This window comes from Klebsiella sp. Lac1, assembly GCF_009825425.1.
GTDB classification, from domain to species: Bacteria; Pseudomonadota; Gammaproteobacteria; order Enterobacterales; family Enterobacteriaceae; genus Klebsiella; species Klebsiella electrica.
The window spans coordinates 3,020,142-3,077,812 of sequence record NZ_VJZJ01000001.1; the positions used below are offsets into that span (position 1 = coordinate 3,020,142).

Here is a 57,671-nt window from a genome sequence, read left to right on the forward strand (position 1 = left end):
GCCGCCACCACCTGCGGGTTGGTGACGACATCCCAGTATTGACTCCAGGTCATCTGCGCCAGTTGCATCACCAGCGCACTCAGGGGGAGCAGTAAAATCAGACAGACAAACAGCAGACTGGTGCCGAGGCTCAGGGTAAACCCCGGCAGCACGCGCTTAGATGCAGCAGCAAACATTACTTACGCCCCGCCGCCAGCAGTTTGTCCAGCTCGCCGCCGCTGGCAAAGTGGGTTTTCATCACATCCGGCCAGGCGCCAAACTGGTCTTCGACGCGGAACAGTTCGGTCTGCGGGAATTTATCTTTCAGCGAATCCATTACCTTCGGGTTATTCACGCGATAGTAATAGTCGGTGATGATGGTCTGCGCCTGCGGGCTGTAGAGCCAGTTCAGATAAGCCTTTGCCGCCTTCTCAGTCCCGTTGGCCTTGACGTTTTTGTCCACCCAGGCGACCGGGAACTCCGCCAGAATATTGACCTTCGGCACGACGACTTCGAAGCCCTGGTCCTCATACTGTTTGCGAATATTGTTCACTTCCGATTCAAAGGTAATCAGCACATCGCCGAGTCCACGTTCAACGAAGGTGGTGGTCGCACCGCGACCGCCGGTATCAAACACCTCGACGTTTTTCAGGAACTGGGTCATGAACTGTTCGGTTTTCGCTTTATCACCGCCGTCGGCTTTATCTGCGGCTCCCCATGCCGCCAGATAGGTATAGCGCGCGTTGCCGGACGTTTTCGGATTCGGGAAAATCAGCTTCACGTCCGGGCGCACCAGATCGCTCCACTCATGAATATTCTTCGGGTTCCCCTTACGCACCAGGAACGCCATGGTGGAGTAGAACGGCGAGCTGTTGTTCGGCAGACGGCTTTGCCAGTCGGCGGGAATCAGATTGCCTTTGTCATGCAGGATCTGTACATCCGTCACCTGGTTATAGGTCACCACATCGGCTTTTAAGCCCTGCAATATAGCCAGCGCCTGTTTAGACGAGCCGGCATGAGATTGTTTGATAGTCAGCTTATCGCCGCCGTTATCTTTCGCCCACTGCTGTTCAAACGGCGGATTAAGGGCAGCAAACAGCTCACGGGAGACATCATAAGAGCTGTTCAGCAGCTCAGTCGCCTGCGCCTGCGCAACCAGCAGCATCGAAGCAGCCAGTGCCAGATATCCTTTGTTCAGTGATTTAACTGCCATTGCGCACCCTTATCAATTTGATGATTTTCTGCTGATCATCATATTTATAACGGCGATGAAAGGAGTAACGGTTTTATATACCGTTTGGCGATTTGGAAGTCGAAAAGAGAATAAGCAGTTGGCAAAGCTTTGCCGAAAGCGACTCACCCCGCTCCTTTCCCGTCCGGGAGAGGCTCAGGGTGAGGGGAAAGGTTACAACGCCTGAATACGATCCAGCGACGGAGCGAAGTAGTAGCCGCCGGTCACCGGTTTGGTAAAGCGCAGCATGGCGTCGCGTTTACCATCGGTATCGCCAAACATGCTCAGCAGCTGCTGTTCAATGTTATGGATACGCGCGCAGTAAGCGCAGAAATAGAGGCCGTGTGTGCCGCTGGCGGTACCGTAAGGCAGGCTCTGACGTACAATCTTCAGCCCTTTGCCGTCTTCTTTTAAGTCGACGCGGCTCAGGTGCGAGGTTGCCGGGCGGTCGTCGCCATCAATCTCTTCGTTGGCTTCTTTGGTGCGGCCAATCATCATTTCCTGATCCGGCACGCTCATGCGATTCAACTGCCTGAGGTTATGCTCCCAGCGCTGAACGAACACATAGCTGCCGCCGGCATCCACGCCATCTTTGATAATCGCCACGTCACGACGAGTCTCAAGACCGGCCGGGTTTTCCGTGCCGTCGACGAAACCGCTCAGGTCGCGCTCGTCAATCCAGCGGAAACCGTGAACCTCTTCTTGCACTTCAATCACATCGCCAAAGGCCGCCACGGCAGCCTGGGCAACGGAGAAATTCACCTCATGACGCGCGGAGAGGATATGAATCAGGACATCGTACTGGGTGGATGGCGCCAGACCCTTGCCGTATACCGGGAAATCTTTAAGCTCTTCGGCACCGACACCGCCGCTCAGCTGGCGCCAGACGTTATTGCCAAAAGCCACCACGGCGCCCAGCTGCGCATCCGGAAATTGCGTTTGAAAGGTCGCTAATTTATCAATAAAGACTTTGCTGGCTTCGCGCAGGGCATTGACGTCCCCTTTGACATTGGCTTCAATCCAAATCGCCGCACGGCAATGTTCCGGCAAAATGCCGCTCTGAACCTGAGACATCGCTCCTCCTGAAATGATACAACCACAACACTGTGGCACTTTTATCGCGCTATTGTACCCGTTTTTTCCCTGTGCCGTGTCCCTTCAGATCAAATTAGCCGCGCCAGATAATTTTGCTGATTTTCCAGTTTTTCAGCGTGTCGTCGGAAGGCATCAGCTCTTCCGGACCATTCCAGTGGCCGGTAAAAGCGTAGCTGATATGCTGACTGCCGTCCGCCTTGCACTCCACCACGGTGCCATTATCGCTTGCGCCTTTCTGACAATGACCAAAGGCTTTGCTGTACAGCTCGCTAAACGGAGTGCCAACCTGAACGCCGCGCTCCGTTTTAATCTCGCTATCCCGCACTTCGATACGGTTGATGGTTCCCCCGTCGCCGTTAATGGTCATCGCGACTTTGTCATCTTTCAGCGCCTCAAAGTAGCGCACGATATTACCGTTGGCCGCTTTCATGCCGCTGCGCAGGCGATAACTCCCGCCAAGCGCATCGCTAATGGCCTGTTCATTGAGCGGCGTTGCCGCCGTCAGTTTACCCACGCCCTGCTCGGTCACTTCCATTGAGGAACCAAACCAGTTCCACGGATAGGCTGCTGACCAGTTAACCGTACTCATCGTGGAGCAGCCGGTTAATGCCAGCGGTAGCGCGCAGAGAAGTAAACGTAGCGATTTCATGACACGATCCTTTCTTGTTTATTTGACGCCTGTTGGAGTGCAGGATCGGCAAAAAGTGCCGTCAAACCCGATCTTCCTGAAAACAGGCTTTGAGCCGACGGCTGGCTAACAGCCACCAGAAGGCATAGAGATCGGCGACCAGCAGGCTGATAGTCAGAATCGATGGCGACTCGCCGCTCAGCCATAGCAGCGGTTGCCAGAGCAGCAGCAGCGTCTGAGAAAGCACCAGCAGCCAGCGCATTAGCGGCCAGAGACGGGGAAAACGCTGCCGCTGCCCGCTGACGATAAACGCCGCTACCGCCGGAATACCCGGCAATAACCCCAGCCAGAAATTATTGTGATCGGGATAGAACAGGTTCAGTAACACATCGCCCTGTTGACGGGAGGCCCCCGCCATAATGAACAGCACCCAGGTCCGCGCCTGCAGCAGCAGGACGCACCAGAACAGAAACGGCAGCCTGAGCCGACCGTGGGCATCAAAATCAGAGGGGATAAACTCAGTATTCTTCATCTTCAATCAAACGTTTACCCAGACTCAGGACATCGGCATATTCGTAACCAAGTCGTTCATACATCCCCTGCACCACCTCATTATCATCGCGAACCATGATGTTAATTTTCGGGCAGCCGCGAGCAATGAGCTTTTTTTCCAGCCGGTTCAGCAGCGCATTGGCGATACCGCGGCCGCGGTATTCCGGATGCACGCCCAGGTAGTAGGCGGAACCGCGATGACCGTCATAGCCGCCCATCACCGTGCCAACCACCTCGCCATTCACTTCCGCGACCAGAAACAGGCTGACATCGTGGTTAACCTTACGCTCAATGTCCATTTCCGGGTCATTCCACGGGCGCAGAAGCTCGCAGCGCTCCCACAGCGTAATCACTTCTTCGAAATCTTGCTGGCGAAAAACGCGTATCTCCATGGTATTCCCCATTTTTCAGGCTTAAAAACAGCGATTATGGCGCGATTTCAGCGGATAGCCAATATCAGGCGAAATGAAGTGGAAAAAATGGCATAATACGCACTGTCATGTATTGAAATGAAAAGTAAAACAATTCTTATTTTGAATGGTCGTAACGAGAAACGCGATACGATATAACACCAGGTACCACTTGTTTGCAATTCAGGCCGAATGAGCACTTTTAAACCCTTAAAAATACTTGCTTCGCGCCGCCAGGTGCTGAAAGCAGGACTGGCTGCCATGACCCTTTCCGGGGTTTCATCGCAGGTCATCGCAAAAGAACAACCGCTGACAACGTCCAATGGCCACAGTAAACCGGCGGCGAAAAAGGCGGGCGCAAAACGTATCGTTATGCTCGACCCGGGTCATGGCGGTATTGATACCGGCGCTATCGGTCACAACGGTTCCAAAGAGAAACACGTCGTACTGGCGATTGCTAAAAACGTCCGCAGCATCCTGCGCAGCAACGGCATTGATGCGCGCCTGACGCGTTCCGGCGATACCTTTATCCCGCTGTACGACCGCGTGGAAATTGCCCACCAGCACGGCGCCGATCTCTTTATGTCGATTCACGCCGACGGCTTTACCAATCCCAGCGCCGCCGGCGCGTCGGTATTTGCCCTCTCCAACCGCGGCGCGAGTAGCGCCATGGCGAAATACCTCTCCGATCGCGAAAACCGCGCCGATGAGGTCGCCGGTAAAAAAGCGACGGCGAAGGACCATCTTTTGCAGCAGGTGCTGTTTGACCTGGTGCAGACCGATACCATTAAAAACAGCCTGACGCTGGGCTCGCATGTCCTGAAAAATATTAAGCCGGTGCATAAGCTGCATAGCCGTAACACTGAACAGGCCGCCTTCGTGGTATTGAAGTCGCCGTCAATCCCGTCCGTACTGGTTGAGACCTCATTTATCACCAACCCGGGCGAAGAAAAACTGTTAGGCACCACCGCGTTCCGGCAAAAGATCGCCAGCGCGATCGCTTCCGGCATTATCAGCTACTTCCACTGGTTCGATAACCAGAAGGCCCACTCAAAGAGACGTAAATGAAGCCCGACGCGCAGCAGGTAAAACGCTATCTCCTCCAGCTCCAGGAGACCATTTGCCAGACACTGAGCGCCGTTGACGGCGCGGAATTTGTCGAAGACAGCTGGCAGCGCGAAGGCGGTGGCGGCGGTCGCAGCCGGGTTCTGCGCAATGGCGGCGTGTTTGAGCAGGCGGGCGTGAACTTCTCCCACGTTCACGGCGACGCCATGCCGGCTTCGGCAACGGCGCATCGCCCGGAACTGGCCGGCCGTAGCTTTGAGGCGATGGGCGTTTCTCTGGTGGTGCATCCGTGGAATCCCTATGTGCCGACCAGCCATGCCAACGTGCGTTTTTTCATTGCTGAAAAACCCGGCGCAGAGCCGGTGTGGTGGTTCGGTGGCGGGTTTGACCTGACGCCGTTCTACGGCTTTGAGGAGGATGCGATTCACTGGCATCGCACGGCTCGCGATCTGTGCCAGCCCTTCGGCGAAGAGGTGTACCCGCGCTATAAAAAATGGTGCGATGACTACTTTCACCTTAAACATCGCCACGAGCAGCGCGGAATTGGCGGCCTGTTTTTTGACGATTTGAATACCCCGGATTTTGACCACGCCTTCGCCTTTATGCAGGCGGTGGGTAACGGCTATACGGATGCCTTTCTGCCGATAGTTGAGCGGCGCAAAGCCATGCCATATGGCGAGCGCGAGCGGAATTTTCAGCTCTATCGCCGCGGCCGCTACGTGGAGTTCAATCTGGTGTGGGATCGCGGAACGCTGTTTGGCCTGCAGACCGGCGGGCGCACGGAGTCGATTCTGATGTCGATGCCGCCGCTGGTGCGCTGGGAGTATGACTACCAGCCGGAAGAAGGCAGCCCGGAGGCTGACCTGAGTGAGTTTATCCAGGTCCGCGAGTGGATTTAAGCCGGGCGGCGCTTTCGCTTGCCCGGCCTACGTTATCCCGCAGAGCGGGCTTGCCCGGCTCACGTTATCCTGCTGCCGGCCCGCACTATCCTGTAGGTCGGGTTAGCGCAGCGCCACCCGACAAATCTCCTACAACGGCTGAGTCTGCGCCTCGACCACCACCAGGTTTAATGCCGGGCGGCGCTTTCGCTTGCCCGGCCTACGTTATCCCGCAGAGCGGGCTTACCCGGCTCACATTATCCTGCTGCCTGGCCGGCACTATCCTGTAGGTCGGGTTAGCGCAGCGCCACCCGACAAATCTCCTACAGCGGCTGAGTCTGCGCCTCGACCACCGCCAGCGCGACCATATTGACGATGCGGCGCACGGAAGCGATCGGCGTCAGAATATGTACCGGCTTCGCCACTCCCATCAGCACCGGTCCGACGGTCACCCCTTCCGAACTGGAGACGCGCAGCAGGTTATAGCTAATGCGCGCGGCCTCCATATTCGGCATCACCAGAATGTTGGCCGAGCCTTTCAGCGGGCTGTCCGGCATTCGCTCATGGCGAATACTTTCTACCAGCGCCGCATCGCCGTGCATTTCACCATCGATCATCAGATCCGGCGCCAGCGCTTTTACGCGCTCCAGCGCTTCGCGCATTTTACTGGCTGACGGGCAGTCAGAAGAGCCGAAGTTGGAGTGCGACAGCAGCGCCACGCGCGGCTCAATACCAAAACGACGCACGCTTTCCGCCGCCATCAGCGTGATTTCCGCCAGCTGCTCCGGCGTTGGATCGTTATTGACGTAGGTATCGGAGATAAAGGTGTTGCCGCTTGGCAGCAGCAGCGCATTCATGGCCCCTGCGGTACTAACGCCGTCACGGTAGCCGAACAGCGGTTGAATGACCCCATAATGCTCATGGTAGTCGCCGATGGTACCGCAGATCATGGCATCCGCCTCGCCACGGTGCACCATGATTGCGCCAATGACCGTCGTATTGGCAATCACCGCTCTCTGCGCCTGTTCCTGAGTCACGCCCCGGCGTTTCATGAGCTGGTAATACTCGCCCCAGTACTCTTTAAAGCGCGGATCGGATTCATTATTGACGATCTCAAAATCCACACCGGCTTTGATCTGCAGCCCCAGCTTCTGGAGGCGCATTTCAATCACGCTCGGACGGCCGATCAGAATCGGTTTTGCCAGCCCCAGCGACACCAGCTCCTGGGTTGCGTGCAGAACGCGCGTCTCTTCGCCTTCCGCCAGCACCACGCGCTTAGGTTCTTTGCGCGCCTGCGAGAAAATCGGCTTCATGAACAGGTTGGTTTTGTAGACAAACTCACTGAGCTTCTCAATATAGGCGTCAAAGTCGGCAATCGGACGCGTGGCTACGCCGGAGTCCATCGCCGCTTTGGCGACCGCCGGGGCGATCTTGACGATCAGCCGCGGATCGAACGGTTTCGGAATGATATATTCCGCGCCAAAACTCAGATCCTGATCGCCGTAGGCCGAGGCGACCACTTCGCTCTGTTCGGCATGCGCCAGTTCAGCTATTGCGTGGACCGCCGCCAGCTTCATCTCTTCGTTAATCGCCGTGGCGCCAACGTCCAGCGCGCCGCGGAAAATGAACGGGAAGCACAGCACATTGTTGACCTGGTTCGGGTAGTCAGAGCGCCCGGTGCAGATGATGGCATCTTCGCGGACCTGCTTCGCCAGCGGCGGCAGAATCTCCGGTTCCGGGTTAGCCAGCGCGAGGATCAGCGGCGCGCGGGCCATTTTTTTCACCATCTCCGGCGTCAGCACTTTCGGGCCTGAACAGCCGAGGAAGATATCCGCCCCGTCAATCACATCGTCCAGCGTGCGTTTGCCGTCATCTTCTACCGCGTAGGCCGCCTTGGTCTCTGCCATATGGGGCTCACGGTCTTTGTAGATAACGCCCTTCGAGTCGCAGACCACGATATTGTGTTTCTGCATCCCCAGCGCCACCAGCAAATTCATACAGGCAATCGCCGCCGCGCCCGCGCCGGATACCACCATCCGAACGTCGGAAAGATTTTTCTCCACCACTCGCAGGCCGTTAATAATCGCCGCGGTGCTGATAATGGCCGTGCCGTGCTGATCGTCATGGAACACCGGAATGTTCATGCGCTCGCGCAGCTTTTGCTCGATGTAGAAACACTCTGGCGCTTTGATGTCTTCGAGGTTGATGCCGCCGAAGGTGGGCTCCAGCGCCGCCACAACATTGATAAATTTATCCGGGTCCAGCTCATCGACTTCGATATCGAACACATCAATCCCGGCGAATTTTTTAAACAAAACGCCCTTGCCTTCCATCACCGGCTTACCGGCTAGCGCACCGATATTGCCCAGCCCCAGCACCGCGGTACCGTTGGAGACAACGGCTACCAGGTTGCCACGGGCGGTATATTTGTAGGCGGCCAGCGGATCTTTCTCAATTTCCAGACAAGGTGCCGCCACGCCTGGCGAGTAGGCCAGCGCCAGATCGCGCTGGGTGGCCAGAGGCTTGGTAGGGACAACCTGAATTTTCCCGGGGACGGGGAACTCATGGAAATCGAGGGCGCTTTGTTTCAACTGCTCATCCATTTTATTGTTCCTTTCACGTATCGGTCGTAGGGGGTGTGCGTAATGACTATCCTGATGCCCACCCTAAGGTGGCGCATAGTATCTCGCCTGACGGCTTTTCAAACTTTGAACACCGCCAAACTCTCGCCATCGCAATGGTATATTTGTTATCGATTTATAATATTTATGTAACCTGATTGCGAAAGCAACAAGAGTCCCGTCTGCTATGCTTTTTAGTTATCCACCCCATCAACGCCTCGACCGACAAGCAACAAAAACTCATGCAACATCTTGTTTCAGGAGTCCATTATGTCCCGAAGAGAACTTGCCAACGCCATTCGCGCCCTGAGCATGGACGCCGTACAGAAAGCCAACTCCGGCCACCCCGGCGCCCCAATGGGGATGGCGGATATCGCCGAAGTCCTGTGGAATGATTTTCTTAAACACAATCCCGTGAATCCGCACTGGTACGACCGTGACCGCTTTGTACTCTCTAACGGTCATGCGTCGATGCTGCTGTATAGCCTGCTGCATCTGACCGGCTACGATCTGCCGCTGGCCGAATTGAAAAACTTTCGCCAGCTCCATTCGAAAACGCCCGGCCACCCGGAGCACGGCTATACCCCCGGCGTCGAGACCACCACCGGCCCGCTTGGCCAGGGGCTGGCTAACGCCGTCGGCATGGCGATTGCCGAACGCACCCTGGCGGCGCAGTTTAACCGTCCCGGCCATGACATTGTCGATCACTATACCTGGGTGTTTATGGGCGATGGCTGTCTGATGGAGGGGATTTCCCACGAAGCCAGCTCGCTGGCGGGGACGCTGGGGCTCGGCAAGCTGATCGGTTTCTACGACCATAACGGCATCTCAATCGATGGTAAAACCGACGGCTGGTTCACCGACGATACCGCCGCGCGCTTTCGGGCCTATCACTGGCACGTGATTGGCGATATTGACGGCCACGACCCGCAGGCAGTGAAACAGGCGATTCTCGAGGCGCAAAGCGTCACGGATAAACCTTCGCTGATCATCTGCCGCACCGTGATCGGCTTTGGTTCACCGAATAAAGCCGGTTCGGAAGAGTCCCACGGCGCAGCGCTGGGGGAAAAAGAGGTCGCCTTGACCCGCGAGAGGCTGGGCTGGAAATATCCGCCGTTCGAGATCCCCAAAGAGATTTATCAGCAATGGGACGCCCGGCCGCGCGGCGAGCAGGCAGAACAGAGGTGGAATCAGCGGTTCGCCGCTTATCAGCAGCAGTATCCTGACCTGGCGGCGGAACTGAAACGCAGAATGGACGGCGCGCTGCCGGAGAACTGGGGCGATGCGGCGCACGATTACATCGCGCAACTGCAGGCCGAACCGGCGAAAATTGCCAGCCGTAAAGCGTCGCAAAATGCCCTGAACGCCTATGGCCCGCTTCTGCCGGAGCTGCTGGGTGGCTCGGCGGATCTGGCGCCAAGCAACCTCACCATCTGGTCCGGTTCAACATCCATTAAAGAGGACGTCGCGGGCAACTATATTCATTATGGCGTGCGCGAGTTCGGCATGACGGCGATCGGCAACGGCATTGCCCTGCACGGCGGTTTTATCCCCTATACGTCCACCTTCCTGATGTTTGTCGAATATGCGCGTAACGCGGCGCGCATGGCGGCGCTGATGAAGGCCAGACAGATAATGGTCTATACCCATGACTCGATTGGGCTAGGGGAAGATGGCCCCACTCATCAGGCGGTCGAACAGCTGGCCAGCCTGCGGCTGACGCCGAACTTCAGTACCTGGCGCCCCTGCGATCAGGTCGAAACGGCGGTCGCGTGGCAGGCGGCGATTGAACGACAAACCGGTCCCACTGCGCTGATTCTGTCGCGGCAAAATCTGGCGCAAATGGCGCGGACGCCGCAACAGGTGCAGGACATTGCCCGCGGCGGCTACGTGCTGAAAGATGAGGGGGGTAAACCGGATTTAATCCTGATAGCCACTGGTTCAGAAGTGGAGATAACCGTGCTGGCGGCGGAAAAACTGCTCGCCAAAGGGGTTAACGTGCGGGTTGTCTCTCTGCCCTCAACCGATGTTTTCGATGCGCAAGATGAGGCATATCGGGAGTCGGTTCTTCCGGCTAACGTCAGCGCCAGAATTGCCGTTGAGGCCGGTATCGCCGACTACTGGTATAAATATGTCGGGCTGAAGGGTGCCATCGTGGGCATGAGAAGCTACGGTGAATCGGCGCCGGCGGATAAACTCTTCCCGTTCTTTGGCTTCACCGCCGAGCATATCGTCAGTCTTGCGGATGAAATATGTAACGGGTAACCCATAGCGTGGGCCAGGCATCTGGCCCCTGCCAGTTATCGCACTGCGGCTGCTGCGCATAGCGAACCAGGCTAAACCGCTGGCCATCATAGCGCCAGCGGGTCTGAACCCCGCAATCGCCGGGGCCGCGCCCTTTATCCAGCGTCACCAGCTCATGACGTCGCTCATCAATACTGGCATTAATCAGTTCAATATCACGCTCCGCATTGCCCGGCGGCTGGAAGGGCAGCGTCAGACGGACCGGACGGGCCACATACGGCTGCTGGCGCGACACCAGCCAGGCCAGCCAGATGGTGTTGTACGCCCCGGCTTCGCAGCTGACCATCAGTAATACCTTCTCATCCGTCAACGCGGTAAGGCGAATCTCGCGGCGGAGAGGGTCCAGCGAACAGGCGCTGTTGTTCATCCGCTCGTTGCCGTAATCCATCAGGTCATTAAGCTCCTCCCGACTGAGCGGCGATGGCGAAAAGTCGACCTTGCCAACCGCCCGCAGCGCAGGTGCCGGCGGCACGCTAAGCGGCGGCTCTTCGCCCTTCCCCACCCAGGCGGTTTCGCTGCCGACACGCTTTTGATGGCTATCGATAAACAGCAACGCGGCCTTCAGCCCTTGCAGAGAAACACTTTGCAGCCCGTTAACCAGGGTTATCGCCCGCCCTTCCTGCACCTGCTGGAGAAAAGCATCGATCGTCACGCTATCCCCGGTGTTGATCAGCTTATCCGCAACCTGCCAGTGTTTATCGGTCAACGCCAGCGATTTACCGTCAAGCAGAAGACGAGGCGCGATCGGCGCCAGAGCGGCAACCGGATTACCGATACCGCCCAGCTCAATGCGCAGGCTGGCATCGGTAACGGCGCCGGCGCTACGGCTGAGGGTCATCACCAGCCCATGATGCAGACCAACGTTGCGGGCGACGCAGAAATTCTGATTATTGCAGGTGACCAGCCAGTCACCGAATAGCTGTTGCACCGGCGCCGCCCACGCTCGCGACGTCGGTAGCAAACCGCAAAACAGAAAAAAAAGAACCCGATAAAGCATGCGCGGCACAACCCCAGAGAAGAACGCTCAAAACAGCGGTCATCTTCACCAGCGGCAGCACGTTACTCAATCAGATTTATCAGATAACCCCGCCATCAGTCCCGATGTTTGCAGGTATTGCAGCAGGATCACCGCCTTTCCATCGCGTATCTCGCCGTTGGCAACCATTTGCAACGCCTGGTTGAAAGGCAGCTCCAGCACATCGATATCTTCATCTTCAACGCCGCCGCCGCGCGTTTTACGCTGCGCATCGCTGTACTCGGCGATAAAGAAGTGAACAATTTCGGTCACCCCGCCGGGAGACATATACAGCTCGAACAGCTTATGCGCATCGCCCACTTCGTATCCGGTCTCTTCGATGGCCTCTTTGCGGATACAGGCTTCGGGCTCGTCGTTATCCAACAACCCGGCGCAGGTTTCAATCAGCATCCCGTCCTCGTTACCGTTGACCCAGGTGGCGACACGAAACTGACGGACCAACACGACGGTTTGCTTACGGCGGTTATACAACAGCACCGTAGCGCCGTTGCCGCGATCGTACACCTCGCGCTTATGACGGACCACGCTGCCGTCGCTACGCGTCAGCTCGTAGGTCATATTGCGCAGAATAAAGTAGTTTTCAGAGAGGAGTTTATCTTTGATAACGTTGATGTTGAGTGACATACGGCCCCGCAGCGTGGAATGACGCTGTCATACTACGCTGCGCAGCCGGGTTTGTCGTTAGTGAAGCAGCGCCGATTTTACGCCGAGATAATCCATAATCCCCTGCGCCGCATGACGACCTTCGGCCATCGCCGTCACCACCAGATCGGCGCCGCGCACGGCATCTCCACCGGCAAAAATTTTGTCGTGCGTGGTCTGATAGCGGTAGCGGCTCTCGACGCTGGCCTTAATCCGCCCCCGGCTATCGAGCTGTACGCCGACGGACTCCAGCCACGGCATCCCGTGGGGATGGAATCCAAAAGCCATGATCACCGCATCGGCCGGCATCACGAACTCGCTGCCCGGCAGCGGCGATGGGCTGCGACGCCCCTGCGCATCCGGTTCGCCCAGTTGGGTGCGCATAAACCGTATGCCGTTAACCCGGCCGTCGCTATCCCGCTCCAGCGTCACCGGCTGAACGTTAAATTCGAACTCCGCCCCCTCTTCACGCGCGTTTTTCACCTCTTTTTTCGACCCCGGCATATTGGCCTCATCGCGACGATAGGCGCAGGTCACCTTTTTCGCCCCGTGACGTAGCGCGGTGCGCACGCAATCCATCGCCGTATCGCCGCCCCCCAGCACCACGACATTCAGTCCGCGGGTATTGATGTATGGCTCTTCCGGTTTCTCGCTCAGCCCCATAACCTGCTTAGTATTAGCAATCAGGAACGGCAGCGCGTCATAAACGCCCGGGGCCTCTTCATTCGGCAGCCCCGCTTTCATGGAACGATAGGTTCCGGCGCCGATAAATACCGCGTCGTACCCGGCCAGCAAGGTGGTTAACGCCACGTCCTTGCCCACTTCACACTCCAGTTCAAAGCGGATACCCATTTCAGTAAAAATCTCCCGGCGCCGGGCCAGCAGCGACTTTTCCAGCTTGAAGGCCGGAATGCCGAAAGTCAGCAACCCGCCAATTTCCGGATGACGGTCAAAGACCACCGACCGCACGCCGTTTCGGATCAACCGGTCAGCGCAGGCCAGCCCCGCAGGTCCGGCGCCGATAATGGCGACTTTTTTTCCGCTGTCGACAACCCGGGAGAGATCCGGCCGCCAGCCTTGCGCCAGCGCCTGGTCGGAGATATAGCGCTCGATGTTGCCGATGGTCACCGCGCCATGTTCATCACGCAGCGTACAGGCCCCTTCACACAGGCGATCCTGCGGACAAACGCGGCCGGTTATCTCCGGCAGGCAGTTGGTTTGATGGGACAGCGCCACGGCGGCGTCGATATCCCCCGCTTGTACCCGTTCAATCCACTGGGGAATATGGTTATGCAGCGGACAGGTCCATTCGCAGATACTGTGTTCACCGCACTGCAGGCAGCGCGCCGAAGCCTGCTGCGCCTGTCCGGCGTTAAAGGGCTGAACTATCTCGGCAAAATCCCTCTTACGGACCGCTGCGGCCCGTTTATCCGCCTCGTTGCGCGATGGCGTTGCCGCCATCTGGCTGACTTTGGTGACAGCTTCCGCTAATGGCGTATCGCCTGGATGCGCATGCCACGGCTGCGCATCCAGCCGCGCCGTACTCAGGCGCCGCTGTCTGGCCATCGCGGAAAGGGTCGCTTCCGTCGCCAGCTGCAGCGCCTGCGCCGGACAGTGTTGCACGCAGGATGGCCCGCCTTCACGGCCGCTGCACAGATCGCATTTATGCGCGCTGGCTTTCACTTTCCCCGACTCCGCCGGTAACAGCACGATCGTCATGACGCCAAACGGACAGGCCACCATACAGGATTTACAGCCGATGCACTTTTCCTCGTCAACCTGCACGCTGTCATTTATCTGGTGAATAGCATCATTCGGGCAACTGCGGGCGCAGGGGGCGCTTTCACAATGGCGACATGTTATTGCGTTACGTTTTTGCTCGTGCTTCATCACGGTTATGCGCGGTAAGAAGCGCTGCGGGGTCAGGACGTGCTGTTCGTCGTTGTGCGCCATCACGCAGGCCACTTCGCAGGCTTTGCAGCCGATGCATTTGCGACTATCGCTGATAATAAAGTGGTTCATGGTATCCTTCGGTCTTCGGTTAATAACCCCTCGATTCGCATGACTATTTATTACCCGACAAAACGGGGCAGGAACAATGTTCATTTGCCCGGAATATTATTTTTCTCGCGATAACCCGTTTTGGATCAAATTCTTTGACTTAAATGAAATTGCGTTTTATTTAATGAAGCAAGCAGAAAAAAGTCTGACCATGACAAGCAGACTCGGGGTATGTTGGGGTTTTGCGCAGAGAGCCGGAAAGTTATTTACAGTGTCGCTAAAGCCACACGATAAATTACACTATCTCCTTAATTTCTCCACGTTTGTCGGTGGAGTTGCCTATAGAGTGTCACAGACTGTGCGGTAATAAAAATGTACACAATGAGGTCTCAATTCTGATGGCGAATTTTTTTATCGATCGCCCCATTTTCGCGTGGGTTCTGGCGATCCTGCTCTGTCTGACCGGCACGCTCGCAATCTTGTCACTTCCCGTTGAGCAGTATCCCGATCTTGCGCCGCCTAACGTGCGCATTACCGCCAATTATCCGGGGGCCTCCGCGCAAACGCTGGAAAATACCGTCACCCAGGTTATCGAACAAAACATGACCGGCCTCGATAACCTGATGTATATGTCTTCCCAGAGCAGCTCTTCGGGTCAGGCGACGATTACACTGACCTTTACCGCCGGAACGGACCCCAACGAAGCCATGCAGCAGGTACAAAACCAGCTGCAATCGGCAATGAAAAAACTGCCCCAGGATGTGCAAAATCAGGGGGTGACGGTACGTAAAACCGGTGATACCAACATTCTGACTATCGCGTTCGTCTCGACTGACGGCAGCATGGATAAGCAGGATATCGCCGACTATGTGGCCAGTAATGTTCAGGAGCCGCTCAGCCGCGTTAACGGGGTTGGCGACATTACGGCCTACGGCTCGCAATACTCAATGCGCATCTGGCTGGATCCGGCCAAACTCACCAGCGTACAGATGACGGCAAAAGATGTCACCGACGCCATCAAATCGCAGAACGCGCAGATCGCGGTCGGCCAGCTTGGCGGTACGCCGTCGGTTAATAATCAGTCGCTCAATGCCACCATTAACGCCCAATCGCTGCTGCAAACGCCGCAGCAGTTCCGCGATATTACGCTGCGGGTTAATCCGGACGGTTCGCTGGTGACGCTCGGCGATGTGGCGAAAGTCGAACTGGGCGCGGAAAGCTACGATTACCTCAGCCGCTACAACCGCAACCCGGCCTCCGGCCTGGGCGTGCAACTGGCCTCCGGGGCAAACGAAATGCAGACCGCGGAGCTGGTGCTCAATCGTCTGAATGAGCTGTCGCAGTATTTTCCGCACGGCCTTGAATATAAAATTGCCTACGAAACCACCTCCTTCGTCAAGGCCTCTATCCATGACGTGGTGAAAACGTTGCTGGAAGCTATCGCGCTGGTTTTCCTGGTGATGTACCTGTTCCTGCAAAATATCCGCGCAACGCTCATCCCAACTATTGCCGTACCGGTGGTTCTGATGGGGACCTTCGCCATCCTGTTTGCCTGCGGCTACAGTATCAACACCCTGACGATGTTCGCGATGGTGCTGGCGATAGGCCTGCTGGTGGATGACGCTATCGTGGTCGTCGAGAACGTTGAGCGCATCATGAGCGAAGAGGGTCTTTCGCCGCGTGAAGCGACACGAAAATCCATGGGCCAGATTCAGGGGGCGCTGGTCGGGATCGCCATGGTGCTGTCGGCGGTCTTTATCCCGATGGCCTTCTTCGGCGGCACAACCGGCGCCATTTATCGCCAGTTTTCTATTACCATCGTCTCGGCGATGGTGCTGTCGGTACTCGTGGCCATGATCCTCACCCCGGCACTGTGCGCCACCTTGCTAAAACCGATGAAAAAGGGCGAGGAGCACGGGAAAAAAGGCTTCTTTGGCTGGTTTAACCGCATGTTCAACCGCAACGCCAGCCGCTACGAAACCGCGGTGGGCAAAATTCTTCACCGTTCGCTGCGCTGGATAGCGATCTACGCGCTGCTGTTGGGCGGGATGGTCTTTATGTTCTTACGCCTCCCGACTTCGTTCCTGCCTCAGGAAGACCGCGGCATGTTTCTGACCTCCGTGCAATTGCCGAGCGGCGCAACGCAACAGCAGACCTTAAAAGTCGTGCAAAAAGTTGAGGACTATTTCTTTAGCCACGAACAGGCCAACGTTGCTTCGATTTTCGCTACCGTAGGTTCTGGTCCGGGAGGCAACGGTCAGAACGTCGCGCGCATGTTTATCCGCCTGAAAGACTGGGATGAACGCGATGCGAAAACCGGCACCTCGTTTGCGATCATTGAACGCGCGACAAAAGCCTTCAACAACATTAACGAGGCGCGCGTCTTCGCCACTAATCCACCGGCAATTAGCGGACTGGGCAGTTCCGCCGGTTTTGATATGGAGCTTGAAGACCACGCCGGCAACGGGCACGCGGCACTCATGGCAGCCCGCGACACGCTGCTCGATCTGGCGGCGAAAGATGAGCGGCTGACCCGGGTGCGCCATAACGGCCTTGACGACAGCCCGCAACTGCAGATTGATATCGATCAGCGAAAAGCCCAGGCGCTGGGCGTTGCCATTGATGATATCAACAACACTTTGCAGACCGCCTGGGGCTCAAGCTACGTAAACGATTTTATGGACCGCGGTCGGGTAAAGAAAGTCTACGTGCAGTCCGCCGCCCCTTACCGCATGCTGCCTGACGATATTAATCAGTGGTACGTGCGCAATAGCAGCGGCACGATGGTGCCCTTCTCGGCATTTGCCACCTCGCGCTGGCAAACCGGTTCCCCGCGCCTGGAACGCTATAACGGCTACTCGGCGGTGGAAATCATCGGTGAAGCGGCTCCGGGCATCAGTACCGGTACCGCGATGGCTATCATGGAAGATCTGACCAGACAGTTGCCCAACGGCTTTGGGCTCGACTGGACGGCCATGTCCTACCAGGAACGGCTGTCCGGCGCGCAGGCCCCGGCGCTGTACGCCATTTCGCTGCTGGTGGTGTTCTTGTGTCTGGCAGCGCTGTACGAGAGCTGGTCTATCCCCTTCTCGGTCATGCTGGTGGTGCCGCTGGGCGTTATCGGCGCCCTGCTGGCCACCTGGATGCGCGGCCTTGAAAACGACGTGTATTTCCAGGTTGGTCTGCTGACGGTTATCGGCCTGTCGGCGAAAAACGCCATTTTGATCGTCGAGTTTGCGAATGAGCTCAACGAGAAAGGGGAAGATTTACTCGCCGCCACGCTGTCGGCCTGTCGCCAGCGTCTGCGTCCGATCCTGATGACGTCGCTGGCCTTTATTTTTGGGGTCCTGCCGATGGCGACCAGCACCGGCGCCGGTTCTGGTAGTCAGCATGCCGTCGGCACCGGGGTGATGGGCGGGATGATTTCCGCCACCATTCTGGCTATTTTCTTCGTTCCGCTATTCTTCGTACTAGTACGTCGACGCTTTCCGCAAAAAGAGCGCCCGCAATAACCCGGCCGGGCCCTGAGCGCCCCGTTGCTTGCCCGCGAAATAACAAAAAGGCGACCATAATAGTCGCCTTTTTTATCTGCTTACAACCGCCAGGCTATTATTTTAGCCGTTCTGTTGCTCTGCTCTCATTGAGGATTTTATCTACGCAGCATACCTTCAATAAAATCTTTCCAGTTCCCTAGTTCATGTTCAATCATAATAGCCTCTCTTATTATTATGGGTAATTTTATGCAAATCGGTTTGGGAAAGGAAGCACGTTAAAGTTATCGCTGCAATTGCTGATAACCTCTTCTACGCTATCATCTCTCGGATTTGCTGCTACTATGAGCCTGAAAATGTAATTTTAATGTGATGCATAGCAACATTTCGCAACATTAGGCCTGTTTTCAGAAAAATTCTACTACCGATATTCTGCTCCTTTCCCCCGTCTGCAGGTAATTTACCGATTATCGTTAACCGTCTGGTTAATATTCGTGCAATGCCTATATCGAGGGTAAAAAGGGATATTTATTCACGCGATTGACGTATTATTTTATACCTCCTTGTGCATTCGGAAATTTCTGAGTTAAGCGCTTAAATCAACGAAAAAGAAAAGGTTTCATTATGCTGACAATGTACGGAATCAAAAACTGCGACACCATTAAAAAGGCCCGCCGCTGGCTGGAGGCGAATCAGATTGCCTATCAATTCCATGATTATCGTGCCGATGGCCTGGATCGCGAGTTGTTAAACACCTTTATCGCCGAACTGGGCTGGGAAGCCCTGCTCAACACCCGCGGCACAACCTGGCGCAAACTGGATGAAACCGTGCGTGCCGGTATCAATAACGCCGATGCTGCCGCCGGGTTGATGCTGGAAATGCCGGCAATTATCAAACGCCCATTGCTCTGCGCGCCCGGGCAGCCTATGCTGCTGGGTTTCAGTGAACTCACTTATAAGAAGCTTGTTAACGAGGTATAGTCTATGTCTTGCCCGGTCATTGAGCTGGCTCAGCAGCTTATTCGCCGCCCTTCCCTCAGCCCCGATGATGCGGGATGTCAGGCGTTAATGATTGAACGCCTGCGTGCGATTGGTTTTACCGTCGAACCGATGGATTTCGGCGATACCCAAAACTTCTGGGCCTGGCGCGGGCGCGGTGAAACGTTGGCCTTTGCCGGCCATACCGATGTTGTTCCGGCCGGCGATGCCGACCGTTGGATTAACCCGCCCTTCGAACCTACTATTCGCGACGGCATGCTGTTCGGCCGCGGCGCGGCAGATATGAAAGGCTCGCTGGCAGCCATGGTGGTTGCCGCCGAGCGCTTTGTCGCCCAGTATCCGAACCATAAAGGTCGTCTGGCCTTTTTGATCACCTCTGATGAAGAGGCCAGCGCGCACAACGGCACGGTGAAAGTCGTCGAAGCGCTAATGGCCCGTAACGAACGTCTGGACTACTGTCTGGTCGGCGAGCCGTCAAGCACCGAAGTCGTCGGCGACGTGGTCAAAAACGGTCGTCGCGGCTCACTCACCTGCAACCTGACCATTCACGGCGTGCAGGGCCATGTCGCTTACCCGCATCTCGCCGATAACCCGGTGCACCGCGCGGCTCCTATGCTGACGGAGCTGGTGGGGATCGAGTGGGATAAAGGCAATGAATTTTTCCCTCCCACCAGCATGCAGATAGCCAACGTACAGGCGGGTACCGGGAGCAATAACGTGATCCCCGGCGACATGTATGTTCAGTTCAACTTCCGCTTTAGCACCGAACTGACCGACGAAATGATCAAAGCCCGCGTCGTCGAGCTGCTGGATAAATATCAGCTGCGCTATACCCTGGACTGGTGGTTGTCTGGCCAGCCGTTCCTCACCAGCCGTGGCAAACTGGTCGAAGCGGTGGTGAATGCCATTGAGCACTATAATGAGATCAAACCCCAGCTGCTGACCAACGGCGGCACCTCTGACGGCCGCTTTATCGCCCGCATGGGTGCGCAGGTGGTCGAGCTGGGTCCGGTGAATGCGACAATTCACAAAATCAATGAATGTGTTAACGCCGCCGATCTGCAGCTGCTGGCGCGGATGTATCAACGCATCATGGAACAACTGGTCGCCTGACGACCTCGACCTGAAAAGAGGAAGCGCACATGGAATGGCTAATCAACCACTGGTGGATTCTGGTGCTGGTATTTTTGGTGGGCGTCATGATTAACGTGATTAAGGATCTTAATCGCGTTGACCACAAAAAGTTTCTCGCCAATAAGCCGGAGCTGCCGCCCCATCGCGATTGTAACGATAAGTGGGACGATGACGACGACTGGCCGAAGCACGACCAGCCGAAGAAGTAAGACCCCCGGTCAATCCCACCCCTCCGGGAGTCCCCCGGATAGCGGCGTGATACGCCTTATCCGGGGAGTACGTTCACGAGATAATATTCGATTAGAGCAATTCGATAATATCGTCGTCTTTCGGCGTACTGCCGCTTAACGCCTCGTCAAAATAGTGCTTCGGCACGGTATAGCGCAGACGTTCAAGGGCAAACTGTATGCTGCTATCGTCAATCGCATGCCCCAGATCCTCGACGATATCCAGCGTCACATCGCCGCCAGCCTGCTGGAGCGCCTCCTGGGCCGAAACCGCCCACGCCAGATCGATAACGCGATCTTCGCCGCCGTGGATCAGATGGATGGTCGTGGCGGTGGTCGCCGACTGCGGAAGCGTCGCATACCGTCCATTAAAGGCGATAACCCGCGATGCCAGCCCCGGCTCGGCTTTGATGCTCTCCAGAGACATAATCGCCCCCTGCGAGAAACCAATCAGCGCCGTCGCCCGCGGGCCGACGCCGCTCTGTTTTTGCCAGTAGCGAACGGTCTCAATAAAAGTCGGCATAATGGCATCAATCCGCGACTGACGATTTTCTTCCGTCACCCCCTGAACCGAGAACCACTGGCGGCCCGGCGGCGGGCCGCAAGGCTCGGCGCCACCGATGCTGACGATCAGCGCATCCGGGAACTGCGGCGCAAACAGACTGCCGATTTGCCCCATTGCAACCGGGTTATCGCCGACGCCATGAAACAGCAACAGCAGCTGTTGGGCAGGTGTCGCAGGGCTTTGCACAATAAAATGGTCGTGTTTCATGGCTGTCTCCTTAGTTTACGTGGGCAGTTTACGCCGCGCGCGGAATATGACCATGACATTTAACTGAATGAGTTAGTTAAAAAAATTGCAGTTGCCCGACCTGCTGGCGCAACCTCTGCGCCCGCGATGCGTCCAGGTCCAGCAGCGCCAGTCCCGCTTCTTCGCGCAGCCTGACCAACAGCGCTTTGCGTCCGGACAGACCCAGCCCGGTACAAATCTCCACTTCATCCTGGCGCTGCAGACGGGCGCGAAGTGCCGGAAGCGGCAGCCCGGTGTGTAACAGTAGCCGATTCAGGCTGCCAACCACCGCCGGCAGCGGGCGATGGGCAAACGCGAAGCCCGCCACATCCAGCCAGTCGTCTTCCGTAAGCATAGCTGCTAGCGCCTCCGGCTGCGGAAATAACGCTTCCCGCCACTCCCGCAGCCATAACTCATCGCGCGTCAGGCGCTGCGACTCCCGCAGCACCAGTTCGTGCCCCGCAGAGCTTAACGGATAAAGCGCCATCGCCGTGTAGCACCCGCTGCTTGCCTCGCGATGGGTCCCTAAACGTACCAGCGTAAAACCGCAGCGCTGCCAGAAGCGCCCTAACTCCGGCGTATAGCCAAAGCTGACCGAAAGATAATCGAGGCCGTCGCTTTGCGCGACCGCCCGGGCGACCAGAGCCTGACCAAGCCCCTCGCGCTGGCGGGCCGGGTGCACGGCGATACGGGTGATTCGCTGCGCCAGTAGCGTGGGCGCCAGCGGGCTTCCACCGTGGGCGGCCAGCGACTGCGCCACCAGATTGCCGCGCGGGCGGCGAAAGCCGGCCCATACCGCCCGGCTCAGGGCGGGATCAAGCCCGCCCTCTTCCACCCGCCATAGAGCCCCGGCCACGCCGTTCTCCGTGCGGGCGCAGGTAAAATGCTGGCCCGGCGCATCCATCATCCGCCGCAAATCCAGCGGCGATGTGCGGTAATGCGCGCCGGAGAGCAGTTGATACATAGCCTCGGCGAGCCCGGCATGTTGCCGCCAGCTGTCCTGCTCCACCGCCGCAAACGCGACCTCTCCCGATGGAGTGTGGGCAAAAGCTTCGTCGCCAAACAGCAGCAATTCGCTGACCAGCGCTTCCAGCGGGCACCCCGGAGCCCAGCGAACGGGCGTGACCAGATTAAACTGGCGCAAGTGGGGAAAGCTGGCGCAAAATTTGAGCAAAAAGCCGCGCCCGGTGCCTTCATAGCCCTGTACGGTCGTGGTCAGTAAGGTGCGAGGAAAACGGGCGACCAGCTGGCGAAGCAGCGGCGCGGGAATGGCTGCCGCTTCATCGACGACCAGCCATGCTGCCTGAGCATTGCTGGCCAGCAATGCATCCGGCGCCATAAAGCGAAAAGCGTCTCCAGCGAACGTCGCCATCACCTCGGTTGCGCCGCGCGCCGGGGCGGTGACGATGGCATCGCCCGCCAGCTGACGAATCAACATTCCCGCCAGCGCAGATTTTCCCCGTCCGCGCTCGGCGGTGACCACGGCAATGCCCGCCGGGAGCGTGATCAGACTGGCCAGAATAGCGGCCTGTCCGGCCTGAGGATGGCCGTCAGCCGGATGCCAGTGCGGTCGCGGCACGTCGTCCGGTAGCGTCAGCGGTTCATTCTGACGCCAGACGATCGCCTCACGGTTCGCGCAGACCCGCTGACAAAAACGGTGGACAAAATGGGGCGTCGGAATGGGCTCAGGCGCGTCGCTCCAGCGCAGAGAATCCGCATCTGGCCGCGTCGGCCAACAGGTGAAAGGCGGCGTCAGCAGGATAAGCCAGCTTCCCGCTTTCAACGTCCCGCTCAGCGCAGCAAAGGCCGCCGCGTCGAAGCCGCCGCGGGCATCAAAGAAGGCGTGGTGGTATTCACGCCCAAGCAGAGATTTGAGGGCCTCCGGCGAGATACAGGGTTCTTCCATGGGCTGCGGACCCACCCACAAACCATCGCCGGCCAGCCGTTTACGCAACAGTAGCGCCTGCTGCAGGCACCACGCATCGTCGCCGCTGAGCACCAGCAGGCGACGAATCCCCTCTTGCGCCATCTGCGCCGTCAGGCTAAGCAGTTTATCCATGGGCGAACGCGATCAGAGCGCGCGGCCAAAGGTGTTGCACTGCGCCGGATCGCCGCTGTCGAAACCGCGCTTGAACCAGGTGTAGCGCTGTTCAGAGGTGCCATGCGTGAAGCTGTCCGGAACCACGCGTCCCTGACTCCGCTGCTGCAGGCGATCGTCGCCGATGGCTTCTGCGGCATTGAGGGCTTCCTGCAGGTCGCCGGTCTCCAGCACATCCTGTTTCTGCATGTTATGGCCCCAGACCCCGGCAAAACAGTCGGCCTGCAGCTCCATTTTCACCGACAGGCGGTTCACTTCCGTCGGCGACGCATTCTGTTGCAGCTGGCGCACTTTCGACTCGATCCCCAGCAGCTTTTGCACGTGGTGGCCGACTTCATGGGCGATAACATAGCCCTGAGCAAAATCGCCATCCGCCCCGAGCTTATTCTTCATTTCGTCATAGAAAGAGAGGTCAATATAGACAGTGCTGTCCGCCGGGCAGTAGAACGGTCCCATAACCGATTGCCCGGTTCCACAGCCGGTCCGCGTAGCGCCGCGATAAAGCACCAGCTTCGGCTGCGGATATTGACGCCCCATCTTTTCAAAAATGGGCCCCCAGGTATCTTCGGTTGTCGCCAGAATAACCGAGGTAAACTTCGCGGCTTCATTGTCTTTCGGGCTGACTGAACGCTGGGTCGTCGTTTGCTGCTGGCCGATCGGTTCTCCCGTCAGCATGCCGGTCAAATCCACGCCGTAATAGCCCGCAACCAGCACGATAATCAGCAGGACGATCCCGCCCTTGCCGCTGGGAAGACGGAAACCACCGCCACCGCCGCCCAGAGGCGAGCCGGAATCATTACGTCGATCTTCTACATTGTCGCTTTCGCGACGTCCTTGCCAACGCATAGGCACCTCAATCCATCAAGTTCTCGAATATGAGAGATCGTAGGCGCTTAAGAGGAGAATTACCACAGGAAACAACAACAAGAGCGCCAGAAGACGGGATCGTCCTCTGGCGAAGGGAGAGTTAGTCCAGCTTAACGCCCAGGCGATGGGCGACTTCTTCATAGGCTTCAATCAGGCCACCCAGGCTCTGACGGAAACGGTCTTTGTCCATTTTGTCGAGGGTATTTTTATCCCACAGACGGCTGCCATCTGGCGAGAACTCATCGCCCAGCACCACTTCGCCCTTGAACAGACCAAACTCCAGCTTGAAGTCGACCAGGATCAGGCCGGCGTCATCAAACAGTTTTTTCAATACGTCGTTGGCTTTGAAAGTCAGTTCCTGCATGCGCGCCAGGTTTTTTTTGCTTACCCAGCCAAAAGTCTCACAGTAAGACTCGTTGACCATCGGATCGTGCATCGCATCATTTTTCAGGAACAGGTCAAACAGCGGCGGATTGAGTTCAATGCCTTCTTCAATACCCAGACGTTTAACCAGAGAACCGGCGGCGCGGTTACGGACCACACACTCCACCGGAACCATCTCCAGCTTTTTCACCAGACATTCGGTATCGGAGAGCAGCGCTTCCATCTGAGTCGGGATGCCAGCTTCTTGCAGTTTGCTCATAATGAAATGGTTAAATTTGTTGTTCACCATGCCTTTACGATCGAACTGCTCAATGCGTGCGCCATCCCCTGCTGAAGTATCGTTACGGAATTCGAGGACCAGCAGATCCGGATTCTCCGTGCTGTAAACGGTTTTCGCTTTACCACGATACAACTCAGCTTGCTTTTTCATCTTTCACCACTCCAGTGATATTAAGTCAAAAAATACGTTTCCACCCGTACACGAAATCATTCAAAGCGCATCGCGGCGGCGGCTAAGCGAATCCTCAGGAGCTTACATAAGTAAGTGACTGGGATGAACGAAGGCAGCCAACAAAGAGACAATTTGAAGGATGATGTGTATACGCACACGTTTGCGTCACTATACATTAAAAAGGGCCGGATTGCTCCAGCCCTGTTTATTACTTACTGAATGCGGCCTGGAATACGGCTACCAGGGCGTCATTCTGCGACTGCGTCAACGTATGACCTTTCGGGTCGATGAACTGCAGACTGCTGCGGTTATCGAGGTCGCCGACCTGCAGTTTGTAATCACCTGAAACCAGCTGCGGATCGCTGGCGCCCAGCGCCTGCCAGCTGCTGTCAGACAGCGGCTTGTAGGTCAGCGCCATGCTGCCTTGCGAGCGGGTGCTATCCGTTACCTTCATGCCCACTTTTTCCAGTGCGCCCGGCAGACGTTGCCACACCAGGTTGAACGGTGCGCGAACAACCAGCATGGGCAGACCCGTATCGTCGGCAGCGCTCTGCACATCGAAGGTCGCGCCGGCATTTTTCTGCGCCGCGTTCTGCGCGCTGGTGGCGTTCATATCCAGACCTTCGGAAATGACGTTCAGCATCGACGTACTGTAGCGTTGCAGAGAAGCCGGATCGGATACCGGTTTCCCGGCCTGCTCAAGATTCACCAGCTTCACGATAACCGCCTGCTGATAACCCTGCGGTTTCACTGAGATTTGATAGCGACCCCGATACTGCTGGTCTTCATCGAGGCGATTCCACTCAACCCAGTCGGTATTCAGCGTCTGGCTGGCATCGTCGCGTTTGGTGATGACATAGTTCTTAGACTGTACGATGCTGGCGACCTGCGCCCACAGCGAACCGCTACGACCGTTCTCGACCATCAGCGTGGCGGTATCACCGTTAAACTGAGTACGAGCGCCACTCACCAGTGCCAGAGGCTGAGCCGGGGGACGGATGTCCAGAGCTTTGCCCACTGCGCCTGCGCTGGTCGCAACCGGAATATTAAAATCCCCAACCTGAACCGGCAGAATCATGCCCGCAGGCGCGTGCAGTTCACTGAGCGGCGTAGCTTGCAGATAAGTCTCATCGCCTCCCACCTGACGTTTGTAGCGTGAGTCGGAACTACAGGCCGCGAGAAGCAGGACCAGTGAAACACCCGCAACCTTCGTCAGGCGCGACTTCTGTACTGAGTAAGCCATCAAATCTCCCTAAACTTTACAGCAAACCGGCATGCTTCAGCGCTGCGGTAACGGCCTGAGTACCCTGTTCGGTAATCGGCGTCATCGGCAGACGCAGCGTATCGGTTGCCACAAGACCCAACGCCTTACATGCCCATTTCACGGGGATCGGGTTGGGTTCGACAAATAATTTTGTATGCAATGGCATCAGACGTTGGTTAATTGCGCGAGCTTGCGCAAATTGGCCTTCCGCAGCCAGTCGGCACATATCCGCCATTTCGCGAGCCGCCACGTTCGCCGTTACGGAAATCACGCCCTGACCGCCGAGCTGCATAAAGTCCATTCCGGTGGCATCATCGCCGCTCAACAGAATAAAGTCATCTGAAACCAGCTCTTTGATCTGATGAACACGACTTAAGTTCCCCGTCGCTTCCTTAATACCAATAATATTTTTTACTTCCGCCAGGCGACCAACGGTTTCCGGCAGCATGTCGCAACCGGTACGGGACGGCACATTATACAGAATTTGCGGCAGGTCGGTGTGTTCGGCGATGGCTTTAAAGTGCTGGAACAGCCCTTCCTGGGTCGGACGATTGTAATAAGGAGTGACCGTCAGGCAGCCGACAACGCCGCTGTTGTTAAAACGTTTGGTCAGGCTAATCGCCTCTGCGGTTGCATTTGCACCGGTACCAGCGATGACCGGGATACGCCCGTCAGCCAGTTCAAGCGTCATCATCACGACAGCGCCATGTTCTTCATGGCTTAAGGTCGCAGATTCTCCGGTAGTCCCTACCGAAACGATCGCCGAGGTTCCGCTGGCGACATGGTAATCAATCAGTTTTTTCAGGCTTGACCGGCAGACATTACCGTTTTCATCCATCGGCGTGACAAGCGCTACAATACTTCCCGTGAACATGGGCCATCCTCAGAGCTGAAGTGCGACAAGATTCTCAATGTTACGTTTGGTCCCGTAATAAAAGCAAGAGACCCGAGGCCATCAGGGATGTTGTATGCCGGTTTTTTTTATGCTTTCCTAATGTTACCTCACCTTTTTGAAGGAAGAACAGGTTTGACCGCCTCATTACAACACTATCTGGTTATTACCGCTTTGGGCGCTGACCGTCCCGGCATCGTGAACACTATCACCCGCCACGTCAGCAGCTGCGGCTGTAATATCGAAGACAGCCGGCTGGCCATGCTTGGTGACGAGTTTACGTTTATCATGCTGCTTTCAGGTTCATGGAACGCGATTACGCTTATCGAATCGACCCTACCGCTGAAAGGAGCTGAGCTGGATTTGCTGATCGTGATGAAGCGGACGACCGCACGACCTCCTCAATCCATGCCAAACACCGTCTGGGTCCAGGTTGAGGTACCGGACTCGCCGCACATTATCGAGCGTTTCACTGCCCTGTTTGACGCGTGGAATATGAACATCGCCGAACTGGTTTCTCGTACCCAGCTCAGCGGTGATGACGATTCAGCGCAGTTGTTTATTCAGATAACCGCACACAGCCCGGCCACACAAAATGCAGCAAATATCGAACAAGCGTTCAAAGCCCTATGTACAGAACTGAACGCACAAGGCAGTATTAACATCGTTAATTATTCACAACATGATGAACAGGATGGAGTTTGAGTAATGAATCCACTGAAAGCCGGTGATATTGCACCGAAATTTAGCTTACCGGACCAGGACGGCGAGGAAGTAAATTTGACCGACTTCCAGGGACAGCGTGTTCTGGTTTATTTTTACCCGAAAGCCATGACCCCGGGTTGTACCGTTCAGGCCTGCGGCCTGCGCGATAATATGGATGACTTAAAAAAAGCGGGTGTTGAGGTCCTGGGTATCAGTACCGATAAACCGGAAAAACTCTCCCGTTTCGCCGAAAAAGAGTTGCTGAACTTCACGCTGCTGTCGGATGAAAACCACCAGGTGTGTGAGCAGTTTGGCGTCTGGGGCGAAAAATCGTTTATGGGGAAAACCTACGACGGTATTCACCGCATTAGCTTCCTGATCGATAGCAACGGCAAAGTCGAACACGTATTTGATAACTTTAAAACCAGCAATCACCACGATGTGGTGCTGAACTGGTTGAAAGAAAACGGCTAACGCACGACCTGACGCAGGACGCCGGGTCGTGATTCACTGACCCGGCGTCCGTTTTCATTTTCGCGTTTCCAGCCACGGACTATTTCTCGTCTTCCACCGCCAGGCCATCCGGCCACGCGTGCACCACCGCTTTGATAAGGGTTGCCAGCGGAATCGCAAAAAAGACGCCCCAGAATCCCCACAGCCCGCCAAAGATAACCACCGACAGAATAATCACCAGCGGATGCAGGTTGACGGCTTCGGAAAACAGCACCGGTACCAGCAGGTTACCGTCCAGCCCCTGAATAATCAGGTACACCGCAAACAGACTCCAGAACTCCGTGCCTGCGCCAAACTGGAACAGCGCCACGCCGACGACCGGAATGGTCACCACGAAGGCGCCGATGTACGGAATCAGCACCGAGAACCCGACCAGCACCGCCAGCAGCAGCGAATAGTTGAGATCAAACAGGATAAAGCCAATCCACGTTGCCACGCCGACGACAATCATCTCCAGCACCTTACCGCGGATATAGTTGGTGATCTGCTGGTTCATCTCTTTCCATACCTGCCCCGCCAGCCCGCGGTTGCGCGGCAGCACGCGGCGCACGGCATTCAGCATCTGCTCTTTGTCTTTTAGCAGAAAGAACACCATCAGCGGCACCAGCACCAGATAGACCGCCAGAGTCAGTAAACCGACCAGCGAAGCCAGAGAGTATTTGACCACCGAATCGCCGACGGTGAGCACGCGGTTGCGCATATTATCCGCCATGGCGTCGAGAATACCGGCATCCATCAGCGCCGGGTAACGGCGCGGAACCGTGGCGGCAAAATCGGAAAGCTTATTGAGCATGCCAGGCATATCGCGAATCAGATAGATGCCCTGCTGCCAGGCGACGGGCATCACCACAAACGCCATCAGCAACAACACGCCGACGAACAGAATCAGCACTAACGAGGTTGCCCAGGTTCGCGAAAGCCCTACGCGCTCCAGCCTGACAGTCGGCCATTCCAGCAGATAAGCCAGCACGATGGCGACCAGCAGTGGCGCCAGCAGGCCGCTGAAAAAGAACATGATCCCGAACCCGGCCAGCAGAATAACCAGCAGCGCTATCGCTTCCGGATCGCTAAACCGACGACGGTACCACTGCATTAACATCTCAAGCATAAAACCCTTCCCTGAAGCGCTTAGCGGCAAAAAAACCGAGGGAATTGTATCTAAATGTCACCGGAAAGACTTCGCTTTTATTAGCAAAGCCACAAACATTCCCCCTGGCGTGAATATCATATTTTCAATAGCCTCAACGCCAGCTAAACTCGCATGACGCGCGGAAATGGAACATTACGCCGCCCAACCGGTCAAACTGGCACACCCACATTACAGGACAGAGGTTATGTTCAGGCAGTTAAAGAAAACGCTGGTGGCAACCGTCATAGCGTCGCTGACGCTGGGTTCAATTTTGCCTGCTTTTGCTGACTCCGCAGATACCCTGCCCGATATGGGAACCTCTGCGGGAAGCACGCTCTCTATTGGCCAGGAAATGCAGATGGGGGACTACTATGTGCGTCAGCTACGCGGTAGCGCACCGCTCATCAACGACCCTCTGCTGGTGCAATATATTAATGGATTAGGTATGCGTCTGGTCGCGCACGCTAACTCTGTTCGTACCCCTTTTCACTTTTATCTGATTAATAACGACCAGATTAACGCCTTTGCTTTCTTTGGCGGCAATGTCGTGCTGCACTCCGCTCTGTTCCGCTATTCCGATACCGAAAGCGAACTGGCGTCGGTCATGGCGCACGAAATCTCCCACGTGACGCAGCGCCACCTCGCGCGGGCGATGGAAGATCAAAAACGCAACGCCCCGCTGACCTGGGTCGGTGCGCTGGGCTCGATTCTGCTGGCGATGGCCAGCCCGCAGGCCGGTATGGCGGCGCTCACCGGTACGCTGGCGGGGACCCAGCAGGGGATGATCAGTTTTACCCGTCAAAACGAAGAAGAGGCTGACCGCATCGGGATTCAGGTGCTGCAGCGCTCCGGCTTTGATCCGCAGGCGATGCCGGCCTTTATGGGGAAACTGCTCGACGAGTCGCGCTACTCGACCCGTCCGCCGGAAATGCTGCTGACTCACCCCCTGCCGGAGAGCCGTCTGTCTGACGCCCGCAACCGCGCGAACCAGATGCGTCCTGTGGTTGTCCAGTCTTCCGCCGATTTTTACCTCGCCAAGGCCAGAACCCTGGGAATGTATAACTCCGGGGAAAATAAGCTTGGCGATGATCTGCTGAACGCGTGGGCGAAAGGCAATATCCGCGAACAACACGCCTCCCAGTACGGGCGAGCGCTGCTGGCCATGGAAAGCAATAATTACGATCTGGCGCGCAAAACGCTGCAGCCTCTGCTGAGCGCCGATCCGCAGAACGCGTGGTATCTCGACCTGGCAACCGATATCGATCTCGGACAGAAGAAAACGGCCGATGCGATTAACCGCCTGAAAAATGCCCGCGAAATTCGCACCAACCCGGTTCTGCAGCTGAACCTTGCCAACGCATATTTACAGGGCGGGCAAGCGGCGGAAGCGGCGAAAATCCTCAACCGGTATACCTTTAGCGACAAAGATGACAGCAACGGTTGGGATCTGCTGGCGCAGGCTGAAGCCGCGCTCGGCCATCGTGACCAGGAGCTGGCGGCACGCGCAGAAGGTATGGCGCTGGTCGGCCAGCTCGATCAGGCGATTACTCTGCTGAGCAGCGCCAGTTCGCAGGTGAAACTGGGCAGTTTGCAGCAGGCGCGCTACGACGCGCGTATCGACCAGCTGCGCCAGCTGCAGGAACGATTCCGCCCGTATCAAAAAATGTAAGGAGACGACATGTCCGACGCGGTAAAAATCTATCACAATCCCCGCTGCTCCAAGAGCCGCGACACCTTAAGCCTGTTGAAAGCTAACGGTATCGATCCTGACGTCGTACTCTATCTGGAGACGTCGCCGGATGCAGACACCCTGCGCCAGCTGTTGAAAATGCTCGGCATGGCCAGCGCCCGCGAACTGATGCGTCAGAAAGAGGAGCTGTATAAAACCCTGCAGCTCGCCGACCCGCAGCTTAGCGAGGACGCGCTGATTCAGGCCATCGTCGATAACCCGAAGCTGATGGAGCGCCCGATCGTCGTCAGCCATGGCCAGGCGCGGATCGGCCGACCGCCGGAGCAGGTTCTGGAAATCGTCAACTGATGCCGATGCGCCATCGCGGTTTGTCGTGATGGCGCAGCGAGTGACCTCTTCACGCGAGGGTCGCGGATTGGGGGCGATAGCAGAGATCCAGCCCGGCTAGAGTTTGAGGATCTCTTTGACGAAAGGAATGGTCAATTTACGCTGCGCGGTGATCGACGCATGATCGAGCTGATCGAGGGTCATAAACAGCGAGCGCATTTCACGATCTAACCGCTTGAGCAAGAAACGACAGACGTCTTCCGGCATCTCAAAACCCCGCAGGCGCGCGCGCAGCTGTAGCGCCTGCAGCTTATCTTCATCCGACAGCGGCTGTAGCTTGTAGATTTGCCCCCAGTCGAGGCGCGACGCCAGATCCGGCAACCCGAGATTCAGCTGGCGCGGCGGGCAATCGCCGGTAATCAGCAAACGCGTTTTACCCGATTCGAGGATCCGGTTATAGAGGTTGAAAATGGCCATTTCCCACGGCTCGTCGCCGGCCACGCACTCGATATTGTCAATACAGACCAGCGAAAGCTGCTCCATCCCGTCGAGCACTTCCGGTACAAACCACGTACGCTTATCCAGTGGAACATAGCCCACCGCGTCGCCGCGCTGGGAAAGCTCCGCACAGGCGGCATGTAACAAGTGACTGCGCCCCGCCCCTTCGCGTGACCAGATATAGATGTATCCGCTATGTTCCTGCCGCAACACATTCTGTAAGGCAGCAAGAAGAGAAGGATTATCACCCGGCCAAAAACTTGCGAAAGTTTCATCATCGGGAAGATACAGTGGCAGAGAGAGCTGTGCCGGTGCGTTCAGATGGACCTCATCATAGGCTTACAGAAAAACGCGGAGAGTTTATCACGAAGTATGCCTTGAGAGAACCGGGCGGGATCGCCGCCCGGTTGTCGGATCAATGTTTTACTTCTGTACTGTCGGCCGCATCCAGCACAACCTCTTCCGGGCGCAGGACGCCGATCAGTTTGAAAATCAGGCTCAGGCCCACGCCGACAATTGTCGCCAGCGCCATGCCTTTCAGCTCCGCCGCGCCAATGTGTACTTTCGCGCCGCTGACGCCAATGATCAGGATCACGGAGGTCAGAATCAAATTCTGCGCCTTGTTATAGTCCACTTTCGATTCGATCAGCACGCGAATCCCGGAGGCACCAATCACGCCGTACAGCAGCAGCGAAACGCCGCCCATTACCGGCAGCGGGATTATCTGAATCGCCGCCGCCAGCTTGCCGACGCAGGAGAGCAGAATGGCGATAATCGCCGCCCCGCCGATAACCCAGGTGCTGTAGACGCGGGTGATCGCCATGACGCCGATATTCTCACCGTACGTGGTGTTGGGCGTCGAGCCAAAGAAGCCAGAGATCATCGTCGACAGGCCGTTAGCAAACATCGAACGATGCAGCCCCGGATCGCGGATCAGATCTTTTTTAACGATATTCGCCGTTACCACCAGGTGGCCGACGTGCTCGGCAATCACCACCAGCGCGGCAGGCAGAATGGTGAAAATCGCAAACCACTCAAAGCGCGGCGTGTAGAACGTCGGCAGGGCAAACCAGTGCGCCTCGGCAATCGGCGTGGTGTCGACAACGCCCATCACAAAGGAGAGCGCGTAGCCCACCAGCACGCCAATCAGAATCGGGATAATAGCGAGGAAACCGCGAAACAGCACCGAACCGAAGACCGTCACCGCCAGCGTCACCATCGAAATAATGATGGTTTTGCTATCCGGCGATTGCCCGTCGGCTGGTAGCAAACCGGCCATATTCGCCGCGACGCCCGCCAGTTCGAGACCGATAACCGCGACAATGGCCCCCATGGCCGCCGGCGGGAACATCACGTCCAGCCAGCCGGTGCCGGCTTTTTTGACAATAAAGGAGACGATGCAGAACAGAGCGCCGCACATAATGAAGCCACCCAGCGCCACTTCATACCCCAACGGCAGCAGCAGCAGAACCGGGGAGATAAACGCGAAACTCGATCCGAGATAGGCCGGGATTTTGCCCTTACAGATGAAAAGGTACAGCAATGTCCCAATGCCGTTAAACAGCAGAACGGTAGCCGGGTTGATATGAAACAGAACGGGCACCAGAACCGTTGCGCCAAACATAGCGAACAGATGCTGCAAACTCAGTGGGATAGTCTGTAAAAGCGGCGGTCTTTCACTCACCCCGATTGCGCGGCGCGTCATAGCGTTTTCCTCTAAGAGTCGTTTATTAGTTGCTGTGAGTTTGTTTTATTCAAAAAAAAGCCGACTCTTAAAGTCGGCTTCTTATTATCGATGCAATCACTTGGTACCAAAAATCTTATCGCCAGCATCGCCGAGCCCCGGAATAATGTATCCGTGCTCGTTGAGGCCCTGGTCAATGGATGCGGTATACATCTCAACATCCGGATGCGCTTTCTCCAGCGCGGCAATCCCTTCCGGCGCCGCCACCAGAACCAGCACCTTAATGCTGGAACAGCCCGCTTTTTTCAGCAGGTCGATGGTGGCGATCATCGAACCACCGGTTGCCAGCATCGGGTCAACCACCAGCGCCATGCGCTCATCGATATTCGACACCAGCTTCTGGAAATAAGGCACCGGCGCCAGCGTCTCTTCGTCACGATAGATCCCCACCACGCTGATACGCGCGCTCGGTACGTGCTCCAGAACCCCTTCCATCATCCCCAGACCGGCGCGCAGAATCGGCACAACGGTGATTTTCTTCCCTTTGATCTGCTCGATTTCTACCGGGCCATTCCAGCCTTCGATGGTGACTTTCTCTGTCTCCAGATCGGCAGTGGCTTCATACGTCAGTAAGCTACCTACCTCAGAGGCAAGTTCACGGAAGCGTTTGGTGCTGATGTCGTGCTCACGCATCAGGCCCAGCTTGTGTTTGACGAGCGGGTGTTTCACTTCCACAATCTTCATTCTCTTTCTCCTCTGAGGGGCAGCCACAAAAAAAATCGCGGGATTATACCGCTTTTTTCCATTTGCGCCATAGCCGATATGTTTGACCGGGATCAACCAAAATGCTTTGCGCTGCCTGAGCCAGTATAAATCAAAATAAAAAAACCCCGCACGGGCGGGGTGGTACGAAGCCTGAGGGGCGTTTTACAACGTTTCGCCGTTGCTGCTGATAACCTGTTGATACCAGGAGAAGGAGCGCTTCCGGCTGCGATCCAGCCCTCCGTTGCCTTCATTATCTTTATCAACGTAGATAAAGCCGTAGCGTTTTTTCATTTCACCGGTACCGGCGGAAACGAGGTCGATACATCCCCATGGGGTATAGCCCATCAGGTCAACGCCGTCCTCAACCACCGCTTTTTTCATCTCGGCAATATGCGCGGAGAGATAATCGATACGGTAGCGATCGTCCACCGTGCCGTCAGCTTCGCGCACGTCGATGGCCCCAAAGCCATTCTCCACAATAAACAGCGGCAGCTGGTAATGATCCCAGAACCAGTTCAGAGAGTAGCGCAGGCCAACCGGGTCAATCTGCCAGCCCCAGTCTGACTTCTGCACGTACGGGTTGGAGACCAGGCTCTTCGTCTCGTCATAATCCAGCAGCGGATTATCATCGGTCGCTTTCGTCGCAAACGACATATAGTAGCTAAAGCCAATATAGTCGACGCAGCCTTCGGTCAGCGCCTGACGGTCTTCTTCAGTGATATCCAACTCGAAACCGCGACGCGCAAAGTAGTTCAGCAGATGCTGCGGGTACTTGCCACGGACGTGAACGTCGGTAAACCAGTAACGGCGATGCATGGCGTTCATTGCCATCATCACATCGTTCGGGGCGCAGGAGAACGGATAAATCGGACACATGGCAATCATGCAACCCACCTGCAGCGAGGGATTAATCTCGCGGGCGGCTTTTACCGCCAGGGCGCTGGCCACCAGCTCATAGTGCGCCGCCTGATACATCACCGGCTCGCGATCTTCATCCGGCAGATACTTCAGACCGGAGTTGGTGAACGGGGCAAAATCTTCGTGGAAGTTAGCCTGGTTATTGATCTCATTAAAGGTCATCCAGTACTTCACTTTGTGCTGATAGCGATCGAACACCACTTTCGCAAAGCGGACGAAGAAGTCGATCAGCTTACGGTTACGCCAGCCGCCATACCCGGTCACCAGATGGTAAGGCATCTCGAAGTGAGAGAGCGTAATCACCGGTTCAATGCCGTACTTCAGGCATTCATCAAACAGGTCGCCATAGAACTGGAGCCCCGCTTCATTAGGCTCAGACTCATCACCCAGCGGGAAGATACGTGTCCAGGCAATCGAAGTGCGGAAGCATTTAAAACCCATTTCGGCAAACAGCTGAATGTCTTCTTTATAGCGGTGGTAAAAATCAATCGCCTCATGGTTGGGATAATTTTTCCCCGGCAGTACGCCATGGGTGATTTCACGCGGCACGCCGTGCGCGCCGGCGGTCATCACATCGGCCACGCTGACGCCTTTACCGCCTTCCTGCCAACCGCCTTCCAGCTGATGCGCCGCTACCGCGCCGCCCCACAGAAAACCTTCTTTAAATCCAGACATGTTCTCTTCCTTATGAGCAATCGCCGCTAAGCGATCGATTTTGCTGATTAAAATGGTAAACCGCCCCCAGCAAACCGGCATCGTTGCCGTGACTGACGGCGTCGAGATAGTCGGCGATACCGAACCAGGCAAGATGTTCACGCAACTTCGGCAAAAAGCCCGGTCGTTCGACAATGCCGCCGCCGATGAAAATGGCCTGCGGATCAAAAATGTTCACCAGGTTGTACAGACCGGTACCGAGACCGTTGAAAAAGTCAGCCACCAGCCGCTGGCAGACCGCGTCGCCCGCCTCGTAGCGATCGAAGATCTCTTCGCCGGTTACCGCTTCCGGCGATTTACCGACATGCCCGGCATAGCGGTGCCGCAAGACGCGCATCGTGCTGTTTTCATTCATTGAATAGCGGCGGACATCGCGAGCGCCTGGGCGTTCGGTCTGCATATAGCCAAATTCGCCCGCGCGAAAACGCGCGCCATGCACCAGCTGGTTGTGACAAAAAATCGCGCCGCCAATGCCGGTGCCGATCGTCAGAACCAGAAAGTCGCTCATGTCGGCCGCTTTACCCTGCCAGCGCTCGGCGAGCAGAACGCAGTTCGCATCGTTTTCGATGGCGACGGGTAGCCCGGTCTGTTGCTCCAGCCAGTGTTTAATCGCGAAATTATCGAACTTACGGATTGCGCCGCCCATTTCAATAAAGCCGGTGTGCGGGTTGACATAGCCTGGCGCGCCGATCGCCACACCTTCGCACTCCGGGTGAGCGGCAATCCATGCCAGCATCGCCTGTAGTATCTGGTCGCCGTCGCTGTCACTTATCGACTGCTTATCTTTTTTAAGCAGTTCGCCCGCAGCGGTGCTGACGCCCATTTTTAACGCCGTTCCGCCGATATCAAATGCGGCAATGTTCATCCCGTCTCTTCCCCCTGAATCCCCGCGGAATCTACCTTCGGCTCTCCTGAATAAAAAAAGAAACCGGTTTCATAGGCATGATGGCTATTCCCGATGTCTGAGGCAAGTACAAGAATGTACCCGGTTCCATTTTCGTGAACCGGTTCAAATTTGTTCATATCGCTGCCGATTCACGCCGACTGCAAAGCAGGCTCGCAAACGTTTGCTTTCCCTGTTAGAATTGCGCCGATTTTTCTTGCTACCGCAAATGTGTGGAGATTTCGCAGTGACCGATAAAACCTCTCTCAGCTATAAAGATGCCGGCGTAGATATTGATGCAGGCAACGCGCTCGTCGACCGTATCAAGGGTGTGGTGAAGAAAACCCGCCGCCCGGAAGTGATGGGTGGACTGGGCGGATTCGGCGCACTGTGCGCATTGCCGCAAAAATACCGCGAGCCGGTTCTGGTTTCCGGCACTGACGGCGTCGGCACCAAGCTGCGTCTGGCAATGGACCTGAAACGCCACGATACTATCGGTATTGACCTGGTGGCGATGTGCGTCAACGACCTGGTGGTCCAGGGTGCAGAACCCCTGTTTTTCCTCGACTATTATGCGACCGGTAAACTGGATGTCGATACGGCAGCCAGCGTGATCAGCGGCATCGCCGAAGGCTGCCTGCAGTCCGGCTGCGCGCTGGTTGGCGGCGAAACGGCGGAAATGCCGGGCATGTACCACGGCGAAGACTATGACGTCGCGGGCTTTTGCGTCGGCGTAGTAGAAAAATCAGAAATTATCGATGGCAGCAAAGTTGCCGATGGCGACGTGCTGGTCGCGCTGGCCTCCAGCGGCCCGCATTCCAACGGCTACTCGCTGGTGCGTAAAATTATCGAAGTCAGCGGCGTCGATCCGCAGACGACCGATCTGAACGGTTCGCCACTGGCCGACCATCTGCTGGCGCCGACCCGCATCTACGTTAAGTCGGTGCTGGACCTGATTGCTAACGTTGAAGTTCACGCGATCGCCCACCTGACCGGCGGCGGCTTCTGGGAAAACATTCCGCGCGTGCTGCCGGACAACACCCAGGCAGTCATCGACGAGTCCTCCTGGCAATGGCCGGAAGTCTTCAACTGGTTGCAGCAGGCCGGTAACGTCAGCAGCCATGAAATGTACCGTACCTTTAACTGCGGCGTCGGCATGGTTATCGCCCTGCCGGCAGACGTCGCCGACAGCGCTATCGCGCTGCTGAACGAGAAAGGTGAAAACGCGTGGAAAATCGGCTATATCAAAGCTTCTGATTCCGAACAGCGTGTGGTCATTGAATGAAAAACATAGTGGTGCTGATTTCCGGTAACGGAAGCAATTTGCAGGCGATAATTGATGCCTGCGGCCGAAAGCAGATTAACGGCACCCTGAGAGCGGTATTCAGCAATAAGGCCGACGCGTTCGGCCTTGAACGCGCGCGTGAGGCCGGTATTCCGGCCCATGCGTTGTCGGCCAGCCAGTTCGCCAATCGCGAAGCTTTCGATCGCGAACTGATGCATGAGATCGATGCTTATGCGCCGGATCTGGTGGTGCTGGCAGGCTACATGCGGATCCTTAGCCCGGCGTTTGTCGCCCATTATCAGGGGCGTCTGCTGAATATCCACCCGTCGCTGTTGCCAAAATACCCGGGGCTGCATACCCATCGCCAGGTACTGGAAAACGGTGATGAGGAGCACGGTACATCGGTGCATTTCGTCACCGATGAGCTCGACGGCGGTCCGGTAATTCTGCAGGCCAAGGTGCCGGTTTTTGCCGGGGATAGCGAAGACGAGATTACCGCTCGCGTGCAGACTCAGGAACATGCCATCTACCCGCTGGTGGTGAGCTGGTTTCTGGACGGCCGTTTGCGCATGGAAGGGAATGTGGCCTGGCTTGATAACGTCCCTCTGCCGCCACAGGGCCATGCGGCTGAAGAATAATCATCAGCGCCTCCGGCTCTCCGCCAGAGGCGTATTTTATCGATGCACCGCCTGCCGCTTTCCCCCTATGTTGTTCAAATCAGAGATGATTTTTGCCCCGTTTATATTCAGGAACAGCCTTGTTTTGTACACAAAACCGGCACTCGCTCGCCATCGTTTTTGTTCACAGCATATTGAAAGAAAACTGTCATACTTCTTTGACATAGTTGGACATTCAATGGCAAAGCTCGCCATAATGAAAAAGCAACATCAATCAACCGGAGTGTGAGTTGTAATGGGCCAGGAAAAGCTATATATCGAGAAAGAACTCAGCTGGTTGTCCTTTAACGAACGCGTGCTTCAGGAAGCCGCGGATAAAAGTAACCCACTGATTGAGCGCATGCGCTTTTTGGGCATCTACTCCAACAACCTCGATGAATTTTATAAAGTGCGCTTCGCTGAACTTAAGCGCCGCATCATAATTAGCGAAGAACAAGGCAGTACCGCCCATTCTCGCCATTTGTTAGGCAAAATTCAGGCCCGCGTATTGAAGGCCGATCAGGAATTTGACAGCCTGTATAATGAGCTGCTGCTGGAAATGGCGCGTAATCAGATTTTCCTGATTAATGAACGCCAGCTATCCGTCAATCAGCAGTCCTGGCTGCGTAATTACTTTAAGACGTATCTTCGCCAGCACATTACGCCAATCCTGATTAATCGCGAAACGGATCTGGTGCAATTCCTGAAAGATGATTACACCTATCTGGCCGTTGAGATTATCCGCGGTGAAACCATCAATTATTCCCTGCTGGAAATTCCGTCAGATAAAGTTCCGCGTTTTGTTAACCTGCCGCCGGAAGCCCCACGCCGACGCAAGCCAATGATTCTTCTTGATAATATCCTACGCTATTGTCTGGATGATATCTTTAAAGGTTTCTTCGATTACGACGCGCTCAACGCTTATTCGATGAAGATGACCCGTGACGCTGAATATGATTTGGTGCACGAGATGGAATCGAGCCTGATGGAGCTCATGTCCTCCAGTCTGAAACAGCGTCTGACCGCAGAGCCCGTGCGTTTTGTCTATCAGCGCGATATGCCGGATGCGATGGTTGAAATGTTGCGTGATAAGCTCTCTATCTCCAACTATGACTCCATGCTGCCAGGCGGCCGCTACCACAATTTTAAAGACTTTATCGGCTTCCCGAATGTGGGCAAAGCCAATCTGGTCAACAAGCCAATGCCGCGCCTGCGTCACCTGTGGTTTGATAAATTCCGCAACGGATTTGACGCTATTCGCGAACGCGACGTGTTGCTTTACTATCCGTACCATACCTTTGAACACGTGCTGGAATTACTGCGTCAGGCCTCTTTCGACCCGAGCGTGCTGGCTATCAAAATCAATATCTACCGTGTAGCCAAAGATTCGCGCATTATTGACGCCATGATTCATGCCGCCCACAACGGTAAGAAAGTCACCGTCGTTGTGGAACTGCAGGCGCGTTTCGACGAAGAGGCCAACATTCACTGGGCCAAACGTCTGACCGAAGCGGGCGTACACGTTATCTTCTCGGCACCGGGGCTGAAAATTCACGCCAAGCTGTTCCTGATCTCGCGTAAAGAGGGTGAAGAAGTCGTCCGCTACGCGCATATCGGGACCGGTAACTTCAACGAAAAAACCGCCCGTCTGTACACCGACTATTCGCTGCTGACGGCAGATGCGCGTATCACCAATGAAGTGCGCCGCGTCTTTAACTTTATCGAAAACCCATACCGCCCGGTGAGCTTCGATTACCTGCTGGTTTCGCCGCAGAACTCGCGCCGCCTGCTGTATGAGATGATCGACAGAGAAATCGCCAACGCCCAGAATGGCCAGCCTTCCGGCATCACGCTGAAGCTGAATAACCTGGTCGATAAAGGCCTGGTGGACCGACTGTATGCCGCGTCTAGTTCCGGGGTTCCCGTTAACCTGTTGATTCGTGGCATGTGCTCTCTGATTCCTGGGCTGGAAGGGATCAGTGAAAACATTCGCGTCATCAGTATCGTCGACCGTTTCCTTGAGCACGATCGTGTCTATGTTTTCGAAAACGGCGGTGATAAACAGGTTTGGCTCTCCTCTGCTGACTGGATGACGCGCAATATTGACTACCGTATTGAGGTCGCCGTGCCGCTGCTGGATCCACGTTTAAAACAGCGCGTACTGGATATTTTTGATCTCTTATTCAACGATACGGTCAAAGCACGCTATCTTGATAAAGAACTGAGTAATCGCTATGTACCGCGCGGCAATCGCCGTAAAGTGCGTGCACAGCTGGCGATCTACGACTATCTCAAATCACTCGAACAACCCGACTAACCTATGCCAATAAACGAAAAAACCCCTCGTCCGCAGGAGTTCGCTGCGGTCGACCTTGGTTCAAACAGTTTTCATATGGTGATCGCCCGTGTCGTCGACGGAGCCATGCAGATCATCGGTCGCCTGAAACAGCGGGTTCACCTAGCCGATGGACTGGATGAAAATTCCGTGCTCAGCGAAGAGGCGATCGCCCGCGGGCTGAACTGCCTGTCGCTGTTTGCCGAACGCCTGCAGGGTTTTTCTCCCTCCAGCGTCTGCATCGTCGGGACACACACCTTACGCCAGGCCACCAACGCCGCGGAATTTCTTAAGCGCGCGGAACAGGTGATGCCCTATCCGATAGAGATAATCTCCGGTAACGAAGAAGCGCGGCTGATTTTTATGGGCGTCGAACATACGCAGCCGGAACGGGGCCGTAAGCTGGTCATCGATATCGGCGGGGGATCGACGGAGCTGGTGATCGGCGAGGATTTCGAACCGCGTCTGGTTGAGAGCCGTCGTATGGGCTGCGTCAGCTTCTCGCAGATCTATTTCCCTGGCGGCACCATCAATAAAGAGAATTTCCAGCGCGCGCGCCTGTCGGCCGTGCAGAAACTGGAAACGCTGGCGTGGCAGTTCCGCATCCAGGGCTGGAATGTGGCGCTGGGCGCATCCGGCACCATCAAAGCGGCACAGGAAGTGCTGATCGCCATGGGTGAGAAAGACGGTTTTATCACTCCGGAGCGCCTGGAAATGCTGGTGAGTGAAGTGTTGAAGTATAAAAACTTTGACGCGCTCAGCCTGCCGGGTCTGTCGGAAGAACGCAAAGCGGTGTTTGCTCCGGGTCTGGCTATCCTCTGCGGCGTTTTCGACGCGCTGGCGATCAAAGAGCTGCGCCTGTCCGATGGCGCGCTGCGCGAAGGCGTGCTGTATGAGATGGAAGGACGTTTTCGCCATCAGGATATTCGCAGCCGCACCGCGCAAAGCCTGGCAAACCAGTACAATATTGACCGCGAGCAGGCGCGTCGGGTACTGGAAACCACGACCCATATGTTCGAACAGTGGCAGGAACAGAACCCCAAACTGGACAACCCGAACCTGTCGGCATTGCTGAAATGGGCGGTGATGCTCCACGAAGTGGGGCTGAATATTAACCACAGCGGAATGCACCGTCACTCAGCTTATATTCTACAAAACAGCGATTTGCCTGGCTTCAATCAGGAGCAGCAAATGCTGATGGCGACGCTGGTTCGCTATCATCGTAAAGCGATAAAACTGGACGATTTGCCCCGCTTTACGCTGTTTAAGAAAAAGCAGTTCCTGCCGCTCATTCAGCTTTTACGCCTGGGTATTTTGTTGAATAACCAGCGTCAGGCGACCACCACGCCGCCAACGCTCAAGCTGAAGACCGAAGCCAGTCACTGGACGCTGGTCTTTCCGCACGACTGGTTCAGCCAAAATGCGCTGGTGCTGCTCGATCTGGAAAAAGAGCAGCAGTACTGGGAAGGCGTTCCTGACTGGCTGTTGAAAATCACCGAAGAAGGGCCGGACAGCAAAAACTAGTCCCGAGGCCGGGTTAACCTCACCCGGCCTGTTTTCTCCCCCGTTAGCTCGCTTTAGCCGTTGCCGCCGTCGCCAGAGACGCCAGTGGAACCGGCAGACCAATTTCATACCCCTGCAGATAATCAATCCCCAATGACAGCGCCGCCTGCCGAATCTCCGGCGTTTCCACGCACTCCGCCACCACCTGCATATTTTTCATCCGCGCCAGATGGCAAATCGATGCCACGACCTGATAATCAAGACTGCTGGAGTGCAGGTTGCGGATAAAGCTGCCGTCAATTTTCAGCAGATCGACATTCAGGCTTTTAAGACGGGCATAGCTGGCGTAGCCGGTACCAAAGTCATCGATGGCCACCCGACATCCCAGCGTCTGCAAATGCGCCAACGTTTGCCGGGCCTGTTCAGGATTGTTGAGCGCATGGTTTTCCGTTAACTCAAACAGTAACTGCCACGGTTCAACATGATACTGCGCCAGCAGCCGTTCCACTTCGCCGGGGAACGGGCTCCTGCTGACGGAGACCGGCGAAAGATTAACCGCCAGCCGCAGCCCGGGTAAAATTTTCCGCTGCTGGTTCATAAAGGCGAGCGTATGTTCCAGCACCCACAGGTCAATACGTGATGACAGGCCAAACTCGTGCGCCAACGGGAGGAACTTATCCGGGTAAATGATCTTCCCGTCATCTCCCGTCATTCGCAGCAGAACTTCATAATAGTTGTCACCGCGAATACCGACGATCGGTTGCGCCATCAGGCAAAAATGGTTTTGCTCCAGCGCCTGCTGGATCTGATTTATCATCACCACTTTATCCCGTAAGCCATGCTGGATATGTATAGCGCCGCGACGCTGCATATTTTCTGGCTGGCCGCTGGTCAGGGACATATCAGCAATATTATTCAGCTCGCCTAAAAGCAAATAGAGATGCTTCACCGGTGAGCGAACGCTGCAGTAACTTATCCCTACCGCAGGCTGCAGAGGCATTCCATCCCAGATAAAGCGAAACTGTCGGATACGTTCATCCAGTGCGGCAATACGCGGCTTATGATTGCTGCTGTTCAGACGGAGTACCAGATCGTGTCCGGCCAGATGATGAACGGCCTCGTCCGGCTGCAGTAAGTCGGCCAGGTGTTCAGCCAGCTTTTGCTTATATTGAATGCGCAGCATAACGCCATAATGGCGCCCCAGCAATTCCAGCTCCGGAATACGCAAAAAGCACAGCACCGACCACCTTGAACCATCCAGCGACCGGGTCAACGCCCGTAAATTGGGCATATGAACAACCGGATCGAGAAAAGCCATCCGCCGTACCCTGGCATAAATCAGGCGCTGCTGGGTCGCCAGCATGGCCATACAGGCAATAACAAAAGAGAACACCAGATAGCTCGAAGAGGTAATGGCCAGCTGATTGTCATATCCCGGAGCAAAGGGCAAATAACGATAATGAAAGTGAATAATAATGATTAAAACCGGCGTCCAGATTATTGCGATACAGCGATAACCGAAGCGCATCGCCCCCCACAACATAACCGGCATAAGTAATGATAATGTATAGTTTGTGCTAAATATCGTACTCAGACCATTCAGTGGTATTAATAATAATACTAATAATATTAACAATGACAGCGACCATAAAACAAATTCACCCCATTTAATTTTGGGATCAACCTGTAATTTTGTCTGTGAGACAAAACTCCGCAGATAAAAGGGATTGCGTAGCATACGTATCAACAAATAGCACAGCGGAACCCCGGTCAGCCCCCCCACCATCAAGGCCTGAAACGTAATTAGTGAGCGCAAACTTAGCGGATCGATCCCGGTCAGTCCCGTCGTCCGCGGGTGCATGCCAAGATACTCGGCAACCTGAGAAAGCACGAGGAAAATGAGTGAGGGCAGCAGCATTTGCCAGAACAGACGATATGGCATCAGACTCACACTACCGTGGTAAACATGCTGTCGGCGCGGCACAAAAATCCGATAGCCGCCCCAGTATAATACGGCCGGGATAAGAAAGTGGAAAATGACCTCAATCGATTCCCACAGGTTCATTCCCCGGGCCACGGTGCACAGCAGACCAACAATAATGCCGGGCAACGCTGCCACATCAAAAAACAGCATAAGACTCTGGACCAGCGCCAACGGCAAATAGTAAAGCGAAACTTCATTACCGTTTAGCTCCGCGTAAGTATTTGCGCCTCGTGCCAGAGGCAGTAAAAGCAGGGGTAAGATCAGCGGAAGCGCCCACCATTTATCCCGATACTGTCTGTATTGTTTAATTATGTTCATTGATGCTCTACAGATAACCCAAATTCCCGCAGGGTATATTCAGGCAGGCATCCAACCCAACCATCTTAGCCGCATAAGGAATACTTACACGGAACAGGCAAGAGATTTTAGTTATCAGCACACACAGGCTGTTGATATAAATCAACAAACCCTTTAGCTATGATTAATAAAGCTTATTTTTATGCGTCTGAGCGAATGAAAGAAAAAAGATGTGAATGCGATAATTATCTTATATTACATTAAGTAATGTTTGAACGGCGGATTTTTCCATCCTCATCAATTGACCCTGCCGCATTCCTGTGCCTTAATACCCTTATCGCCCCGGTTGTGGGTATATCTCAAGGAACCTTTTGTGAGTCAGGCACCCAGTATGCGTAAACGACATCGATTTAACCGTCGCATGACCCGTATCGTACTGCTTATCAGCTTTATTTTCTTTTTTGGACGCTTTGTCTACTCTTCTATTGGCGCCTGGTATCATCATCAGGACAAGATCGAGTCCCAGCAATCGACGCTCCCGGTTGATACCACGCCGCGGGAATAAGCCAGCACATTACGGTGCCAGCCAGTACGGTACAACATTGCTTTAAACGGTAAACTGCACCTCCCGCAGCAGGCGCAGCATTTCGCCGATCCCTTTGCTGAGAATTTTATCCTGACGCATCACGACCCCCAACTGACGGTGGAGTACTGGCGTCAGCGATTGAACGCGTAACCCTTGCCGATCGTCATGATGCGCCACCGCCATACGTGGAACAATGCTGTATCCCAGCCCGGCACGCACCATGCGCTTGATGGCCTCAATGCTGCCCAACTGCATTATCGGCGAAATATCCCGCCCGCAAGCGCGAAACCAGCCATCAATCAGCTCCCGGGTTCCGCTCCCGGCCTCAAAAGCAATCAGCGGCAGCGCCTGCAGCACCTCCGGCGTCAGTTCCAGCGGCAGCGCATCCTGCCCACAGGCAAAAACAGACACAAACTCCTCCTCCACCAGCGGAGCTATTGCCAGACTGCGCCCATACGCCGGAAGGGTGACCAGTCCGAGATCGAGCCGGTTCTCCTCCACGGCGCGCACAATATCCACCGTATTTCCGGTCGTCACCCCGACCGTCAGCAACGGATGCGCCTGCCGCAGCTGCTGTAAGACCGGCGGTAAGAGATGGATACAGGCCGTGGCCCCCGTTCCGAGCGTTATCGCGCCGCTGATTTCGCGATTAAACTCGCTCACCGACTGCACCGCCGCGCTGACCGCTCGCTCAATATTGTCACCGTGAGCCAGCAGGGCCATACCGGCCGCCGTCGCTTTAATCCCTCGTCCGGTCCGCTCAATCAGCCGGGTCTGCAGAAACTGCTCCAGCTGACGGACCTGCAGACTGACCGCTGGCTGCGATAGCCCCAGGACATCCGCAGCAGCCGAGAAGCTCCCCCGCTGTACCACCAGCCGAAAAGTCGCCAGATTTCCCAGATTAAGCGTCGTCATCTCAAAGTTTCTCTTATAAGGGTCATAAACCAACGAGTCTGCCTGCACAATAGCGCGCAGGTTATGCTGCCGACAACTGCATAACAGACTGAGATACGATGAAAAATATGGAAAACAGACGCGCCGCGTCCAGCATGATGACGCTTGCCGCTGGATGTAATCAGCTGATTAACTGGGGAATTTCATTTTATATGCCAGGCACTTTTGCCCGGGCTATCGAGCACGACACCGGCTGGCCAGCGACGCAAATCTACCTCGGCCTGACGCTCGCCATGTTGATAATGGCGCTGCTCTCCCCGTTTGTCGCCCGCCTGCTGGCCCGATTTGGCGGCCAGCGAGTTGTGGTCAGCGGCACGCTGGCGATCGCCGCAGGATTTTTCATCATGGCGGCTGCACCTACTCTCTCCGGTTGGCTGGGCGCCTGGCTACTTACCGGTATCGGAATGCGTCTGGCGCTGTATGATACGCTGCTCGCCGCGCTGGTGAATCTGTACGGTCAGCAGGCAAGACGCACTATTTCCCGCGTGACGCTGGCTGGTGGCCTGGCTTCCGTTCTGTTCTGGCCACTGGGCGCATTTTTGCTGACGCTGATGAGCTGGCGAGAAGCGTTGCTGGTTTATGGCCTGCTGGGCCTGTTCAGCGCGCTGCTGCTCTGGCGAATGCCGAACGCCAGGCGACCCGCGGCGATACGGCCAGAAGCGCACCGGCCCGCTTCCCACCAGCAGAGACAGGTTGCTCTGTTGTATGCGGCGCTGATCGCGCTGGTGACATTTGTTTCTAACGGAACCTCCACCCACTTGCCGGAATTTATCGCCCACTACGGTCTGCCGGTGGCGGCGGGGATGCTTTGGGGCATTGGCCAGACTGGCGCCCGCTTTCTGGAGGTCGCCTCGGGTTCGGTGCTCACGCCGCTTCGCCTTACGCTGCTGACCACGTTGCTGATGCCGGTCTGTTTCGCCCTCGGCCTGAGCGGGCCTTATCTCCTCTGGGCAGCCGGCGGATTTGTGCTGGGCTATGGCGCCATCAATGGGTTAACGACGGTGTTTAAGGCCACGCTACCGCTAGAGCTTTTTGCCGCCGAGGAGTACGCCAGGCTCACCGGTATCATGTTGATCCCCGCCCAGCTGCTGGCTGCCGCCTCGCCGTTTGCCTACGCGTGGTTAAATCAGCAATTTGGAGTTCAGGGGAGCTTAGGTTTTTCCGCTGCGCTGACGCTGGTGGTCGCCGCGCTGGCGCTGGCCATTGCCCGGGGCCAGCCCCGTCGGCCACCCGAGGCGATGCCGGCAGCCATTGATTCCTGAGCTTCGTGGCGATACCTGCACGCTCCTTAGCGGGGAGGTATCGCCACGTTTTTCCGACAGACCATCGCGATAAAACGATCGCGGACGGCGTCCGCCATCTGAGGGTTCCAGGCAAGACCGACCTGCCATCGCGCGCCCTCCCCCGTCATGGTAATGAGCTTTATGCCTGCCGGCAGCAGATGACATGCGCCGGCAGGAAGCAGCGCAACACCATTTCCGCCGGCAACCAGCGCCAGCAGCGTATGAATATCATCAGCATCGGCCACGATATCAGCGGTAAGGTGGTTGATTTGCAGGAAAAGCGCCGTTTGCTCTGCCAACCCGCGCCCACGCTTTGGGTTAATTTGCAGCAGCGGGAACTGTCGGAGCACGGAGGCGATATCCGGGAACGCCTCCGTTGCGCCTGCGGGCACAGCAAGCACCAGGTTCTCTTCCATTAGCGCCTGCGCTTCCAGCGCGTCCGGAACTGGCATCCGCACAAACCCGGCATGCAGTTGCCCCTCCAGCAGCATTCGATACTGCTCGTGGGAAGCGATATCGTTGAGGGAGACGTCAACATCGGGAAACTGCTGACGAAAGGCTTTAACTTGCGTCGGGGCCATCTGGAAGGTTGAGATGCCGAACCCCAGCGCCAGTGTGCCGACGTTCCCGCGCCGGACCTGCTCCGTCCAGGCACAAAACTGGTCATGCTGCTCGACAAAATGACAGGCCTGAGAATAGATAGCCTCCCCCGCCGCAGTCAGCTGAGCGCCCTGCCGCCCCCGCTGAAAAAGGGTCATGCCCGTCATATGTTCCAGGGTCTGGATTTGTTTCGTCAACGCTGGTTGGGTCAAACAAAGCCGCTCCGCCGCCGCATGGTAGCGTCGCAGCTGGGCCAGAGTGACGAACGCCCGTATTAATCTGATGTCCATTCCCGTCCCTTATCAAACGCGGAGAAAGCGTGATTATACATCCGGTGTCTCTGCTGGCGTAATGAGCTCAGTTTTTCGCAACGAGAAGAGACCTATGAACAACGAACTCCAGGTGGCTACGGTACAGTTCTGCCACCGCGCTAATGATAAGTCCTATAACCTGGGCATTATGGAACGCTTTATTCATCAGGCAGCCGGCGAAGGGACCCGCATTCTGGCCTTTCCCGAAATGTGCATTACCGGCTACTGGCACGTTATCGATCTCAGTGCCGAGGAGGTAGGCTCGCTGGCCGAGCGCATTGACGACAGCCCTTCCCTGGCGAGAATTGCCCGCCTGGCGCAAAGTTATGAGATGGCGATTGGCGTAGGGCTGATTGAAAGAGCGAGTGACGATCGCCTGTATAACACCTACGTCGTTTGTATGCCGGATGGCCAGAGGCATATTCACCGCAAGCTGCACGCCTTTGAACATCCGGCGATAGACCAGGGGAATAGCTTCACCGTCTTCGATACGCCGTGGGGAGTGAAAGTTGGCGTTCTGATCTGCTGGGACAATAACCTGACAGAAAATGCTCGGGCTACCGCGCTGCTGGGCGCGGATATTCTGCTGGCTCCTCATCAAACCGGCGGCACCAACTCCCGCAGCCCGTTCGGTATGCAGCCCATCCCCGTAGCTCTTTGGGAGAAACGGTATCAGGATCCTGACGCGCTGAAAGCCGCATTCCAGGGCCGTAACGGTCGGGAATGGTTGCTCCGCTGGCTGCCCTCAAGAGCGCATGATAACGGGATGTTTATCTTATTCAGCAATGGCGTCGGGCTGGACAACGGGGAAGTGCGTAGCGGAAATGCGATGATTATCGATCCCTATGGCCGCATTATTGCAGAGACCGATGCGTTTGAAGACACCCTGGTCTGCGCCACGCTGGATTTAAGCCTGCTGGCCATGTCCACAGGCCGACGCTGGATCCACGGCAGACGCCCCGACCTCTATGCGATCCTGAGCCAGAATCAGGGTTATGAACGCGATGCCCGCAGCGCGCGTTTCTCCACGGAAGTGCCGCAGTTCAGCGATAAAACTCAGCATTAATCCGGCGGCATAAACGAAAAAGCCCTCTGTAAAAACAGAGGGCTTCGTTTAACAACGCCGGGGAGTTATTCCCACTCGATGGTAGCCGGCGGCTTGCCGCTGATGTCATACACCACGCGGGAGATACCGTTCACTTCGTTGATGATGCGGTTGGAAACGCGGCCAAGGAAGTCATACGGCAGGTGCGCCCAGTGGGCGGTCATAAAGTCGATGGTTTCGACCGCACGCAGGGAGACCACCCAGTCATACTTACGGCCATCGCCCATCACGCCGACAGAGCGGACCGGCAGGAACACGGTGAACGCCTGGCTCACTTTGTTGTACAGATCGGCTTTATGCAGCTCTTCGATGAAGATAGCATCCGCACGACGCAGCAGGTCGCAGTACTCTTTCTTCACTTCGCCCAGTACGCGCACGCCAAGACCCGGTCCCGGGAACGGATGACGGTACAGCATGTCGTACGGCAGACCCAGCTCCAGACCAATCTTACGCACTTCGTCTTTAAACAGCTCACGCAGCGGTTCAACCAGCCCCATCTTCATCTCTTTCGGCAGGCCGCCGACGTTGTGGTGAGATTTGATGACGTGCGCTTTACCGGTTGCGGATGCAGCAGACTCGATCACGTCCGGGTAGATAGTCCCCTGCGCCAGCCATTTAACGTCTTCCAGCTTCAGCGCTTCTTCGTCGAACACTTCGACGAATACACGACCGATGATTTTACGTTTAGCTTCCGGATCGTTCTCGCCCGCCAGCGCGTCCAGGAAGCGTTTCTCGCCTTCCACGTGAACGATGTTCAGACCGAAGTGGTCACCGAACATGTCCATCACCTGCTGGGCTTCGTTCAGACGCAGCAGACCATTGTCCACGAATACGCAGGTCAGGTTTTTACCGATCGCGCGGTGCAGCAGCATCGCGGTCACGGAGGAGTCCACGCCGCCGGACAGGCCGAGGATCACTTTGTCATCGCCAACCTGCTTACGGATACGCTCAACGGCATCGTCGATGATTTTTGCCGGCGTCCACAGGGCTTCGCACTGGCAGATATCACGCACGAAGCGTTCCAGCATACGCATACCCTGACGGGTGTGGGTCACTTCCGGGTGGAACTGCACGCCGTAGAAGCGTTTTTCTTCGTTCGCCATAATGGCAAACGGGCAGCTTTCGGTGCTGGCAACGGTCACGAAGTCAGACGGGATCGCGGTGACTTTGTCGCCGTGGCTCATCCACACATCCAGCAGTGGTTTGCCTTCAGCAGTCAGGGAGTCTTCAATACCACGCACCAGCGCGCTATCGGTAACAACTTCAACCTGCGCATAGCCGAACTCGCGCTCATTAGAACCTTCTACGTGGCCGCCCAGCTGCATTGCCATGGTCTGCATGCCATAGCAAACGCCAAATACCGGTACACCGGCTTCGAAAACATACTGCGGCGCGCGCGGGCTGTTATGTTCAGTGGTGCTTTCCGGGCCGCCTGAAAGAATGATGCCGCTAGGATTGAACTCACGAATCTGAGCTTCCGTAACATCCCAGGCCCACAGCTCGCAATAAACCCCTAATTCACGTACGCGACGCGCAACCAACTGGGTGTACTGAGAACCGAAGTCCAGGATGAGAATGCGATGTTTATGAATGTTATCCGTCATTGACGTTTATTCCAGAGCAGTAGCGATTAAATAAAATCGCCCGGCGCATGACCGGGCGATGAAAATCAGGAGCCCATGCGGTAGTTCGGGGATTCCTTGGTGATCGTCACGTCGTGAACGTGGCTTTCCTGGATGCCCGCGCCGCTGATACGCACGAATTCCGCTTTAGTACGCAGGGTGTCGATGGTACCACAACCGGTCAGCCCCATGCAGGAGCGCAGGCCGCCCATCTGCTGGTGGATGATCTCTTTCAGGCGGCCTTTATAAGCAACGCGGCCTTCGATACCTTCCGGCACCAGTTTGTCCGCGGCGTTGTCGCTCTGGAAGTAACGGTCGGAGGAGCCTTTGGACATCGCGCCCAGAGAACCCATACCACGATAGGATTTGTAAGAACGGCCCTGGTAGAGCTCGATTTCACCCGGGGACTCTTCGGTACCCGCCAGCATGGAACCGACCATCACCGCCGCCGCGCCGGCAGCGATCGCTTTGGCGATATCGCCGGAGAAACGGATACCGCCATCGGCGATAACCGGAATGCCGGTGCCTTCCAGCGCTTCCACCGCGTCAGAAACAGCGGTGATCTGCGGAACACCTACGCCGGTAACAATACGGGTAGTACAGATAGAACCCGGGCCGATACCTACTTTCACCGCGCTCACGCCCGCTTCCGCCAGGGCACGTGCGCCAGCGCCGGTCGCCACGTTGCCGCCGATGATTTGCAGGTCAGGATATTTAGCGCGGGTTTCACGAATGCGCTGCAGTACGCCTTCGGAATGGCCGTGGGAGGAGTCGATCAGCAGCACGTCAACGCCTGCAGCAACCAGCGCATCAACGCGCTCTTCGTTGCCCGCGCCTGCGCCAACCGCAGCACCGACGCGCAGACGACCCTGCTCATCTTTACACGCATTCGGTTTACGTTCCGCTTTCTGGAAATCTTTAACGGTAATCATGCCGCGCAGATGGAAGCCAGCATCAACAACCAGCGCTTTTTCAACGCGTTTTTCATGCATTTTGGCAAACACAACTTCACGGGCTTCGCCTTCGCGTACGGTGACCAGACGCTCTTTCGGCGTCATATAAACGCTGACAGGCTGGTTCAGGTCGGTCACGAAGCGGACGTCGCGACCGGTGATGATACCGACCAGTTCGTTGTCTTCGGTCACTACCGGATAGCCAGCAAAGCCGTTACGCTCGGTCAGCACTTTTACTTCGCGCAGGGTGGTTGTAGGCAATACGGTCTGCGGGTCGGAAACCACGCCGGACTCATGTTTCTTCACGCGGCGAACTTCTTCCGCCTGGCGCTCGATGGACATGTTTTTGTGAATAAAGCCAATGCCACCTTCCTGTGCCAGGGCAATTGCCAGGCGCGCTTCTGTTACGGTATCCATGGCTGCGGAGAGCATAGGAATATTCAGACGAATGGTTTTCGTCAGCTGGGTGCTGAGATCGGCAGTATTCGGCAGAACGGTAGAATGAGCGGGAACGAGGAGGACGTCGTCAAACGTCAGAGCTTCTTTAGCGATACGTAGCATGGGCAATATCTCGACCAGGGTGGATAAATATTGCCGTGGCATTATACAGAGCGTAACCGATTGCATCTACCCTTTTTTGAAAATAATACTTGCGATCGTCTATCAGCAGGTTACTATCGACTGAATAACCTGCTGATTTAAAATTTGATCTTGCTCACATGTTGCCATCTCAATCCCCTGCAATTTTCACGGTCAGCCGCCTGAATCAGACGGTTCGCCTGCTGCTGGAACAGGAAATGGGCCAGGTCTGGATCAGCGGCGAGATCTCTAACTTCAGCCAGCCGTCTTCCGGCCACTGGTACTTCACCCTCAAAGACGATAACGCCCAGGTGCGCTGCGCGATGTTTCGCAACAGCAACCGGCGGGTCACTTTTCGTCCGCAGCACGGACAGCAGGTACTGGTGCGAGCCAATATCACGCTGTATGAACCGCGCGGCGACTACCAGATTATCGTCGAGAGCATGCAGCCTGCCGGCGAAGGGCTGTTGCAGCAAAAATATGAACAGCTAAAAGCGCTGCTGGCGGCGGAAGGCCTTTTCGACCAGCAGCATAAGCAAGCGCTCCCCTCTCCTGCGCGCTGTGTGGGCGTCATCACGTCGAAAAGCGGCGCGGCGCTGCACGACATTTTGCAGGTGCTGAAAAGACGCGATCCGTCGCTGCCGGTGGTTATCTATCCCACGTCGGTTCAGGGCGACGACGCGCCGGGGCAAATCGTTCGCGCCATAGAATTAGCCAACCTTCGCGAGGAGTGTGATGTGCTGATCGTGGGCCGCGGCGGCGGTTCGCTGGAAGATCTATGGAGCTTTAACGATGAGCGGGTAGCGCGGGCGATTTTTGCCAGCCGCATTCCGCTGGTCAGTGCCGTCGGCCATGAAACCGACGTCACCATCGCCGATTTTGTCTCTGACCTGCGGGCGCCAACGCCTTCAGCCGCCGCGGAGATTGTCAGCCGCAATCAGCAGGAGCTGCTGCGCCAGCTGCAGTCCGGACAACAGCGTCTGGAGATGGCGATGGACTATTTTATCGCCAACCGCCACCGTCGTTTTACCCAGCTGTTCCATCGTCTTCAGCAACAGCATCCGCAGCTGCGGTTAGTGCGCCAGCAAACCGCGCTGGAAAGGCTACGGGAGCGGATGCGCCTTGCACTCGAAACGCAGATGAAACGCGCCGATCAGCGTCAACAGCGCGTCATTCAGCGCCTGAACCTGCAAAATCCGCAGCCGCGCATTCACCGCGCGCAGACGCGTATTCAGCAACTGGAATACCGGCTGGCGGAAAATATTCATGCCCGTCTGAGCGAACAGCGCGAACGTTTCGGCAACGCGGTTACTCACCTGGAGGCCGTCAGCCCGCTGGCAACGCTGGCCCGCGGCTATAGCGTGACCTCAGCCAGCGATGGCAAAGTGCTGAAGCAAACCAGACAGGTGAAGGCCGGCGATCTGCTGACCACGCGTTTAAATGATGGCTGGGTCGAAAGCGAAGTCAAAACCATCACCGCGGTGAAAAAAACTCGCGCCCGTAAAAAAGCATAAATTTCCGTCGCGCACTATACTGCTGTTATACCCTTTTAAACGGTTTCATCCGGATAAAGGAGCGCGATATGCAATATTATCATTACCGCTGCGTTGTTCCCCCCTATATTCTGCGGCGCATTGTTGACCACGGTTCCACGACTCAGCAACGCTGCGCACAGCAAACGCTGACCCACGTACAGGCGCTAATGGCCCACGTTCCCGGCCAGCCCACAGCCGCGCATGTCTCCACTCCAGGCCAGCTGGAACGCGATATTTATGATGCGCAACAGACCCAGGATTTGCCCGGTACCCAGGTGCGATTTGAAGGTCAATTATCCAATGGCGATGTGGCCGTTGATGAAGCTTACGATTATCTGGGCATCACTCATGAATTTTTCTGGCGCACCTACCACCGCGACTCGCTGGACAACCGCGGTCTGAAGCTTATCGGCACAGTGCATTACGGCAGAGAGTACCAGAACGCATTCTGGAATGGTCAGCAAATGGTATTCGGCGACGGCGATGGCGAGATCTTTAATCGCTTTACAATAGCGATTGATGTTGTCGCCCACGAACTCAGCCACGGGGTAACCGAAAGCGAGGCCGGGCTTATCTATTTCGCCCAGTCGGGCGCATTGAACGAGTCGCTTTCCGACGTCTTCGGTTCTCTCGTGAAACAGTATCATCATAAGCAAACTGCGGATCGGGCGGACTGGATTATTGGCGCGGGGCTGTTAGCCAGGGGGATCCACGGTAAAGGGTTACGCTCAATGTCACACCCCGGTAGCGCCTATGACGATCCGCTGCTGGGGAAAGACCCGCAGCCTGCCCACATGAAAGATTTTGTCCACACCCGGCAGGATAACGGCGGCGTTCATCTGAATTCAGGTATACCTAATCACGCCTTCTATCTTGCTGCCAGCGCTCTGGGCGGGTTTGCCTGGGAAAAAGCCGGTTACGCCTGGTATGACACCGTCTGCGATCGCGCGCTGAAGCAGGATGCGGATTTTGCGGATTTCGCTCAGTTAACCATCACGCATGGCGAAAAACGCTCAGGCACCGCGACGGCGGCGGCCATCGAGCAGGCGTGGAAAACCGTAGGGGTGCTGTAAATGAAGGTACCGGAACTGGCTGATGATGCCGTCATCGAACTGGCGCGGGAAGGCGGCTTCGCGTTTATTCCTGGGTTAAGCGGAGAGCGCAGAATCACGTTGTCATCCCTGACGCAGGCGCAACGCCAGCGCATCGTGGATATTCTGCAGCAGTCATTTCCGTTCGGCTTGCCGCCCGGGCGAGCCAGTTCTCCAGGCCGCGGCGATCGGCGCTATTTTCGTATTCAGATTCTGCGGGCGCAGCACAATCAGGCGCAGTATACCGATATCATTGTGCTGATCCCGGAAGAGGACGCCCCGCCGTCGCTGGTTGAACTGTGGCAGAAAGGCGAAGGCTGCGTTGGCGATTAAGACGCCAGCGGCACAAACTCGACACGCTTTCTGGAAATCATCCCGTGGCCGTTCTGGCAGAAATAATCGACCGCGCCGCAGGCCTTCAGCACTTGCAGCGGCTTATGGCAATCCGGGCAGCGGGCTTCCAGCGTAAAGTCCATCTGACAACCTTCACAATGCGCACCGCTCTCCGTGCCGGAGAGTGTTTTACCGCAGACCGGGCAGTTGAGTTCCATTATTTTCTCCGGATATCTATGACGGGGATATTCTCCGCCGTTTTCATTGAGTGCAATACACAACAGGGTAAACAGCGACTGATTTTAAATAATTTCTAAATGCATAACATTAACAATATGCGTCGGTTGCACAAAACGGTTCAGCGGTTAAATATCCACAGTCATTGCTTAACGCTGTGCTCTGCATGCAGTCAGTGACTCGCCCTCAGCCCCGGTGGTTCCCCCATTACTCTCAGATAAGACGCCGGTTTAAATGTTCTGGCTGGCAATAAGAATGATTTTTTGTTCTTTTACAGTCCCTTTGCCACTTACTAAGATGCAACCACAATAGACCCGGCAATCACAAAGGAATGCGCGTGAAAGAATATCGCTTTTTAACGAGTCGCTGGTTTCATCCCGGCGCCATCGCGACATCAGGGTTGACGCTTTTAGTCGCCATGACCACCTCCGCGTGGGCGGTGAACAATGTCAATGACAAACCCGTGGCTGGCGGCATACTGCATGTCGCATTGGGTAGCGATACGCCCACTATCGACCCGTCTACCACCGCCTATTCCGTCGCCGCGCTGGTGACGCGCAATGTGCTTGATTCACTGGTCGGGCAGGCTGAAGATAACCACTTTACGCCCTGGCTGGCGCAACGCTGGGAAGTCAGCAATGATAACAAGCTATACACTTTCCATTTGCGCAAAGATGTGACGTTCAGCGATGGCACCAGACTCGATGCTGCGGCGGTCAAATATAACTTCGACCGTATTCTGGATCCTAAAACCATCTCCCCTTATTCCAAATCGCTGCTCGGGCCGGTAGACAGTATTGAAACGCCGGATGACTCAACCGTCGTCATCCGTTATAAAACCGCCTTTGCGCCCTTATTACAAGGACTCAGCCTCCCCTATCTGGGGATTCAGTCGCCGACCTATTTAAAAAATACGCTAAATACCAGCAATACCGTCGTCGGCTCCGGCCCTTTTATTCTGGATTCGTTCGTCAAGGGTAGCGGCAGCCGCCTGAGTAAACGTGCTGATTATCACTGGGGACCAGGATATGCCACTCATCAGGGTCCGGCCTGGCTTGACGGCATTGAGTTTAAATATCTGCCGGAAACCGCTGTGCGTTTGGGGGCATTGAACAGCGGGCAGGTTCAAGCCATTGATGCTATTCCGCCGGTTAACTACGCCCAGGTGACGAAAAACACCAGGCTACAGGTCATCACGCGCGAAAACCCCGGGGTTAACCGGGTTCTGTATCTTAATATTGCGCAGGGACCGTTCAAAGACGTCAAGGTGCGCCAGGCTTTCCAGAGCTCAGTAAACAGCGAAGCGGCAGTACAAGCCACGTTCTTCGGTACAGTGAAACCGGCACATAATGTGCTGGGTCCCACCACGGTCGACTACGATCCGAGCGTTGCCGCCAGCTGGGGGTTCGATATCAATAAAGCTAACCGCCTGCTTGATGAAGCGGGCTGGAAGAGCAAAGACAGCCAGGGCTATCGCACGCGGGACGGTCATCGTCTCACCGTACGCTTTATCTACGTCCCCGGAAACGTCGAGTCGGCTGATGTGGCGCTGTTTCA

General features: G+C 56.1%; 50 protein-coding genes and 1 pseudogene (2 of these 51 cut by a window edge). 22 read left to right on the forward strand and 29 right to left on the reverse strand.

The window, feature by feature from the left end:
* From cysT to FNY10_RS14730, 6 genes are all read right to left on the reverse strand, one after another.
* On the reverse strand, positions 1–176 hold the beginning of the coding sequence (gene cysT, locus FNY10_RS14705) for a sulfate/thiosulfate ABC transporter permease CysT (protein WP_100683231.1). The gene continues 658 nt to the left of window position 1, outside the view; only the first 176 of its 834 coding nucleotides appear in the window; it begins with the start codon at positions 174–176; its stop codon lies beyond the left edge, outside the window.
* Positions 176–1,192, reverse strand: coding sequence for a sulfate ABC transporter substrate-binding protein (locus FNY10_RS14710; RefSeq protein WP_141964011.1), 1,017 nt, complete (start codon positions 1,190–1,192; stop codon positions 176–178). The genes cysT and FNY10_RS14710 overlap by 1 nt, the downstream gene beginning before the upstream one ends.
* A gap of 192 nt (positions 1,193–1,384) precedes the next feature.
* Positions 1,385–2,284: a Dyp-type peroxidase gene (locus FNY10_RS14715; RefSeq protein ID WP_100683234.1), complete on the reverse strand. Its 900-nt coding sequence runs from the start codon at positions 2,282–2,284 to the stop codon at positions 1,385–1,387.
* 94 nt (positions 2,285–2,378) lie between these two features.
* Positions 2,379–2,954 carry an RpoE-regulated lipoprotein gene (locus FNY10_RS14720; RefSeq protein WP_100683235.1) on the reverse strand — a complete coding sequence of 192 codons (576 nt, stop codon included), beginning with the start codon at positions 2,952–2,954 and terminating at the stop codon, positions 2,379–2,381.
* Positions 2,955–3,015: 61 nt separating this feature from the next.
* Positions 3,016–3,465 (reverse strand): DUF2919 domain-containing protein, encoded by a 450-nt coding sequence (locus FNY10_RS14725; protein WP_160702964.1) that lies wholly within the window; start codon positions 3,463–3,465, stop codon positions 3,016–3,018.
* Entirely contained in the window at positions 3,452–3,877 is a 426-nt protein-coding gene (locus tag FNY10_RS14730) for a GNAT family acetyltransferase (RefSeq protein WP_100683238.1), read from the reverse strand. Before FNY10_RS14730 ends, FNY10_RS14725 begins: the two co-directional genes overlap by 14 nt.
* 210 nt (positions 3,878–4,087) lie before the next feature.
* On the opposite strand from FNY10_RS14730, the gene amiA reads away from it, so the two are divergent.
* Positions 4,088–4,963, forward strand: a complete 876-nt coding sequence (gene amiA, locus FNY10_RS14735; RefSeq protein WP_100683240.1) for an N-acetylmuramoyl-L-alanine amidase AmiA — start codon at positions 4,088–4,090, stop codon at positions 4,961–4,963.
* Entirely contained in the window at positions 4,960–5,859 is a 900-nt protein-coding gene (gene hemF / locus FNY10_RS14740) for an oxygen-dependent coproporphyrinogen oxidase (protein ID WP_160702965.1), read from the forward strand. The genes amiA and hemF overlap by 4 nt, the downstream gene beginning before the upstream one ends.
* 302 nt (positions 5,860–6,161) lie before the next feature.
* Here the strand turns inward: hemF and maeB are convergent, their stop codons facing one another.
* On the reverse strand, positions 6,162–8,441 hold the full coding sequence (gene maeB / locus FNY10_RS14745; RefSeq protein ID WP_160702966.1) for an NADP-dependent oxaloacetate-decarboxylating malate dehydrogenase: 2,280 nt from the start codon (positions 8,439–8,441) through the stop codon (positions 6,162–6,164).
* A gap of 288 nt (positions 8,442–8,729) precedes the next feature.
* Here maeB and tkt point away from each other — a divergent pair, with 288 nt between their 5' ends.
* Complete coding sequence (tkt, locus tag FNY10_RS14750; protein WP_160702967.1) at positions 8,730–10,724, forward strand: transketolase; 1,995 nt, start codon at positions 8,730–8,732, stop codon at positions 10,722–10,724.
* Here tkt and FNY10_RS14755 read toward each other — a convergent pair.
* The 3 genes from FNY10_RS14755 to aegA all read right to left on the reverse strand — a co-directional run bounded on the left by FNY10_RS14755 (position 10,693) and on the right by aegA (position 14,463).
* Positions 10,693–11,760: a DUF1176 domain-containing protein gene (locus FNY10_RS14755; RefSeq protein ID WP_160702968.1), complete on the reverse strand. Its 1,068-nt coding sequence runs from the start codon at positions 11,758–11,760 to the stop codon at positions 10,693–10,695. The genes tkt and FNY10_RS14755 overlap by 32 nt on opposite strands.
* Positions 11,761–11,826: 66 nt before the next feature.
* Entirely contained in the window at positions 11,827–12,423 is a 597-nt protein-coding gene (gene nudK, locus FNY10_RS14760) for a GDP-mannose pyrophosphatase NudK (RefSeq protein WP_100683247.1), read from the reverse strand.
* A gap of 57 nt (positions 12,424–12,480) precedes the next feature.
* A complete protein-coding gene (aegA, locus tag FNY10_RS14765) occupies positions 12,481–14,463 on the reverse strand; it encodes a formate-dependent uric acid utilization protein AegA (RefSeq protein WP_160702970.1) in 1,983 nt (660 codons plus the stop codon).
* 377 nt (positions 14,464–14,840) lie between these two features.
* On the opposite strand from aegA, the gene acrD reads away from it, so the two are divergent.
* Positions 14,841–17,954, forward strand: coding sequence for a multidrug efflux RND transporter permease AcrD (gene acrD, locus FNY10_RS14770; protein WP_100683250.1), 3,114 nt, complete (start codon positions 14,841–14,843; stop codon positions 17,952–17,954).
* Between the two features lie 137 nt (positions 17,955–18,091).
* On the opposite strand, the gene ypfM is transcribed toward acrD, so the two are convergent.
* Entirely contained in the window at positions 18,092–18,151 is a 60-nt protein-coding gene (ypfM, locus tag FNY10_RS14775) for a protein YpfM (protein ID WP_100683384.1), read from the reverse strand.
* Between the two features lie 406 nt (positions 18,152–18,557).
* Here ypfM and FNY10_RS14780 point away from each other — a divergent pair, with 406 nt between their 5' ends.
* Genes FNY10_RS14780 through FNY10_RS14790 form a run of 3 tightly spaced genes read left to right on the forward strand, consistent with a single transcriptional unit; the run spans position 18,558 to position 20,275 of the window.
* Positions 18,558–18,914, forward strand: coding sequence for an ArsC family reductase (locus FNY10_RS14780; RefSeq protein WP_131048798.1), 357 nt, complete (start codon positions 18,558–18,560; stop codon positions 18,912–18,914).
* A 3-nt stretch (positions 18,915–18,917) separates the two neighbouring features.
* Positions 18,918–20,045: a succinyl-diaminopimelate desuccinylase gene (dapE, locus tag FNY10_RS14785; RefSeq protein WP_032695538.1), complete on the forward strand. Its 1,128-nt coding sequence runs from the start codon at positions 18,918–18,920 to the stop codon at positions 20,043–20,045.
* A 29-nt stretch (positions 20,046–20,074) separates the two neighbouring features.
* Positions 20,075–20,275: a YpfN family protein gene (locus FNY10_RS14790; protein ID WP_004866145.1), complete on the forward strand. Its 201-nt coding sequence runs from the start codon at positions 20,075–20,077 to the stop codon at positions 20,273–20,275.
* A 91-nt stretch (positions 20,276–20,366) separates the two neighbouring features.
* On the opposite strand, the gene ypfH is transcribed toward FNY10_RS14790, so the two are convergent.
* The 6 genes from ypfH to dapA form a co-directional block, all read right to left on the reverse strand.
* The gene (ypfH, locus tag FNY10_RS14795; RefSeq protein ID WP_100683268.1) at positions 20,367–21,065 is read right to left on the reverse strand and encodes an esterase; all 699 of its coding nucleotides are present in this window, start codon (positions 21,063–21,065) and stop codon (positions 20,367–20,369) included.
* Between the two features lie 76 nt (positions 21,066–21,141).
* The gene (locus tag FNY10_RS14800) at positions 21,142–23,142 is read right to left on the reverse strand and encodes a GNAT family N-acetyltransferase (RefSeq protein ID WP_160702972.1); all 2,001 of its coding nucleotides are present in this window, start codon (positions 23,140–23,142) and stop codon (positions 21,142–21,144) included.
* 12 nt (positions 23,143–23,154) lie between these two features.
* Complete coding sequence (locus FNY10_RS14805; RefSeq protein ID WP_100683271.1) at positions 23,155–24,027, reverse strand: neutral zinc metallopeptidase; 873 nt, start codon at positions 24,025–24,027, stop codon at positions 23,155–23,157.
* A 121-nt stretch (positions 24,028–24,148) separates the two neighbouring features.
* Positions 24,149–24,862 carry a phosphoribosylaminoimidazolesuccinocarboxamide synthase gene (gene purC / locus FNY10_RS14810; protein ID WP_100683273.1) on the reverse strand — a complete coding sequence of 238 codons (714 nt, stop codon included), beginning with the start codon at positions 24,860–24,862 and terminating at the stop codon, positions 24,149–24,151.
* 229 nt (positions 24,863–25,091) lie between these two features.
* Positions 25,092–26,126 carry an outer membrane protein assembly factor BamC gene (bamC, locus tag FNY10_RS14815; RefSeq protein WP_141963993.1) on the reverse strand — a complete coding sequence of 345 codons (1,035 nt, stop codon included), beginning with the start codon at positions 26,124–26,126 and terminating at the stop codon, positions 25,092–25,094.
* Between the two features lie 16 nt (positions 26,127–26,142).
* Positions 26,143–27,021 carry a 4-hydroxy-tetrahydrodipicolinate synthase gene (gene dapA, locus FNY10_RS14820; RefSeq protein WP_100683277.1) on the reverse strand — a complete coding sequence of 293 codons (879 nt, stop codon included), beginning with the start codon at positions 27,019–27,021 and terminating at the stop codon, positions 26,143–26,145.
* A 153-nt stretch (positions 27,022–27,174) separates the two neighbouring features.
* On the opposite strand from dapA, the gene FNY10_RS14825 reads away from it, so the two are divergent.
* Together FNY10_RS14825 and bcp are read left to right on the forward strand one after the other, a co-directional pair.
* Positions 27,175–27,744 carry a glycine cleavage system transcriptional repressor gene (locus tag FNY10_RS14825; protein ID WP_160702974.1) on the forward strand — a complete coding sequence of 190 codons (570 nt, stop codon included), beginning with the start codon at positions 27,175–27,177 and terminating at the stop codon, positions 27,742–27,744.
* Positions 27,745–27,747: 3 nt separating this feature from the next.
* Positions 27,748–28,218 (forward strand): thioredoxin-dependent thiol peroxidase, encoded by a 471-nt coding sequence (gene bcp, locus FNY10_RS14830; protein WP_100683280.1) that lies wholly within the window; start codon positions 27,748–27,750, stop codon positions 28,216–28,218.
* A 79-nt stretch (positions 28,219–28,297) separates the two neighbouring features.
* Here the strand turns inward: bcp and FNY10_RS14835 are convergent, their stop codons facing one another.
* Positions 28,298–29,365, reverse strand: coding sequence for an AI-2E family transporter (locus tag FNY10_RS14835; protein WP_100683281.1), 1,068 nt, complete (start codon positions 29,363–29,365; stop codon positions 28,298–28,300).
* Positions 29,366–29,591: 226 nt separating this feature from the next.
* Here FNY10_RS14835 and bepA point away from each other — a divergent pair, with 226 nt between their 5' ends.
* A complete protein-coding gene (gene bepA, locus FNY10_RS14840) occupies positions 29,592–31,055 on the forward strand; it encodes a beta-barrel assembly-enhancing protease (protein ID WP_160702976.1) in 1,464 nt (487 codons plus the stop codon).
* A 9-nt stretch (positions 31,056–31,064) separates the two neighbouring features.
* Positions 31,065–31,424, forward strand: coding sequence for an arsenate reductase (glutaredoxin) (gene arsC, locus FNY10_RS14845; protein WP_160702978.1), 360 nt, complete (start codon positions 31,065–31,067; stop codon positions 31,422–31,424).
* Between the two features lie 96 nt (positions 31,425–31,520).
* Here the strand turns inward: arsC and FNY10_RS14850 are convergent, their stop codons facing one another.
* The 5 genes from FNY10_RS14850 to bglK form a co-directional block, all read right to left on the reverse strand.
* A complete protein-coding gene (locus FNY10_RS14850) occupies positions 31,521–32,222 on the reverse strand; it encodes a DnaA inactivator Hda (RefSeq protein ID WP_071824600.1) in 702 nt (233 codons plus the stop codon).
* A gap of 94 nt (positions 32,223–32,316) precedes the next feature.
* Positions 32,317–33,606, reverse strand: coding sequence for a uracil permease (uraA, locus tag FNY10_RS14855; protein WP_100683284.1), 1,290 nt, complete (start codon positions 33,604–33,606; stop codon positions 32,317–32,319).
* A gap of 96 nt (positions 33,607–33,702) precedes the next feature.
* On the reverse strand, positions 33,703–34,329 hold the full coding sequence (gene upp, locus FNY10_RS14860; RefSeq protein WP_100683285.1) for a uracil phosphoribosyltransferase: 627 nt from the start codon (positions 34,327–34,329) through the stop codon (positions 33,703–33,705).
* Between the two features lie 183 nt (positions 34,330–34,512).
* Positions 34,513–35,943, reverse strand: coding sequence for a 6-phospho-beta-glucosidase (locus tag FNY10_RS14865; protein ID WP_160702980.1), 1,431 nt, complete (start codon positions 35,941–35,943; stop codon positions 34,513–34,515).
* A 10-nt stretch (positions 35,944–35,953) separates the two neighbouring features.
* Positions 35,954–36,847 carry a beta-glucoside kinase BglK gene (gene bglK, locus FNY10_RS14870; protein WP_100683287.1) on the reverse strand — a complete coding sequence of 298 codons (894 nt, stop codon included), beginning with the start codon at positions 36,845–36,847 and terminating at the stop codon, positions 35,954–35,956.
* Positions 36,848–37,112: 265 nt separating this feature from the next.
* Between bglK and purM the strand changes: the two genes are divergently transcribed.
* The 4 genes from purM to ppx all read left to right on the forward strand — a co-directional run bounded on the left by purM (position 37,113) and on the right by ppx (position 42,665).
* Entirely contained in the window at positions 37,113–38,150 is a 1,038-nt protein-coding gene (gene purM, locus FNY10_RS14875) for a phosphoribosylformylglycinamidine cyclo-ligase (RefSeq protein ID WP_100683288.1), read from the forward strand.
* Entirely contained in the window at positions 38,147–38,788 is a 642-nt protein-coding gene (gene purN / locus FNY10_RS14880) for a phosphoribosylglycinamide formyltransferase (RefSeq protein WP_100683289.1), read from the forward strand. Before purM ends, purN begins: the two co-directional genes overlap by 4 nt.
* 274 nt (positions 38,789–39,062) lie before the next feature.
* The gene (gene ppk1, locus FNY10_RS14885; RefSeq protein ID WP_100683290.1) at positions 39,063–41,123 is read left to right on the forward strand and encodes a polyphosphate kinase 1; all 2,061 of its coding nucleotides are present in this window, start codon (positions 39,063–39,065) and stop codon (positions 41,121–41,123) included.
* A gap of 3 nt (positions 41,124–41,126) precedes the next feature.
* The gene (ppx, locus tag FNY10_RS14890; protein ID WP_100683291.1) at positions 41,127–42,665 is read left to right on the forward strand and encodes an exopolyphosphatase; all 1,539 of its coding nucleotides are present in this window, start codon (positions 41,127–41,129) and stop codon (positions 42,663–42,665) included.
* A gap of 43 nt (positions 42,666–42,708) precedes the next feature.
* Here the strand turns inward: ppx and FNY10_RS14895 are convergent, their stop codons facing one another.
* A complete protein-coding gene (locus FNY10_RS14895; protein WP_160702982.1) occupies positions 42,709–44,946 on the reverse strand; it encodes an EAL domain-containing protein in 2,238 nt (745 codons plus the stop codon).
* 352 nt (positions 44,947–45,298) lie between these two features.
* Between FNY10_RS14895 and FNY10_RS14900 the strand changes: the two genes are divergently transcribed.
* Positions 45,299–45,490 (forward strand): YfgG family protein, encoded by a 192-nt coding sequence (locus tag FNY10_RS14900; protein ID WP_049268412.1) that lies wholly within the window; start codon positions 45,299–45,301, stop codon positions 45,488–45,490.
* A gap of 42 nt (positions 45,491–45,532) precedes the next feature.
* Here the strand turns inward: FNY10_RS14900 and FNY10_RS14905 are convergent.
* Positions 45,533–46,452, reverse strand: a pseudogene (locus FNY10_RS14905) (LysR family transcriptional regulator).
* Between the two features lie 72 nt (positions 46,453–46,524).
* Between FNY10_RS14905 and FNY10_RS14910 the strand changes: the two are divergent.
* Positions 46,525–47,727 (forward strand): MFS transporter, encoded by a 1,203-nt coding sequence (locus FNY10_RS14910; RefSeq protein ID WP_160702984.1) that lies wholly within the window; start codon positions 46,525–46,527, stop codon positions 47,725–47,727.
* A 26-nt stretch (positions 47,728–47,753) separates the two neighbouring features.
* On the opposite strand, the gene FNY10_RS14915 is transcribed toward FNY10_RS14910, so the two are convergent.
* Positions 47,754–48,638 carry a LysR family transcriptional regulator gene (locus FNY10_RS14915; protein WP_141963978.1) on the reverse strand — a complete coding sequence of 295 codons (885 nt, stop codon included), beginning with the start codon at positions 48,636–48,638 and terminating at the stop codon, positions 47,754–47,756.
* A gap of 94 nt (positions 48,639–48,732) precedes the next feature.
* Here FNY10_RS14915 and FNY10_RS14920 point away from each other — a divergent pair, with 94 nt between their 5' ends.
* Positions 48,733–49,725 carry a nitrilase family protein gene (locus FNY10_RS14920; protein WP_100683296.1) on the forward strand — a complete coding sequence of 331 codons (993 nt, stop codon included), beginning with the start codon at positions 48,733–48,735 and terminating at the stop codon, positions 49,723–49,725.
* Positions 49,726–49,790: 65 nt separating this feature from the next.
* Here FNY10_RS14920 and guaA read toward each other — a convergent pair whose 3' ends face one another.
* Together guaA and guaB are read right to left on the reverse strand one after the other, a co-directional pair.
* Positions 49,791–51,368, reverse strand: coding sequence for a glutamine-hydrolyzing GMP synthase (guaA, locus tag FNY10_RS14925; protein WP_160702986.1), 1,578 nt, complete (start codon positions 51,366–51,368; stop codon positions 49,791–49,793).
* Between the two features lie 65 nt (positions 51,369–51,433).
* Positions 51,434–52,900 (reverse strand): IMP dehydrogenase, encoded by a 1,467-nt coding sequence (guaB, locus tag FNY10_RS14930; protein ID WP_100683298.1) that lies wholly within the window; start codon positions 52,898–52,900, stop codon positions 51,434–51,436.
* Between the two features lie 158 nt (positions 52,901–53,058).
* On the opposite strand from guaB, the gene xseA reads away from it, so the two are divergent.
* The 3 genes from xseA to FNY10_RS14945 all read left to right on the forward strand — a co-directional run bounded on the left by xseA (position 53,059) and on the right by FNY10_RS14945 (position 55,877).
* Positions 53,059–54,432, forward strand: coding sequence for an exodeoxyribonuclease VII large subunit (gene xseA / locus FNY10_RS14935; protein ID WP_160702988.1), 1,374 nt, complete (start codon positions 53,059–53,061; stop codon positions 54,430–54,432).
* A gap of 68 nt (positions 54,433–54,500) precedes the next feature.
* Positions 54,501–55,526, forward strand: coding sequence for a M4 family metallopeptidase (locus tag FNY10_RS14940; protein ID WP_100683300.1), 1,026 nt, complete (start codon positions 54,501–54,503; stop codon positions 55,524–55,526).
* A complete protein-coding gene (locus tag FNY10_RS14945) occupies positions 55,527–55,877 on the forward strand; it encodes a protealysin inhibitor emfourin (RefSeq protein ID WP_100683301.1) in 351 nt (116 codons plus the stop codon). It begins immediately after the preceding gene.
* Here FNY10_RS14945 and FNY10_RS14950 read toward each other — a convergent pair.
* Positions 55,874–56,095, reverse strand: coding sequence for a zinc ribbon domain-containing protein (locus FNY10_RS14950; protein ID WP_100683302.1), 222 nt, complete (start codon positions 56,093–56,095; stop codon positions 55,874–55,876). The two genes, FNY10_RS14945 and FNY10_RS14950, sit on opposite strands and share 4 nt — an antisense overlap.
* A 437-nt stretch (positions 56,096–56,532) precedes the next feature.
* Here FNY10_RS14950 and FNY10_RS14955 point away from each other — a divergent pair, with 437 nt between their 5' ends.
* Positions 56,533–57,671 carry the 5' portion of an ABC transporter substrate-binding protein gene (locus FNY10_RS14955; protein ID WP_227699438.1) on the forward strand. The gene runs 415 nt beyond the window's last position, so only the first 1,139 of its 1,554 coding nucleotides appear in the window; the start codon lies at positions 56,533–56,535; its stop codon lies beyond the right edge, outside the window.

Bases quoted from the DNA above. Each gene is read 5' to 3' on its own strand.
- acrD (WP_100683250.1), top strand. From the start codon at position 14,841: ATGGCGAATTTTTTTATCGATCGCCCCATTTTCGCGTGGGTTCTGGCG.
- FNY10_RS14915 (WP_141963978.1), bottom strand. From the start codon at position 48,638: ATGGACATCAGATTAATACGGGCGTTCGTCACTCTGGCCCAGCTGCGA.
- guaA (WP_160702986.1), bottom strand. From the start codon at position 51,368: ATGACGGATAACATTCATAAACATCGCATTCTCATCCTGGACTTCGGT.
- purN (WP_100683289.1), top strand. From the start codon at position 38,147: ATGAAAAACATAGTGGTGCTGATTTCCGGTAACGGAAGCAATTTGCAG.
- FNY10_RS14950 (WP_100683302.1), bottom strand. From the start codon at position 56,095: ATGGAACTCAACTGCCCGGTCTGCGGTAAAACACTCTCCGGCACGGAG.
- guaB (WP_100683298.1), bottom strand. From the start codon at position 52,900: ATGCTACGTATCGCTAAAGAAGCTCTGACGTTTGACGACGTCCTCCTC.
- bamC (WP_141963993.1), bottom strand. From the start codon at position 26,126: ATGGCTTACTCAGTACAGAAGTCGCGCCTGACGAAGGTTGCGGGTGTT.
- FNY10_RS14920 (WP_100683296.1), top strand. From the start codon at position 48,733: ATGAACAACGAACTCCAGGTGGCTACGGTACAGTTCTGCCACCGCGCT.
- FNY10_RS14725 (WP_160702964.1), bottom strand. From the start codon at position 3,465: ATGAAGAATACTGAGTTTATCCCCTCTGATTTTGATGCCCACGGTCGG.
- arsC (WP_160702978.1), top strand. From the start codon at position 31,065: ATGTCCGACGCGGTAAAAATCTATCACAATCCCCGCTGCTCCAAGAGC.
- FNY10_RS14800 (WP_160702972.1), bottom strand. From the start codon at position 23,142: ATGGATAAACTGCTTAGCCTGACGGCGCAGATGGCGCAAGAGGGGATT.
- dapA (WP_100683277.1), bottom strand. From the start codon at position 27,021: ATGTTCACGGGAAGTATTGTAGCGCTTGTCACGCCGATGGATGAAAAC.
- FNY10_RS14805 (WP_100683271.1), bottom strand. From the start codon at position 24,027: ATGCGTTGGCAAGGACGTCGCGAAAGCGACAATGTAGAAGATCGACGT.
- nudK (WP_100683247.1), bottom strand. From the start codon at position 12,423: ATGTCACTCAACATCAACGTTATCAAAGATAAACTCCTCTCTGAAAAC.
- bepA (WP_160702976.1), top strand. From the start codon at position 29,592: ATGTTCAGGCAGTTAAAGAAAACGCTGGTGGCAACCGTCATAGCGTCG.
- FNY10_RS14780 (WP_131048798.1), top strand. From the start codon at position 18,558: ATGCTGACAATGTACGGAATCAAAAACTGCGACACCATTAAAAAGGCC.
- FNY10_RS14910 (WP_160702984.1), top strand. From the start codon at position 46,525: ATGAAAAATATGGAAAACAGACGCGCCGCGTCCAGCATGATGACGCTT.
- aegA (WP_160702970.1), bottom strand. From the start codon at position 14,463: ATGAACCACTTTATTATCAGCGATAGTCGCAAATGCATCGGCTGCAAA.
- maeB (WP_160702966.1), bottom strand. From the start codon at position 8,441: ATGGATGAGCAGTTGAAACAAAGCGCCCTCGATTTCCATGAGTTCCCC.
- FNY10_RS14755 (WP_160702968.1), bottom strand. From the start codon at position 11,760: ATGCTTTATCGGGTTCTTTTTTTTCTGTTTTGCGGTTTGCTACCGACG.
- FNY10_RS14720 (WP_100683235.1), bottom strand. From the start codon at position 2,954: ATGAAATCGCTACGTTTACTTCTCTGCGCGCTACCGCTGGCATTAACC.
- FNY10_RS14790 (WP_004866145.1), top strand. From the start codon at position 20,075: ATGGAATGGCTAATCAACCACTGGTGGATTCTGGTGCTGGTATTTTTG.
- bcp (WP_100683280.1), top strand. From the start codon at position 27,748: ATGAATCCACTGAAAGCCGGTGATATTGCACCGAAATTTAGCTTACCG.
- upp (WP_100683285.1), bottom strand. From the start codon at position 34,329: ATGAAGATTGTGGAAGTGAAACACCCGCTCGTCAAACACAAGCTGGGC.
- FNY10_RS14715 (WP_100683234.1), bottom strand. From the start codon at position 2,284: ATGTCTCAGGTTCAGAGCGGCATTTTGCCGGAACATTGCCGTGCGGCG.
- purC (WP_100683273.1), bottom strand. From the start codon at position 24,862: ATGAAAAAGCAAGCTGAGTTGTATCGTGGTAAAGCGAAAACCGTTTAC.
- FNY10_RS14895 (WP_160702982.1), bottom strand. From the start codon at position 44,946: ATGAACATAATTAAACAATACAGACAGTATCGGGATAAATGGTGGGCG.
- amiA (WP_100683240.1), top strand. From the start codon at position 4,088: ATGAGCACTTTTAAACCCTTAAAAATACTTGCTTCGCGCCGCCAGGTG.
- FNY10_RS14835 (WP_100683281.1), bottom strand. From the start codon at position 29,365: ATGCTTGAGATGTTAATGCAGTGGTACCGTCGTCGGTTTAGCGATCCG.
- ppx (WP_100683291.1), top strand. From the start codon at position 41,127: ATGCCAATAAACGAAAAAACCCCTCGTCCGCAGGAGTTCGCTGCGGTC.
- xseA (WP_160702988.1), top strand. From the start codon at position 53,059: ATGTTGCCATCTCAATCCCCTGCAATTTTCACGGTCAGCCGCCTGAAT.
- bglK (WP_100683287.1), bottom strand. From the start codon at position 36,847: ATGAACATTGCCGCATTTGATATCGGCGGAACGGCGTTAAAAATGGGC.
- FNY10_RS14865 (WP_160702980.1), bottom strand. From the start codon at position 35,943: ATGTCTGGATTTAAAGAAGGTTTTCTGTGGGGCGGCGCGGTAGCGGCG.
- FNY10_RS14940 (WP_100683300.1), top strand. From the start codon at position 54,501: ATGCAATATTATCATTACCGCTGCGTTGTTCCCCCCTATATTCTGCGG.
- ppk1 (WP_100683290.1), top strand. From the start codon at position 39,063: ATGGGCCAGGAAAAGCTATATATCGAGAAAGAACTCAGCTGGTTGTCC.
- hemF (WP_160702965.1), top strand. From the start codon at position 4,960: ATGAAGCCCGACGCGCAGCAGGTAAAACGCTATCTCCTCCAGCTCCAG.
- dapE (WP_032695538.1), top strand. From the start codon at position 18,918: ATGTCTTGCCCGGTCATTGAGCTGGCTCAGCAGCTTATTCGCCGCCCT.
- ypfH (WP_100683268.1), bottom strand. From the start codon at position 21,065: ATGAAACACGACCATTTTATTGTGCAAAGCCCTGCGACACCTGCCCAA.
- FNY10_RS14710 (WP_141964011.1), bottom strand. From the start codon at position 1,192: ATGGCAGTTAAATCACTGAACAAAGGATATCTGGCACTGGCTGCTTCG.
- FNY10_RS14730 (WP_100683238.1), bottom strand. From the start codon at position 3,877: ATGGAGATACGCGTTTTTCGCCAGCAAGATTTCGAAGAAGTGATTACG.
- tkt (WP_160702967.1), top strand. From the start codon at position 8,730: ATGTCCCGAAGAGAACTTGCCAACGCCATTCGCGCCCTGAGCATGGAC.
- FNY10_RS14945 (WP_100683301.1), top strand. From the start codon at position 55,527: ATGAAGGTACCGGAACTGGCTGATGATGCCGTCATCGAACTGGCGCGG.
- uraA (WP_100683284.1), bottom strand. From the start codon at position 33,606: ATGACGCGCCGCGCAATCGGGGTGAGTGAAAGACCGCCGCTTTTACAG.